Source organism: Nocardia huaxiensis, assembly GCF_013744875.1.
Lineage (GTDB): Bacteria > Actinomycetota > Actinomycetes > Mycobacteriales > Mycobacteriaceae > Nocardia > Nocardia huaxiensis.
Map to the genome: position 1 here is coordinate 5,050,293 of NZ_CP059399.1, position 55,103 is coordinate 5,105,395.

Genomic DNA, 55,103 nt, shown 5'->3' on the forward strand with positions numbered 1-55,103 from the left:
ATGTCCTTAGCGAAAGCAAAAGCGTTACATTCGGTGTCCTTCGGCTTGTCACACGACCGCAAAACGATCATTCGGGTCACTGCAATACTGCTGCGCCATGCTGGCCCGCATGGACCGCTATCCCACGCGCACACCAGAACCGGTCCCGCATATCGAGCGCACCGACCCCACGGTGTGGGGGACCGTCGAATCGGAGGCCCTGGCGGGCTTCGAGACCGATGGGTACGCGGTGCTCGACGCACTGCTGGACCCCATGGAGGTCGCCGACTTCAGCGCCGAGATGCACCGGCTCACACAGGAACCGGAACTGTGGCTCGACGACCGGCTCATTGCCGAGAAGGGCTCGCGGCGGGTGCGTTCCATCTTCGAGGTGCACAAGCTCAATGCGGCCGTCGCCGATCTGGTGCGGGAGAGCCGGGTCGCCGGACTCGCCCGGCAGATCCTCGGCTCGGAGGTGTACATCCATCAGAGCCGGGTGAACTACATGCCCGGATTCGAAGGCGCGGGGTTCTATTGGCACTCCGACTTCGAGACCTGGCATGCGGAGGACGGGATGCCGGCGCCGCGCGCGGTCAGCCTGTCGATCGCGCTGACCGACAATCATCCGTACAACGGCAGCCTGATGGTGATGCCCGGTTCGCACAACACCTTCGTGCCCTGCCAGGGCGCTACACCCGACGACCACTATCGGGAATCGTTGCGGGAACAGCAGATCGGCGTGCCGCGCCGCAGCGACATCACCGAGCTGGCCAATAAGCACGGCCTCGCGCAATTCACCGGCGCGGCCGGATCGGCGCTGCTGTTCGACTCGAACATCATGCACGGCTCCGCCAACAACATCACGCCGTTCCCGCGCTCGAACATCTTCCTGGTGTTCAACAGTGTGGAGAACACCCTGGTCGCGCCCTATGCGGCCGCCGCGCCGCGCCCGACCTACATCGGCAGCCGGGACTTCACGCCGATTCGCTGATCCGTGGCTCGGTAGCATGGGGCGATGCGGGCCGGTGGGCACGAGGGCGACACGGCGGGCGTGTGGGAGATCGCGCGCCCGCCCCGGCGAGCGAGCGGGATCGCCATGGCCGGATTCCGCGATCTGAGCGCGAATCCGGTGGCGCAGTGGGTGATTCCGCATCCGTCTGTCACCGTGGTGCTGCCCTTCGGGAGTGGAACGCTCGTTGTGGCGGACGCCGCCGGACGGCAGCAGCGGGGGAGTCTGGTCGCCGCACTGGGACCGTGCGCAATTCGGATGCGGGGCAACGGTATCGAGTGTGTCGAGGTGCGGATGTCGCCGGTGGTGGCGCACACCGTGCTGGGTTTTCCGCTCGCGGCACTGGGCCGGGGGATCGTATCGGTGGACGAGCTGTGGGGACGCGAAGGCACGCGCACCGCGCAGCGGCTCGGTGAAACCGGCTCGTGGGCAGAGCGTTTCGCGCTGGTGGACACGTTGCTGGCGCGACGACGCGCAGCGGGCCCGGTCGTGGACCCGGAGGTGGAGTGGACCTGGCAGCGGCTCGTGGGCAGCCACGGCCTGGTCAAGGTGGAGGCGCTCGCGGACGAGGTGGGCTGGAGCCGGAAACGGCTCTGGTCCAGGTTCCGGCAGCAGCTCGGCGTACCACCCAAGCATGCCGCGAAACTGGTGCGCTTCGACCGTGCCGTCCGTCGTCTGGCCGTGTGCGGCAATGTGTCTCGCGTCGCCGTCGAGAGCGGGTACTTCGATCAGGCGCACTTTCATCGTGAAGTCCTCGCCTTGACCGGGATGACACCCGCGCGGCTGTCCGGCTCTCCGGGACTGGCCGATCACGACCCGGTGTAGCCCCGGGAACATTCGTACAAGAGACGCCGCCGCGTCGTCGGCGAAGGTGGGTTCGCGAGAGCCCGAACCTTCACAAGGAGACGACATGGAACTGCGCGGTGCGAGAGTGCTGTTGACGGGAGCCAGCGGCGGAATCGGGCAGGCCCTGGCGCTCGAACTGGCGGCCCGCGGCGGCGAGATGGTGCTCACCGGGCGGCGCACCGAGGTGCTGGAACCCTTGGCGGACAAGGTCGGTGGCCGGGCGCTTGCGGCCGACCTGAATTCACGCCGCGACATCGAGGCGATGCTCGCGGCGGCGGGCGAGATCGACATCGTGGTCGCCAATGCGGCGCTGTCGGCGACGGGTCTGCTCGACGACTATTCGCTCGACGAGATCGATCGCGCCCTCGACGTCAACCTGCGCGCGCCCATCCTCATGGCCAAGCTCGCCACCGATCGCATGGCCGCGCGCGGTCGCGGACACCTGGTCTTCATCTCCTCGCTGGCCGGGAAGACCGCGTCGGCGCAGTCCTCGCTCTACAACGCCACCAAATTCGGGATGCGCGGGTTCGCGCTGGCCCTGCGGGAGGACATGCGGCCGCACGGGGTCGGGGTATCGGCGCTGTACCCCGGCTACATTCGCGACGCCGGGCTGTTCGCGGACTCCGGAGCCACGCTGCCGCGCGGTGTGGGCACCAGATCGCCGCAGGATGTGGCGCGCGCGTGCGTGCGCGCCATCGAACGCGATCGCGGGGAGGTGGTGGTGGCCCCGTGGAATCTGCGGGTGATCGCGGCGCTCGGCGGCCTGGCGCCGGGCCTGGTAGCGGCCGTGCAGCGGCGGCTGGGTGCGGACACGACCACCGCGCAGTTGGCCGCCGCGCATCGGCACCGGCGCTGACATCATGCGGATGCGCCTAGGCTGGCAGGCGAACCGACAGGGAAAGGCGAGCCATGAGCCCGGTGGAGTCCTTCGCGCAACTGGCCGCGCATCTGACCGCCGAGCGGCGCACTCACATCTGGAAACGATTGTGCGACAACCAGATCGCGTGGCTGACCACGGTGCGCCCGGACGGCCGGCCGGACACCGTCGCGGTCTGGTACCACCTGCTCGACGATGGCGACATCATCGTCTACAGCGAGCCGAAGAAGATCAAACTGCGCAATATCGCCGACAATCCGCACGTCACACTGGTCCTCGACGAGACCGATCTGGGGCGCGACGTCATCCGGCTGGAGGGGACGGCACGCTTCGACGCGAGTGTGCCGCCGCTGGACGAACTGCCCGGGTACGTGGCCAAATACGCCGAGCGGATCGCCGTATTGTTCGGCACGCCACGGGCATTCGCGGAAATGTTCGCCGAGCCGATTCGCATCGCGCCGACGCGGCTGCGCTCCATCGACAGCGATATCTGAGCCGCACGGGTCCTCTAGGCTGACGACATGGCAAAGCGATCGTTATGGGCCAGGGATGGGCTGTATATCGATGTGTCCCTGCGTGATTCGGGTGAGCTGGCCTTCGACGCGCAGCATCTGCGCAATGGCGGCGAGTACGAGTACGCCCTGACCGTGCCGCCCGACCAGGTGCCCCTCGTCCTCGCCGCGCTGGGCGGTGCGGCCGGAGACGATGTGCTCGCCCTGCTGCAGGCCAATGCCGAAACCATTGTGCGGCGGGGCGAGAAGAGCTGGCTCGAAAGTATCGGCGTCACACCGGGATTCTGGTCGCACGGCGACTGGTGGGATCTGTTCGACGACTGACCGGCCGGCTCAACTCCTGGTGACGAAGCGGGGCAGCTGTGGTGTGGCCTCGCCGGGATGCTTGGCATTGAAGCCGTCGCCGATGGCGCGCAACTTCCAATCACCGCCCACCCGCCACACCTCGGCCATGGCCATGGCGGTGAAACGCATTCCGCCCGTGAGGCTGAAGCGCGCCAGCTCCGCACCGGTGGTGTCGTCCACCAGACGGCAGTAGGCATTGCTCACCTGCTCGAAGGTCTGGCCCTCGTAGGAGGTGACGACGAACAGCAGCGAGGTGATGTGGGCGGGCACCCGGGTGAGGTCGACATTGATCACCTCGTCGTCACCCTCACCCTCGCCGGTCCGATTGTCGCCCTGATGCCGGATCGACCCGTCCTTGGACTGCAATTGGTTGTAGTAGCAGGCGTCGATGAGGGTCTGGCCCGCGAACAATGCCACCCACGCATCGAGATCGATCTCCACCGCGCGCCTGCCGAACAGACCACCCCGGGTGACCGGATCCCAGCCCAGCCCCATGCGAATTCGAGTGAGCGCCACGCCGCCGTCCTTGCGCAGCGTGACCTTCTGGCCCTTGCCCAGATCGACGCGGCGGCCCTTGCTCAGGCTCACCTCGCCGGTCTGCGGCGGCTGTGGGGCGCGCGGCGGGGCGGGCGCGGGCTGCTGATAGCTCGGCGGCGGCTGAGTGGGATAGGCCGGAGTGGTCGGCGGGTACATGGGCGTGGTCGGTGGATAGGACGGCGTCACGGGCGGGGTCGGTGGGTAGGGCGGCGGCGTCGGTGGATAGGACGGTGTGACCGGTGGCGGCGGGTTGTATGCCGGTGCGGGACGGGGTGATTCGTCGACGCTGACCCCGTGATCGGTGACCAGCGCCGCGAAACCGCCCGCGTACCCCTGCCCGACCGCGCGCACCTTCCAGGCGTTCTGCCGCCGGTACACCTCGACGGCGATCACGATCGATTCGGTGCTCAACCCGTCGATCCGATACTCGTACAACCGATTACCGTGCGCATCGCTCACCACCGCGACCGGCGGGGCGATCCGCCCGAAGGTCGCACCCGCCTGATCCAGGGTGATCACCGCACGGATCTGCTCGATATCGCGGGGCACCTGCCCCAGCGAGATCGCCAGTGCCGCAGGCTGACCCGCCCCCGCAGCCTGCAATCGCACACCCGGACCGCTGGGCTGATTGAAGAATACGAAATCCGCGTCCGTGCGCACCCGCCCCTGCGCGGTCACCAGCAGCGCGGACAGGTCCGCCGGCGCGCCCACCTGCACCGACACCACCACATCACTGGCATTCAGCGGCCCGTTCTGGCCCTTCACGAGATTCACCGACGCCTCCCCTTCGCTCACAGGTGCTGCCCTGCCACTGTAAGAGCTCGAGCGCCGGTCCGGGTGCGCACCCGCGCTTGTTCACCGGGTCGTGAGCAACTCGATCAGCGCCGTGATGCTCTGCTCGGTCCGGCCCTCGGCCACCGCCCGGTTCAGCAGCTCGTGCATCGGTGCGTGCCACGACGTGTCGACACCGGAGGCGGCCGCCTGCCGCTGCTCCTGGGCGATGGCGGCGTGGAAGAGACCGATCGAGGATCCGAGCCGGGTGTAGTCGCGGGTGTCGATCTCCTCGGCCAGCACTGGGAGCAGGGAGATCACCATCTCGAGCCACTTGGCCGAGTAGGGCACCATCGAGTGGGCGGGCAGACCACGCGAGGCCAGCAGCGCCGCGCCCTCGAAGAATCCGAGCAGCACGGGCAGCAGCGTTGCGCCGACAGCGGATTCGTAGAGTGCCGCCAGATCCGGCTCCTCGCCCAGGTGGACCAGGTCGCCGCCGAGGACGCCCAGCAGGCCGATGTTCTCGTCGAAGATCGCGCGGTCGCCACCGAAATACAGCAGCGTGTCCGGCTTTCCGATGGCCGCCGGGACATTCTTGATCGCACCGCCCAGGTACCGTGCCCCGTGCCCGCTCGCCCACGCCGCGAATTCGGCTGCGTCGGACGGTGTTCCGGAGTTCAGCGTGATGAGGGTGCGGCCGGACAGCGCGGCGGCGGCCGGTTCCAGGGCGGCCCGGGTCGCCTCGAACGTGGTGAGCACGGCGATGATCACCGGACCTGCCGCGACAGCGGCGGCGATATCGAGTTTCCGGTCCGCTCCGGCGCGCATCAGGGGCGCCGCCCGCTCCGGGGTCCGGTTCCACACCGTCGTCGGATGTCCCGCCGCCAGAAAGGCTTCCGCGACCGCCCGGCCCATCGACCCGGTGCCCAGCACCGTCACTGGGGCGCGTTCTTTCCCGGTCATCTTCGCTCCGATCTGCCGTGTTCCCAGGTCGTGACCTGACGTGCACCGAGTGTCGAATCGCCGCGGGCGGGCGGCAAGTACGCACTTTCACTGGCAGTTACGAACTTTCGGGTAAGCGGCGAGCGTGCGGACCCGGGCCGGTGCGACGGTATGACCGGCGTCACTGTTCGGGATGCGAGAGTTGCTGGGAGCGGGGTAGGTTCGTGCGCAGGAATCGCCGATGTCCTTTGGCGTCGGCGATTGTCCTGTGTTCCATATGCTTTCAGGGGAAGGACAGTGGGGGTGGCTGTAATCAAAACAATTCGCCCGCTCGCGCCGAGCGAGATCGTCTACGCCACGGCGACGGTGTGCATCGCGTATTCGGTGCTCGCCACGGGCGAGCTGGATATCGAGCGGCTGACGCGGGCCTTCGCGCAGGTGCGGGCTCGCAATCCCATTCTCGACGCGCACCTGGTGGTGCGTGACGACGCGGCGGTCGACTTCGCCGCGGCCGAGGGGGCGCAGGCGCGGGTGATCGTCACCGACGGTGACCCGGAGCTGGTGTTGACCGGGGCGCAGATCGATCAGGCGCGTGAGGTCAGCGCGCTGCTGGTGGTGCGGGGTGAGAACGCCGCACGCGTGACGCTGCTGATCCACCACGCCATCGCCGACGGGCATCACTCGCTGACGCTGTTCGAGCAACTGTGGTCCGCCTACACCGATTCCGCCGCCTTCGAGGCCGCGCACCCGGAGTCCGGCGACTACCCGAAATCGCTCGAGGAACTGCTGAACGAGCAGCCGCAGGAACCCGCGCCCTATCCGCTGCCCGCCGATGTGCCGCGCATCGGCACACTGCCCATGGAGGCCGTGCGCTGCCGGCTCAGCGCTGCCGCCACCACCGCGCTGCTCGAGTACGCGCGCCGCGAGCAGCTGACCGTCAATGCGCTGCTGTCGGCGGCAATCCTGTTGACCGAGACCAAATTCCGCAATGTCGCGCTGCCGGAGCTGCACTACATTTTCGCGGTCGACCTGCGCGACCGCATCGAGCCGCCGGTCGCGGCGACGGCGTCGAACAACTTCTTCGGCTACGCCGAATATCATGCGGAGACCGACGAAACCGACCTGACCGCGGTCGCCCGCGCCGTCACCGCCGCGTTCCAGAGCGAACTGGCGGCCGGCGCCATCCTCGAGAAGGCGCGCACCGGATACAACCCCAACCTGGTGGCCAAAGGCATTGTGCGATCCTCCAACTGGGGTCGCATCCCGGCGTTCGTTACGCCGGAAGGGTTGTCGCTCAGTGACTTCCGGGGCGGGATGACGGTGAACCCACCGGCCGTCGCGCCCCCGCCGGACGCGCCCGAACTGGCTCCCGGCGAGTACTTCATCGCCACCTACCAGGGCGAGCTGACCATCAACTTCGTTCCACTGCCGTGGCTGGACGAGGCGGACAAGCAGGGGCGCGCCGACATGCTGGAGAAGCTGCTCGGCGAATTCGCCTGAGTGGCAGGGTGAATCCGGCCTGAGCGCACACTATCGGCGAGTTTTCTGCCAAATGGCGGAAAGACGGTCGAAAGTGTGCGCTCAGGCCGGGCACCCCACTATTCCCCCGTAGCCTGCTTCGCCAGCATCCGCACGGCGCGCTCGACCCGATCGGTGTCGCCGGTGACCCACCAGTCCTGGATCAGGCCGCGCATGCCGGAGGTGAGCACGGTGGCGGCGGCCTCCGGGTCCTCGATGCCGGGGTCGATGCGTGCCAGGGCCTCCGACAGGGCGGTGACCACGGCCTTGACGGCCGACACGGCGTAGTCGTGGAATGGGCTGCCGGGAACTGTCGCGGCGGCCAGAACCTGAAGCAGCACACGCAGACTGGTCGGACCGCCGGTAGTGGTGTTGAGGGCGAAGGATTGCTCGAGGCGGATTCGCAGGGTCTGCGCATCGTCGACATCACCGAACAGTGCGGGAATATCGGGCCGCTGTGTTTCCAGCGCCGAGATGAGCATCTGCTCCTTCGTTCCGAAGTAATGGATCAGCATGCGCGAGCTCGTGCCGAGGTACTCCGCCAGTGGCCGCAGCGAAAGCTCTGCCAGGCCGTGCTCGGCGATATAGGTGATGACACCGGCCAGTAGTTCGGCGCGGCGGGCATGGTCGACAGGTCGGGGCACAGGTTGACTGTAGCGGTTGCTACAGGTATCCATGTTCTCATGGGTGTAACGACTGGTACAGAAACTCGGGGCGGTGTCGTCGTGACGGGGATGGCGGCCACCACCTGCCTGGGCGCGGACCTGGATACGACCTGGACTCGGCTGCTGGCCGGAGACAGTGGAATCGCCGCGCTGACAGACGATTTCGTGGCCGAATACGACCTGCCGGTGCGCATCGGCGGCCGGTTGACGGCCGCGCCGGGGGAGCAGCTGACCCGGATCGAGCAGCGGCGGATGTCGTTCGTGCAGCAGCTGGCGGTGGTGCTGGCCCGGCAGGTGTGGCAGGAGGCGGGCGCGCCCGAGGTCGATCCGGAGCGGCTGGCGGTCGCGGTGGGCACCGGGCTCGGCGGCGGTGAGGCGCTGGTGCACGCGGTGGATGTCATGCGGGCCGGGGGCTACCGCAAGGTGCCGCCCATGACGGTGCCCATGGTCATGCCCAATGGTCCGGCCGCCACCGTCGGCTTGGAGCTGGGTGCGAAAGGCGGTGTGTACGCGCCGGTTTCGGCCTGCGCCTCGGGTTCGGAAGCCATCGCGCACGCGTGGCGGCTGATCGCCACCGGTGAAGCCGATGTGGTGGTGTGCGGCGGGGTCGAAGGCCATATCGACGCGGTGCCGATCGCCAGCTTCGCCATGATGCGGGCCACGAGCACGCGCAATGACGAACCACAGCGCGCCGCACGGCCTTTCGACCGGGACCGCGATGGCTTCGTCTTCGGTGAGGCGGGCGCCCTGCTCGTCCTCGAATCCGAGGCGCATGCCCGCGCGCGGGGGGCGACCGTGCACGGCCGGGTACTCGGTGCGGGCATCACCTCCGACGGGTACCACATCACCGGCACCGCACCCGACGGCGGCGGCGCGGCCCGCGCCATGCGCAAAGCCATTGCGGCAGCGGGCTTGTCGGCCACCGACATCGCGCATGTGAACGCACACGCCGCCGGCACCCCGATCGGTGACGCCTCCGAGGCCCGCGCGATCATGGCCGTCAGCCCCGAAGCCTCGGTCTACGCACCGAAATCCGCCCTCGGCCATTCCATCGGAGCGGTCGGCGCGCTCGAGGCGATCCTCACGCTGCGCACGCTGAGCGAGCAGATCGTCCCGCCCACACTGAATTTCGAGAATCCGGACGCCGACGTCACCCTCGACGTGGTCGCCGACAAGCCGCGGCATCAGATCCTGGACTACGCGATCAGCAACTCGTTCGGCTTCGGCGGCCACAATGTGTCCCTCACCCTGGGCAAAGCCTGAATCCGTTCGCGCCCAGCGCCTTACGGCAAGATATCGGTCTGCACCCGGGGATCGAGCTTGCGCAGGGTCTCGGGCCGGTCGGTGAGGCACGGCCAGTCCCGGCTCACCGCCTCGATGGTGGCGTGCCCGGCGGGAATCAGCGCATCCGCGTCCGGCCGATCGGCCAATGCCGCGCCGAGATGATCACTCGCCGGTCGATCCAGCGGCTGGATGACCGTATTCGGCAGGTCCAGCAGCACCGAGAGAATGTCGAGCCGCCCCGGCGCGATCAACGCCCGCGCCGCCGCCAGCGCGGTGGCCGGAATGATGATGGTGTGCCCGGCGTCGGCGGTCGCCCACACCACCGACTGGACGTAGGCGACGCGATGCGCCCACGCCGTCAAGGCGGCCGTATCGAAGACGACGCCGCCGAGGGTGCCGCCGGGGGCGGTCATGCCGCGCCGGCGTGGTCGCCGGGCGTGTCCTCCTCCGATAACGGGGGCAGGCCCTGCACGGCCCGAGCCCGATTGATCAGATCCAGGGGCGGCCGCCCGCCGAAGACCTGCTCGATCCTTGCCAGGGATTCGGCCCGATCCACGCGAGCCTTCACCGATTCGACGACGAACGAGGAGATGGACTCGATCCGGCCCTTGCTGCGCCAGTCGTCCAGGGTCGCGGCGATCTCCTCCGGCACCGACACGGTGATCTTGCGGGTGCGACGTTCTCTCGCCATATCGGAATGATAACGGATTCGGATTCCGGAGATCTCAAACCTGCCGGTCACGCGGCGATCCGGGTTCGATACGGTGGGCGTGCGCCCGCAATCGCGGACCGCACCTCCAGCCAGCCAGAGGATACGACGTAGATGGATGAAAGTTCGATCGCGTGGGACGACGGTGCACTCGTCACCATCGACCAGCGGCTGCTGCCGCATGAGCTGCGAGAGCTGCGGATCACGACGGTCGATCAGGTCATCGACGCCATCCAGAGCCTGGCCATTCGCGGCGCGCCGGCCATCGGCGTGTCGGGCGCGTTCGGTGTGGTGATCGCGGCGCTGGCCGCCACCGTCGACGGGGTCGTGGACACCGAGCAGGTGCGGGCCGAGGCGGCGCGCATCGCCGATGCCCGCCCGACCGCGGTGAATCTGGCCTGGGGTGTGCGGCGCACGCTGAACCGGCTGGCCGAGGGCACGCAGGCCATGCTCGACGAAGCGCTCGAAATGCTGGCCGAGGACGGCCGGGTCAATCTGGCCGCCGCCACGCATGCCGCCGATCTGATCCAGAAGCTGTGCGGGGACCGGCCTTTGCGGCTGCTCACGCACTGCAATACCGGGCGGCTCGCGACCACCGCGGTCGGCACCGCCATCGGCGCGCTGCGGGTGCTGCACGAGCGCGGTGCGCTGGCCGAGGTCATCGTGGACGAGACGCGGCCGCTCTTGCAGGGGGCGCGGCTGACCGCGTGGGAGATGGCCGAGGCGGGGATTCCGCATCGGCTCACCATCGATTCGGCGGCGGCGTGGGCCATGGCCACCGAAGAGGTGGACGCGGTGATCGTGGGCGCGGACCGCATCACCGCGGACGGGTCGGTCGCGAACAAGATCGGCACCTACATGCTGGCGCTGGCGGCGCGGTATCACGGGATTCCGTTCATCGTGGTCGCGCCGGAATCCACACGCGACATCTCCACCGCCACCGGTCGCGACATCGTGGTCGAGCAGCGCGCCAGTGCCGAGGTCACCGGATTCGGTGGGGTGCGAACGGCTCCCGAGGGCACCGCGACCTTCAATCCCGCCTTCGATGTCACGCCGCCGGAGCTGGTGACCGCGGTGGTCACCGAATTCGGGGTGCTGGAAGCGCCGGGGGAGGCGCGCACGGCAGCCGATGCCGCCACGCATCGGGTGTATCGGCAGCCTCCGGCCCAAGCGCAGGGCGCGGGTCGCGCCGTCGCTCCCGCTGCCGTGAAAGCCATTGTGCTGACCGATGTTCCGGTCGACACGCGGCAGGCGGGCGGCGAGATCGCGGCCATTGCGCGCGACCTCTACGCCAAGGGCTGGATGCCGGGCACCGCGGGCAATATCTCGGTGCGGCAGGACGATTCGGCCGTCATCACCGCCAGCGGGCTGTCCAAGGGCGAGCTCACCGACACCGATATGGTGACCGTGCGCGTCGCCGATTCGACCCCGATCGACGAGAACGGCAAGCGGCCCTCGGCGGAAACCACCATCCACACCGCCGTGTACCGCACCCGCGACAATGCCGCCGTGGTGCACGTCCATCCACCCCACGCGACAACGGTTTCCATCGATGCGGCCGGTGCCGACACGCAGACCGTGCGTTTCTCGGGCTACGAACTCATCAAGGGCCTGGGCGGAATTCGCCCGGACGCCATCGACATTCCGATCTTCCCGAACCACGCCGACGTGCCGCGCATCGGTGAGGACATCGAGAAGTACCTGACCGAGCACCCCGACGCCCCACCCGTGCTCTTCATCGCGGGCCACGGCATCACCGCCTGGGGCGCGAGCTTGGCGCAGGCGCGCGATCGCGCCGAATGTCTCGAAGCCATGTGCGAATTGGCAAACTTGACCGGGCACCGCGAAATTCCGGTGCGCGAGAAGTAGTTCCGAGGAGAACGACAATGACACTGCTGCAGATCATGTCCGACAAGGACGCCGCCGACGTCACCCTGCGCACCGAGGACGACGCCGTCATCGCCGCCGAACTGGCCAAGCGCGGCATCACCTTCGAGCGCTGGCCGCTGCTGGAGAACCTCACCGGCGCCACCTCCACCGAGGACCTGCTCGCCGAATACGCCTCGCGCATCGATGCACTCAATGCCGACGGCCGCTACAAGTTCATCGACGTGGCCCGCATCCACCCCGACGAATCCGACCCGGAGTGGCCCGCCAAGGCCACCGCCGCGCGCACCAAGTTCCTCGACGAGCACCGCCACGCCGAGGACGAGGTCCGCTTCTTCGCCGCCGGCCAGGGCTGCTTCTACCTGCACCTGGGCGACGAGGTGCTCGCAACCGTCTGCACCGCGGGCGATCTCGTCTCCGTCCCGGCCGGCACCCTGCACTGGTTCGACATGGGCACCCGCCCCGAATTCGTGGCCGTCCGCTTCTTCGAAGAGGAAGACGGCTGGATCGGCGACTTCACCGGCGACAAGATCTCGGGCGGCTTCCCCACCCTCGATGAACTCGTGGGCGCATGATCACCACCATCGTCCTCGACATCGAGGGAACCACCAGCCCGACGAGCTCGGTCCGCGAGGAACTCTACGGCTACACCCGCACCCGCCTGCCCGGCTGGCTGGCCGAAAACCAGGGCGGCGCAGCCGATCCCATCCTCGCCGCCACCCGCATCCAGGCCGACCGCCCCGACGCGGACGCGGCCGAGGTGGCGCGGATCCTCATCGACTGGCTCAACACCGATGTGAAATCCGAACCCCTGAAGGCGGCCCAGGGCATCATCTGCGCCGAGGGCTTCCGCAACGGGTCGCTGTTCGGTGAGTTCTTCGAGGACGTCGCGCCCGCCCTGCGGGCCTGGCGTGCCTCGGGGCATGAGCTCTACATCTACTCGTCGGGTTCGGTCCGCAATCAGAAGGACTGGTTCGAATTCGCCCGCGGCGGAGATCTTTCCCCGCTCATCAGCGGCCACTTCGACCTCTCCACGGCCGGGCCCAAGCGCGAGGCCTCGTCGTACGAGAAGATCGCCGGGGCCATCGGCGTCGCGCCCGAGCACATTCTCTTCCTCTCGGATCACCCGGACGAACTGGATGCCGCCGTGGCCGCCGGCTGGTCCGCCATCGGCGTCTCCCGCCCCGGCGAGCCCAACCCACCCCGCGAACCCCACCGCTACATCAGCGATTTCGGAGACCTCGACCTCCCCTGACAGCGGTGACCGGGCCGCCCGGGTGACCGCTGCGCCGGCGGTTCAGCTTTCGTAGCCTGGACCGGTGGGAGTTGTGGATATCGGCGAGCCCGGTGCGGGATGGGATTTCGCGGGCCCGCGTGCGGTCGCGCCGTCGGGCGCCGCCGTCATCGGATACCGGGATGTGCGTGGCGCCGGGCTGGACCTGCGGGTGGCCGCGACGGCGGCGGTCGCGGTGGTGATCGAGTTCGGGGGACGCGAACTGATTGTCGACGATGCCGGTGGCCGGCAGGCCCTGGGCGGGTTCGTCGTGGGACTTCCCATGTCGGCCATGCGCATTCGCGCCCGCCACGCGGAGTGCGTCGAGGTTCGCCTGTCGCCGATCCAGGCGTACTCCCTGCTGGGCGTTGCCGCCAACGATCTGGGCCATGGCGTTGTCCCACTGGAGCAGCTGTGGGGATCGCAGGCCCGGCGACTGCGGGAGCGGCTCGCGGACGCCGGGAACTGGGAGGAACGGTTCGCCCTGACGAAATCGGTTCTGGCGCAGTGCGACAGGCCGGCACGCACACCCGATCCCGAGGTGGTCGCCGCCTGGCGTCGCATACTCGCCTCCGGTGGCCAGGCGAAGGTCTCCGAGCTCGCCGAATCTCTCGGATGGAGCCGCAAACGGCTCTGGGCGCGGTTCGAATCCCAGATCGGCCTGACCCCCAAGCGGGCGGCGATGCTGGTCCGATTCCGGTGCGCGGTCGACGGTTTGCTGGCGGGCCGGCCCGCCGCCGATGTCGCCGCGGTGTGCGGGTACACCGATCAAGCCCACCTGTGCCGGGACGTGGCGATCTTCGCCGATCGCACACCGGGTGCGCTGCACACCGGCGACCTGCCGGCCATCGCCCGGGATCGATACCGGGCCTGGGGAACATTTTTCCAATCTCCGGCGTGACCGATAGGTCGATAGTGGTGGTCGCCCACCCCGATCGACGAGAGGACACGTGTCGTGACCGACACCCTCGGCCCGGATACCACTGCGCGAAGCACCCGAACGCAGTCAGCGACAGTGCGAATACTGTTGGCCTGCGGCATCATTGCTCCGCTGCTCAACATCACTGTCGTTCTCGTCCTCGGGGCGATACGGCCTGACTACGACCCCTGGGTAGTTCCCGACAGCAACCTCGAATTGGGACCCGGCGGGTGGATGCAGATAGCCAACTACATCGTCACCGGAACGCTCCTGCTCGCCTTCACCATGGGGATCAGGCCGCTGCTTCGGTCCGGACGCGAATCCACGTGGGGCCCCATCCTGCTCGGCAGCTATGGCCTCACCTTCCTCGCCATCGGGCCCATCCTGCCCGACCCGTCGCTGGGCTACCCGGCGGGAGCGTCGGAGGAACTGACCGTTCACGGCGCCGTGCACAGCCTCCTGGGCCTGGTTCAGTTCGCGTCGCTGACCGCGGCCTGCTTCCTGCTGGCAGGACTCGGGAACCGCAGCTGGTCCCGGTATTCGAGGGCTACCGGACTGTTGGTCGCCACGTCCTACGTCGCCTTCGCCCTCACCGCGAAACTGTGGGACGGGGGACCCGCCGGGCTCATCGAACGGATCGGGATCTTCGCCGGCGGACTCTGGGTCGCGCTGCTGGCGTTGCGCCTGATGCGCGGCTCGATCCCACGCACGCCTGTCGCATAGCCGGATGGTTGGCCGACGGATCGGATGCTCATCGATGGGCGGTCATGCTCACCAGCTCAGGATCGCTTCGGCTTCACCGTCGATCGTGCGGCCGGTGGGCTGGAAGCCCAGGGATCGGTAGAAGCCTTCCGCACTGGCCGGGCCGCGCCGGTAGCTGACGTAGAGCGCGGTCGTGCCACGAGCTTTCAGCTGCGTGACGAGGATGTCGATCGCTCGCCGGCCAACGCCCTTGCCCTGGTGCGGGCCGGCGATCATGAAGCGCCACAGGGAAACGCCGGGTTGGTCGGAGTCCATGGCGAGATCGAGCATGAGGAATCCGACAGGCTGCTCGCCGCAGTAGACGCCGCGAAACCAGGCCGCGTCGGTGAAGTGGGCCTGGGCCATGGATATGCCGTTGTCGACCACCAACTTCCGTTGCTCGACAGGCAGGGATTCGCTGAGTTTGCACACCTCGTAGACGGTCTCCGCGGTAACCCTGCGCAGCGTTACGTCCGATCCGGGCTCGGTTGAATTGTTCATCGCGGCTTTCGTGGTGGACGGTGAGCGGTGGTGGCCACGTACGCCGGGCCTGACTCCATCCTCGGTGGGTTCGCGATTCGGGGACAGAGTCGTCCGGCCTGAATCCCACGGGACGATCGGAAGAGAACACTCCGGAAGTGATCGACCGCATTGTGCTGCGCCGGGCGGACGAGAGAAGGTTCGCCGGCTATTCGAGGTAGTCCTGCAGCAGTTGTGAGCGGGAGGGATGGCGCAGTTTGGACATCGTCTTCGATTCGATCTGCCGGATCCGTTCCCGGGTCACGCCGTAGACCCTGCCGATGTCGTCGAGGGTTCGCGGCCGGCCGTCGTCCAAGCCGTAGCGCAGGCGCATGACGCCGGCTTCTCGTTCGCTGAGGGTGCCGAGTACGGCGTGCAGCTGTTCTTGCAGAAAGAGGAAGGACACCGCGTCGATCGCGGTGACCGCCTCGGAATCTTCGATGAAGTCGCCGAGCTGGGTGGTGCCTTCCTCGCCGACCGTCTGGTCCAGCGAGATCGGTTCTCGTGCGATCTGCCGAATCTCCAGGACCTTCGCGGGTGTGATTCCGAGTTGCGCGGCAAGCTCTTCGGGTGTGGCCTCACGGTCGAGTTGCTGGAACAGTTCGCGCTGTACCCGGCCGAGCTTGTTGATGATCTCCACCATGTGGACCGGTATGCGGATGGTGCGGGACTGGTCGGCCATGGCACGTGAGATGGCCTGCCGAATCCACCAGGTGGCATAGGTCGAGAACTTGAATCCCTTTTGGTAGTCGAATTTTTCGACCGCACGCACCAGGCCGAGGTTGCCTTCCTGGATCAGGTCGAGGAAGGCCATGCCGCGCCCGGTATAGCGTTTGGCGATGGACACCACCAGGCGCAGATTCGCCTCGAGCAGATGATCTTTGGCTCGGGTGCCGTCGCGGGCGATGAGGGTCAGGTCTCGCCGGTATGCCGTGCCGAGACCGGAGGGCGCCTCGGATTCGGTTCGCAGCTTTTCCGCCGCGTACAGTCCGACCTCGATCCGCACCGCCAGCTCGACCTCCTGGTCCGCCGACAGCAGCGGCACCCGGCCGATCTGCTTCAGATAGGCGCGAATCGAGTCCCCGCCGGTAGCGCCGCCCGCATTGTCGGTCTTGCCTGGAGTGGGTGCCACATTCGCCTCTCCGAGAAATTCGGGTGGCATCGCGATTCCGAGAAGCAGGACCGCAGAGAGGCCTCGAACGGCTCGGCAATCACCGAGGCCACTGTCCAGCGTACTGGGCCTGCGCCGCTGTCCGGCCGCACACACGCCGGGTATCGACGATCAGCCCCGACGGCGGTCCCCGCGATGATCCGGACTTGGCCGGCTGCGGCATGGTCAAGGCCCCGTGAGGACCGCCGAATTCTTCGGGCGGACAGGTCAACTGGTGACGCGGGTGGCGGCGCGGTCGATGAGGTACTCGACCAGCGTCATGAGGACGTTCTTGCAGGAGCCGCGGTCGCGGGCGTCACAGAGCAGCACCGGGATGTGCTCGTCGAGGTCGAGGGCGTCGCGGACCTCCACCGGGGTGTAGAGGGGTGCGCCCTCGAAGCAGTTCACCGCCACCGTGAAAGCCACACCACGGCGTTCGAAGAAATCGATTGCGGCGAAGGAGCCTTCGAGGCGACGGGTGTCGGCCAGGACCACCGCGCCCAGCGCGCCGCGCGCCAGTTCGTCCCACAGGAACCAGAAGCGGTCCTGCCCGGGGGTGCCGAACAGGTAGAGGACCAGGTTCTGGTCGATGGTGATGCGGCCGAAGTCGAGGGCCACCGTGGTGGTGGTCTTGCCCTCGACGCCACTGAGATCGTCCACGCCGGTGGACAATTCGGTGATCAGTTCTTCGGTGCGCAGCGGGGTGATCTCGCTGATCGCGGAGACCATGGTGGTTTTGCCGACCCCGAAGCCGCCCGCGATGAGAATCTTCACCGAGGCGGCCAGGGGCCGGGATGAGTCAAAGTTTTCGGATGCCATCGAGTACAGCTCGCAGAATGTTGAGGTCGTCGGATCCGTTCTCGGGCATGGCCGGAGCGCGGAATTTGAGTAGGCCGTCGGCGATCAGGTCGCCGACGAGAATCTTGGTCACCGCCAGTGGCAGCCGCAGCGCGGCCGACACCTCGGCCACCGACAGGGGCAGCCGGCACAACCGCACGATATCGGTGTACTCCGGTTCGACCCGGCGCAGCGGCGGCGCCATATTCGGCACCACCACCACGGTGAGCATGTCGAGATCGTGCCCCGCCCCCATGGTTCGGCCGCCGGTCCTCGCATAGGGGCGCACGAGGGGACCGGCAGCGTCGTCGAACCACTGTTCGCCCGGCCGCGGCGTCATGACAGCCGGGGGTTGACCTGTCCGGCCAGCGGCTGGCGCGGGGAGGTGGACAGATAGGTGCCGACACGCTGGACCGTGAGGTTCATTTCGTACGCGACCATGCCTAGGTTGGCCTGCTCGGTGGCCTGCAGCGCCAGGCAGGCGTGACTGCCCGCGGCGGTCACGAAGAGCACCGCCCGGTCGAGTTCGATGACCGCCTGGCGTACGCCACCGCCGTCGAAACGCGTTCCCGCGCTGCGCGCCAGCCCGTAGAGCGTGGAGGACATGGCGCCGAAGTGCTCGGCGTCCTCACGGCTCATCGAGGAGGAACGGCCCAGCAGCAGCCCGTCGGTGGAGTGCACCACCGCGTGCCGCACACCCGCGAGCCGATCGACCAGATCGTCGAGAAGCCAGTTGAGATCACCAGCGTTTGAGATGGTCACCGTCGCCTTCCTGTCTGTCCTGAATTCCATTGGACGTCGGCGCGTTCGCACTCGGATCGGCCTGCCGGCCCTGCCTGGTTCCGTTCGCGATCGCGGACATGAGGTCTCGGGCCTGCTCGGCCGTGCGGGTAGGCTCGGGCGGCGCCTCCTGGGTCGCCTTCTCCTGCGCCAATTCCGGTGCGAGACTTGCCTGCCGGCGCCTGCGCGGGAGCGCGGGCCGACCGTCGGAGCCAGTGTAATGCGAACCACCGAATTCGGAAGAGCGGAAACCGTTTTCCCGTGGTATCTGCGGCTGCGGGCGGTCGCGCCACGAATTCGGATTGGTCGGCGGATCGAACGGTGCGGGGGTGTCGAAGGACATCTGCTGCGGGAATCGGTGATCGGGGTGCGCGGCGGGCGGCGCCGGCGCGGCGGGCGCGGGTTCGTCGGGCGCACTGTGCCGGGCGGCGGGAAGCGCGATGCTGTTCCCGGCTGCGGGCAGCGCGTGTGCGCCCGTGGCGGCCAGAGCGTGGGTTCCGGTCGTGGTGGCGTCGAGTTGGCGCGGCACGGCCGGGATTTCGCCGGTGCGGCCCGCGGGCACGGTGAGCCCCGACGGCACCAGCACAATGGCGCGCACGCCGCCGTAATCGGATTCGGTGAGCCGCACCGAGATTCCGTTGCGCACCGCCAGCTGGGCGACCACGAACATGCCCAGCCGGGAATCCTCCGACAGGGTGGTGACACCGAAGTCCGGTGGATTGCGCAGCATGTCGTTGATGCGGGCGATCTCCGGCTCTGGAATGCCCATGCCCTGATCGATGATCTCGACCGCCACCCCCTTGCCGACCACATTGCCGCGCACCGACACCTGCGACTGCGGCGGCGAGAAGTGCGCGGCATTGTCGACCAGCTCGGCGATCAGGTGCACGAGGTCGGCCACCGCGGTGCCGGCCACCGAAACCTCGGGCAGCCGCGCGATTTTCACGCGCGTGTAGTCCAGGGCCTCACCCACGCCACTGCGCACCACCTCGACCAGCTGGACGGGATTGCGCCACTGCCGGCCGGGCTGGCCGCCCGCGAGAATGATCAGGTTCTCGGCATTGCGGCGTTCGCGGGTGGCCAGATGGTCCAGGCGGAAGAACAATTCGAGCAGCGCCGGATCCTCCTGCTTGGATTCGGCCTCGTCGAGCACCTCCAGCTGCCGGTGCACCACGACCTGGCTGCGGTGGGCGATATTGAGGAACACCGACTTCACGCCCTCGCGGGTGCGGGATTCGGTGATGGCCGCCGCGACCGCCGCCGCGTGCGCGTGACTGAACGCCTGCGCCACCTGACCGATCTCGTCGCCGCCGAAATCCAGTGGCGGCGTCTCGGTCTGCGGATCCACCTGCTCGCCCTCGCGCAGCTTGCGCATGATCTCGGGCAGCCGCTCGTCCGCGAGGGCGAAGGTCTGGTCGCGTAGTCGCTTGAGGCGGCGGATGATCCGGTTCGCCAGCACCAGCGCCACCAGGAAGGCGAGCACCGCCACCGCGAACAGCGCGGACCCGGCGAGGGCGGAATTGCGGGCATCGGTTTCGGCCGCGTCGACGGCCAGGCCCTGGGCGTGCTGGCTCTGGCTGTCCCACAGCTCCAGCAGCGCCGTGTTCACTTCATTGGCGGCTGCCTGCCACTCTTCGACGGTGAACGGCAGCGGGTCCGGTTCGGTCTTCGGCTTGACGGCGGTGATCGGGTCCAGGGCGCGCGCGATGAAGGAGTTCTCCATGAACGCCAGCCGCCCCCACGACGGCATGGCGGTGATGGCCTGGGCCGCCGCCACCCGCTCCTGCTCGTCGGTGGTGGCCATGCCCTCGATGCTGACCCGATAGCCGCCGACCAGCCGCGAGAACTCCGCGGCCAGCTCCGGGGGCAGGGTGCCGTCATTGGCCAGGATGCTCGCCAAGGAGGTGCTGCGGGACAGCATTTCGGACGCGCCGACGATGGTGAGGGTCTCGCCGGTCTCCACGGCCACCTCCGCCGAGGGCGCGGTGGTCTGCACGGCCTGCGTGCCGATGGAGATGACATCGAGCAGGTGGCTGTAGAAGGTGTAGGTGTCCGACAGCGTCAGCGCGTGCGCGTCGACCTGCGTGCGCACCGCGGCCAGTTGGGCGATGAGCGTATTGAATCCGCCCACATCGCCCTTCACGCCCTCCGGACCCAGATCCTCCATGGTGGCGGTGGTGGGCGCGAACGCCCGCAGCGCGGCATCGAGCCGTAACCGAGCCTGCGCCACGCCTTTCGGATTCGGGGCCTCGCCGCCCAGCTGGGCCAGCGTCAGCTGCCGCTCCTGCTGGACCGAGCCCACCAGCTCCTTGGTCAGCGGTGTGAAGTCGCGCAGCGCTACCGCCCAGTCGCGTGCGTTGCGGCCTTCGACCACAAGGTATCCCGCGCCACCCACACCGATCACGAGCAGCGCCAGGCTCGGAACGAGTGCGATGGCGAGAACGCGGGTGCGGACACCGAGTCTCGCTGTGAACATCGGCACAACGTATCGGGACATATGTCACATACGTTGCGGATATCCCGTTGAGCGGAACCAAGATTGACTGTCAGAGCCATGCGTGCATCGGAATGATGGTTTCGCGGTGCCGGATTCGTGTGCGCGCCGTGGGCGGCCCGGACGCTCGCTGTCCAGGTTCGCACCGAACCCGCAGCGGGCCGGGATGATTCGTCACTCGGTGTCGCGCCGCCGGTGCCGTGCGCCGTTCTCGGCGTCGGACTGCCCGTCGTGCGGCGGGTTGCCGGGATCGGCGCGACGGCCCTGCCGGGTGCCGTTCTCGATGGCGGACATGAGATCTCGCGCCTGCTCGGCGGTGCGTTCCGGACGGGTTGGGGCCGGTGTCTCGGCGGATAGCGGATCTTTCGCCAGTTCCGGTGCGAGGCTGGATTGGCGGCGGCGGCGCGGGAGTGTCGGCCGATGCTCGCCACCGCGAGAAGTGTCCGGCCGCACGGGCTCCGGCGGGGCGGGAGTTGCGTCCATCTCCCTCGAACCGCGTCCGGGATCCGGTGCGGCAGGCAGGGCGTGCGGCCGGTGGGTCGTGAGCGGCCGGCGTGGGTCGGGGACCTGCTCGCGGCCGGACATCTCGGTGCTGATGAGCGCGGCCGGCACCAGCACGATCGCGCGAATGCCGCCGTAGTCGGACTCGGACAGGCGCACCGAAATGCCGTGGCGCGCCGCGAGTTGCGACACCACGAACAGGCCGAGCCGGGAATCGGTGGACAGGGCGGTGACGCCGAAATCCACCGGGGCGGCCAGGCGCGCATTGGCGGCCGCCAATTCGGGTTCGGGAATGCCCATGCCCTGATCGCTGATCTCCAGGGCGAGGCCGCGAGCGACGGTGCGACCGGAGATCTCCACGAACGCCTGCGGCGGCGAGAACGACGTGGCGTTGTCGACCAGTTCGGCCAGCAGGTGGATGAGGTCGCCGACGGCCGCGCCGAGCACGAACGCCTCGGGCAGGCGCGAGGTGCGGACCCGCTGATAATCCAGGGTCTCGCCGACCGCGCTGCGCACCAATTCCATGACCGGCACCGGATTTCGCCACTGCCGGCCCGGCTGCCCGCCCGCGAGAATGATCAGGTTCTCGGCATTGCGGCGCTCCCGGGTGGCGAGGTGGTCGAGCCGGAAGAAGGTGTCGAGCAGGGTCGGATCCTCCTGCGTGGACTCGGCCTCGTCGAGCAGCTCGAGCTGCCGGTGCATCACCACCTGGCTGCGGTGCGCGATATTGCGGAAGACCGCCTTCACGCCCTCGCGGGTGCGGGCCTCGGTCACCGCGGCGGACACGGCCGCCGCGTGCGCATGGCCGAAAGCCTGTGCCACCTGGCCGATCTCATCGCCGCCGAAATCCAGCTGCGGGTCGGTGGCCTCCGCGTCGACGGCTTCGCCGGTCGCCAGCCTGCGCATGGTCTCGGGCAGCTGCTCATCGGCCAGCGCGAGGGTGCGATCCCGCAAGCGGCGCAGCCGCCGGATGATGCGATTCGCCAGCACCATCGCCACCACGATCGCGCCCACCGCGACCGCGAGAATTCCCGCACCCGCGAGCAACGAATTGCGTGTGGTGCCGGACGCGGCGTCGGAGGCCAGGCTCTGGGCCTGGGAACTCTGCGCCTCCCACAGATCGGCCAGCGCCTTGTCGACTTCCGCTGCCGCGGACTGCCATTCGGTGTTGGTCAGCGGAAGAGCCACGCGCCGGACCGGCGTCCCGGTGTCCTCGCGGGGCAGCGCACGTTGCGACAGTGCGGTTTCCATGGCGCCCAGCCGCTGCCAGGCCGCACCGGAGACCAGCGCCTGCGTCGCGGCCGCCTGATCGGGATCCGGGTCGGCGACGAACTGCTCGATGCGCATCCGGTAGTACCCGACCAGTCGCACGAATTCGGTGCCGAGCTCCGGACTCAGCTCCTCGTCCTGCGCCAGCGCCGCACCCAGGGCGGTGGCCCGGCTCATGGCCTCCAGACTCTGCAGCACCTCGGCGGATTCGGAGAGTTCGGCGGCGGTGGCGGCATCGGGTGCGGTCTGCTGGGCGATGCGAATACCCGACATCACCAATTCCGGCATGCGACTGTAGAACTGGTACGCCTCGGCCACCGGCACCGTCCCGGCGTCGACACCGGCGCGAATCGTGGTGAGCTGCTTGCCGAGCGCCTGGAACGCCGCGGTGCTGTCGCCCATCGATTCGGGCCCCATGCTCGACAGCCGCGACTGATTGGGTGCGATCTGCAGGAAGGCGTTGTCCAGCCGCAGCCGCGCCGCCGCCAGATCCCGGATATCCGGATCGGCTCCGGCATTGCGCCACAGGGTGATTCGCCGTTCGGCCTGAATGGCTTCGACCAGCTCCCGGGTCGGGGAGATCCCCGCCCGCAGCTCGTCGGCCCAGGCGCGGGCCTCGTTCGACTGGTCCACCAGTCCGCCCGTCGCGCCCACGCCGACGACCACCAGGGCCAGGCTGGGGACGAGCGCTATCGCCAGGATACGGGTCCGGACACCGAGGTTCGGCATGCGCATTGCCACAACGTAGCCATTCGGGGAGGTGATCCTGGCCACGAGTCCCTTTGACCAGGACCAGGATTGACGATCCGCGCCGGTCCGTGTAAGCCAGGGAATAGCGGACCATTCGGTCCGGCAACGGTTTTCGGAACTTCACGCGGGATCCCGTACCCGCACCCCTCGTACAGGCACGGGATCCCGCGTCCGGATCAACTCGCGGAGATGGCCGAGACGTACCAGCCGAACGAATGACCCTTGCTGGAACAGAAGAAGCTGTCGTGGAACCAGACCCCGCAGCGCGCGCCCGCGAACTCGACCTTGGGCCCCCACACGTCGCTGTCCGTGGCCACCTCGTCGATGCTCGGGTTACCGCCCGCCCGGGTATACGCGCCGGGGGAGAACGCCGGATGCGCCGGCATCGAAGCCGAGTCGATGACGACCTGACTCACCTGGAAGGGAATCGGTACGTCGGCCTCGGCGAACTTGATGGTCATGGACGCGGGCGAGGCCAGGTCGCACCCGACATCCCCGGTGGGCGCGATCGAGCAATTGATTCCGCCCGCGCGGAAGTACAGCGCAGCCGATTCCTCGGCCGATGCCGTCCCCGCGAGCGGAACGGCGGCAAGCGCGGACGCGGCGGCAACTCCCGCGGCGCGCTGGGTGAAGCTGAGCATTCGAACAATCCCTTCCGAACCGTGCACTCATCGTTGGCTATTCGGTGGTACTGCTGGGGTGTTGTTCGTAGCCCGGAACCCGCTGGTTACAGGTCATTTTTGCAATCCGGCATATCGGGCGTGCCGGATTGCCGTGCCGGACCGACATTTCCGGCCGGAAACCCGGCTCGACCGGCCGGGATCGTGCAGACGCCCATGTACCCCCCGCCCGGAGGGTAGATTTGTCCGTACCCGGAAGTAACTTGTAAGTAGGAGGCGACGATGCCGGTACCGGCAGCCGCGGTATTCGACCGTCTGCGGACGTTCGCGGCGGTGGACACGACCGACGATCGTGACAACCGCGCGATCACCGAGGTGTTCACCGGCAGCACGCTGGGCACGGTGCCCGTCGGCACCGCCGACGATGTCGCGGCCGCCGTCGCCAGAGGCCGTGCCGCACAGGCGGAATGGGCCGCACGGCCGGTGAAGGAGCGGGCCGCGGTGCTCGAGCGCTACCGGGCGCTGGTGGTGGAGAACCGCGAATACCTCATGGACATCGTGCAGGCCGAGACCGGCAAGGCGCGGTGGGCGGCGCAGGAAGAGATCATGGGGCTGATCTTCGCGGCCCGGTATTTCTCCCGGGTCGCGCCGCAGCTGCTGGCGCCGCACAGTGCGACCGGGGCGTTCCCGGTGCTGAACCGGGCTTCGGTGCGGGCGGTGCCCAAGGGGATCGTGGGCGTCATCGCGCCGTGGAACTACCCGATGCTGCTGTCGGTCGGTGACTCGATTCCGGCGTTGCTCGCCGGTAATGCCGTGGTGGTCAAGCCGGACAGTCAGACGCCGTACTCCTCGCTGGCCAATGCCGAACTGTTCGCGCGGGCCGGGCTGCCCCGGGACCTGTTCGCCGTCGTCACCGGTCCCGGCACGGTGGTGGGCACCGCCATCGTCGACTCGTGCGACTACCTGATGTTCACCGGGTCCTCCGCGACCGGGCGCACGCTGGCCGAACAGTGCGGGCGTCGCCTCATCGGCTTCTCGGCGGAACTGGGCGGCAAGAATCCGATGATCGTCACCAAGGACGCCAATCTCGACAAGGCCGCCAAAGCGGCTGTGCGCGCGTGCTTCTCGAATGCCGGGCAGCTGTGCATCTCCATCGAGCGGTTGTATGTCGATCGGAGCGTGGCCGATGCGTTCACCGAGAAGTTCGTGGCTAATGTGAAGGCCGCGAAACTCGGTGCCTCCTACGACTTCTCGAACGATATCGGCAGCCTCATCTCCGAATCCCAGCTCGAGACCGTCACCAAGCATGTGGCCGACGCCGTATCGAAGGGCGCGAAGGTGCTCGCGGGTGGCAATGCGCGCCCGGATCTCGGCCCGCTCTTCTACGAACCGACCGTGCTCTCCGAGGTCACCGACGCCATGGAGTGCGGGCGCAACGAAACCTTCGGGCCGCTGGTCTCCATCTACCCCGTGGACGGGGTCGAAGAGGCCATCACGCGCGCCAATGACACCGAATACGGCCTGAACGCGAGCGTCTGGGCGGGAAGCAAATCCGAGGGCGAGCAGATCGCCGAGCGTTTGCACGCCGGCACCGTCAATGTCGACGAGGGCTACGCCCCGGCGTGGGGCACCACCGGCGCTCCCATGGGCGGCATGGGTATTTCGGGTGTCGGCCGCCGGCACGGTCCCGACGGCCTGCTGAAGTTCACCGAACCGCAGTCCATCGTGGTCACCCGGTTCTTGAACCTGGATGCCCCGGCCTTCTTCCCGAACGACAAGTGGCAGCCGTTCCTGATGGGCATCGCGCGCGCGATCCGGTTCCTGCCGGGCCGCTGAGGCCGCGCAATCCCTCGAGCCGCTCCGGTCCGCACGGTCCGGGGCGGCTCCCGCATTCCGGGGCTATCCGGTGCGCAGCCGAGTCTTCGCCGATTGTGCGAGGCGCAGCGCACCCGGCGCGACGGTGAGTGCCGCGTAGATTGCCGCGGGCTTGAGCGCGAAGCGTTCCCCCAGGGCGATCCGGACCTGTGCGCGTGCGCTTGTGGTATCGGAGGACGCCAGGGCGGAACGGGCGCGGTCCATGGCTTGATGGAAGCGGATGTCGCCGCGTTTGCGCAGGGCCGTCTCCCGCGTGGCCGGATCGTCGGTGAGCTCGGCGATCCGGGTGAAGGCCACCTGCACGCTGTCCTGGTAGATCCGATGGGTGCCGGGCTCTTCGGGGATGCGATAGCCCGCGAGTGGTTCGGGAATCAGGCGAACGACGCTGCCCTGCGCGAGCATTCGCGCGAACAGCATCAGGCCCTCGACGGTCGGCAGGTCGTTCTCGTAGCCGCCGCCGGATTGCCAGGCGGCTGCCCGAATAGCGGCGGTGTAGTAGAGCACCGACCCCGCCACGTATTCGGCGAGGGTGATGCGGTGGCCGATGCCGGGCTCCTCGGTGATGCCGCCGTCGCGGCGGAAGGTGGTCGATCCGAGTGCGCCGTCGTCGGTGAATCCGGCGGCGTCGACCGCTACCACGTCGGTGTCGGAATGTTCCTGCAGCACTTGATGCGTGCGTGCGCAGAACGTCGGCATGAGCTTGTGGTGGGGGCGCACGACCGTGTAGATCTGCCCCCTCGCCTGTGCGGCGGCGTGATTGATCCCGGCGCCGAATCCGTGACTGTCCGTGCGCGACACGACAATTCGCTCGTCGCCGTACTTGTCCGCGATGACCTGCGCCTCGCCGGATGCATCGGCGACGATCAACTCCCACGCGTCGAAGCCCTGCTCCCGGACCGATTCGATCAGATCGGCCAGTCTGGGTTCGGGTCCTTCGACTACCGTCAGAATGCTGAACTCTGGTTGAGACATAGTGGCAAACCCCCATCGTCGATCCCCTGGCTGGAGTCACGATATCCCGATCAGCAGGACCGGATGGCGGCATTGTGCGAGAGGGTTCCGCCCTCGGTCCTGGTGATCGGTCGTCCAATCCGGGAGTGCTTCGTGGCGTGCGGCGCGATGGGTGGACGACGGTGTCCGGGGGTGGCGGTGGACGACGTTGTCCGGCCGGAGCGCTGCGGTGGGCCAAGGGGTTTCGGCGTTCAGGCGTCGGCCTGCCAGGCGAAGCCGTCGGGGTCGGTGAAGGTGCCGATGGTGCCGTGCATCGTGATGCCGTGGGAGCCGGAGCCGGCGGGGGAGACCCCGGCGTCCTTCGCGGCGGCCTTGCGGGGGTACAGGGCCAGCTTGACGGGAGAGCCGGTGAGGTCGAACTCGGCGTACTTGCCGCCGAAGCTCTTCGAGACGGTCAGGCCGCGCTCGACGTAGTACCGCTTGCTCGCCTTGACATCCTCGACGCCGAGCAGCAGCACGACGCTGTCGACCTTGCGGGAGGACGGGCCGGTGTCCTTCTTCTGCGAGGTGGTGATCTTCCAGATGGTCCCGTCCGGACCCTGAATGATGCCGCCGTAGCCCCAGAAGCTCTTCTTGGCGGGGTCGAGAACGCTGAATCCGTTTCGCAGGGCGGAGGCGATGAGGTTGTCGGCGGTGCCGGGCTGATCGACGACCAGCGACATCATGAAGCCGCGGAAGCCCTCCGACGCAGCCTGCACGGGCCCGAAGGTCAGCGCCTCGCCGAGCCCGAAGGCGGCGTCGTACGCGGCGGCGGTGGCTGTCGGATCGGCGGTCTCGAGGTTGACGGTGATCGCGGTGGCGGTGCTGGTGTTTGTCATGGCTATAACGTTAAATTTCGCCGTTACCTGCGACATCCGTGCCGACCACGGAATCCGCCACGGAAAGACCACGTACCGGACCCGCAGTCCTAAGCCGCGCTATTTTAGAACCTGTTTCAGAAGATGGGAGACAGGTATGACGGGCAGTGGAGCCGGGCGGTTCGAGGGGAAGGTCGCGGTGGTGACGGGTGCGTCCTCCGGGCTGGGGCAGGCCGTGGCGCGCTCGCTCATCGACGGCGGAGCGCGGGTATTCGGCGTCGGACGGGACCGGGAGCGTTTGAGCGCCGAGCTGGAGGGTGGCGAAACCGCCTGGCTGGCAGCAGATCTCGCCGACCCGGCAGCGAGCGCCGACGTGGTGCGGGCGTGCACGGAACGCTTCGGCGGCCTCGACATCCTGGTGAATGCGGCCGGTGCGCACACCATGCGCCACACCGCCGAGGTCACCGACGCCGACTGGCACTACGACCTGGCGGTCAACCTGAGCGCACCGTTCTTCCTCTCCCGCGCCGCCCTGCCCTCGCTGCTCGAACGCGGCGGCTGCATAGTCAATGTCGCCTCGATCGCCGGTCTCGAAGGTCAGGCCTACTCCGCCGGATACTGCGCCGCCAAACACGGTCTCATCGGCCTGACCCGCGCCATGGCCCTCGAATTCGACGCCCGCGGCATTCGGATCAACGCCGTCTGCCCCGGCGGGATGACCACCCCGCTCCTGGAGAACTTCACCTTCCCGGAAGACCCCGACTACACCCTGATCATGAAGACCGCCACGGCCCGCGGCCTGATGGACCCGGCCCAGGTGGCCACTGTCATCAGCTTCCTCTGCTCGCCGGACGCCTCGGCCGTCCACGGCGCCGTCTACACCGTCGACAACGGCAAAATGGCGCTCTGACACCCGCTGCCGCCCGCGGACTGCCTAGGGTGGGGTGGTCGAAAGGATGCTCGATGTCTGTGAATCCGCTTGCCGGCGTGGGGGCTTGGGACAATGTGGCCGACGGTTACGACGAGTTCGCCGCGCCGATGATGGAACCGTTCGCGTTGCGGGCGCTCGAGATCGCGGATCCCGCGCCCGGCGCCCGGATCGTGGACGTCGCGACCGGGACAGGGCTGCTGGCGTTCGCGGCCGCCGAGCGGGGGACGGAGGTTCAGGCCCTCGACTTCTCGGCGGCGATGATCGATCGGGTCCGGGCGCGGGCCGAGGCGAAGGGGGTGACCGATCTCGTCGCCGTGGTGGGGGACGGGCAGGCGCTGCCCTACGGTGATGACACCTTCGACGCGGGGTTCTCGATGTTCGGGCTGATGTTCTTCCCCGATCGGGCGCGGGGGTTCGCGGAGTTGCGGCGTGTACTGCGGCCCGGCGGTATCGCCGTGGTCGCGAGCTGGGCGCCCATCGCGGAATCGCCGCTCATGTCACTGCTTTTCGGCGCGTATCAGGCCGGAATCCCGGATTTCCCCGCGCCGCGGCCGAATCCGGACAGCCTGGAGAATCCGGAGGTCTTCGAAAGCGAGCTGGCGGCGTCCGGATTCACCGAGATACGGGTCCGGCCGCAGTCCGTCGCGGTCGCCTACGACAGCGCGGCCGAGCTGTGGGAGGGGATCACACGGCATAGTGCCGCCCTGCAGCTGACTCGCCGGCGCACCGCTGCCGCCACCTGGAAGGCCCAGGAGGACATCATGATTCGCTATCTGGAGGAGAACTATCGCCCCGGCGAGGAACTCTCCACCACCGCCTGGCTGGGCAGCGGGCGCAAGCCCGCCACCACGATATGAAGGACTGATGGCGCGGCCGGCCCGGAGAAACCGGCCGCGCCACCTCCTCATCCGGTCAGGTCCGCGCCGCGCGGCGGGGCGGGAGCCGCTTCCAACGCCGCCGCTTCGGCATCGGTGAACAACCGAGACCGGATGATGAATCGGACTCCTTCCGGAGCTTCGAGGGAGAATCCGCCGCCGCGCCCGGGGACCACGTCGACGGTGAGATGGGTGTGCCGCCAGTACTCGTACTGGTCGGCGCTCATCCAGAACGAGGTGTCGGGGAAGACGCGGCCGAGCATGACATCGGCTGCGCCGACCCGGAATTCGCCCAGCGGATAGCACATGGGGGAGCTGCCATCACAGCAGCCGCCGGATTGGTGGAACATCACCGGGCCGTGGTGAGCGATGAGCCCTTGCAGCACCTCGGTAGCAGCCTCGGTGATGCCCACTCTGGACACGGTCCCTGATTTCATCAGAAGAAGCCCAACTTTTTCGGTGAGTAGGAGACCAGCAGATTCTTGGTCTGCTGGTAGTGGTCCAGCATCATCTTGTGGGTTTCCCGTCCGATGCCGGACTTCTTGTAGCCGCCGAAGGCGGCGTGTGCGGGATAGGCGTGGAAGCAGTTGGTCCACACCCGGCCGGCCTTGATGGCGCGGCCCAGGCGGTACGCGGTGCTGCCGTCGCGGGTCCACACGCCCGCGCCCAGACCGTACAGGGTGTCATTGGCGATGGTGATCGCTTCGACCTCATTGTCGAAGCGAGTCACCGCCACCACCGGGCCGAAGATCTCCTCCTGGAAGATCCTCATATCATTGCGGCCCTCGAAGATCGTGGGCTCGATGTAATACCCGTTGGGGAAGCCTTCCACCTTGCGCATCTCGCCGCCGGTGAGGACCTTCGCTCCCTCTTTGCGGCCGATGTCGATGTAGGACAGGATCTTCTCGTATTGGTCGTTGCTGGCCTGCGCTCCGATCATGGTCGAATCATCAAGGGGGTTCCCGCCTTTGATGGCCTTGGTGCGTTCGATGCAGCGCGCCATGAACTCGTCGTAGATCGAGGAGTGGATGAGCGCACGGGACGGGCAGGTGCAGACTTCACCCTGATTCAGGGCGAACATGACGAATCCTTCGACGGCCTTGTCGAGGAAATCGTCGTCGGCGGCGGCCACATCGGGCAGGAAGATATTGGGCGACTTGCCACCCAGCTCGAGTGTCACCGGAATGATGTTCTCGCTGGCGTACTGCATGATGAGCCGGCCGGTGGTGGTCTCGCCGGTGAACGCCACCTTGGCCACCCGCGGACTCGACGCGAGCGGTTTGCCCGCCTCGACGCCGAATCCGTTGACCACGTTGAGAACTCCGGGCGGCAGCAGGTCGGCGATGAGCTCGACGACCAGCAGCAGCGAGGCCGGGGTCTGCTCGGCGGGTTTGATGACGACACAGTTGCCCGCCGCCAGCGCGGGCGCGAGCTTCCACGCGGCCATGAGGATCGGGAAGTTCCACGGAATGATCTGCCCGACCACGCCGAGCGGTTCGTGGAAGTGGTAGGCGACGGTGTCGGCGTCGATCTCGGAGAGCGAACCCTCCTGTGCGCGAATGGCTCCCGCGAAATAGCGGAAGTGGTCCACGGCCAGCGGTAGGTCGGCGGCGAGGGTTTCACGCACCGGTTTGCCGTTCTCCCAGGTTTCGGCGACGGCGAGCTTCTCCAGATTCGCCTCGATCCGGTCGGCGATCTTGTTGAGGATATTGGCACGCTCGGTCACCGCCGTGGCACCCCAGGCGTCGGCGGCGCCGTGCGCGGCTTCCAGAGCCATGTCGATGTCGGCGGCGCCGGAACGCGCCACCTCGCAGAAGATTTCGCCGTCGACGGGCGACGGATTGTCGAAGTATCTGCCTTCTACCGGGGCTTTCCAGTCACCGCCGATGAAATTGTCATAGCGGCGGGCGAAGCTGACGACACTGCCATCGGTGCCGGGTTTGGCGTAGATCATGGCGCGGCTCCTGATCACGAATCCTCAGTGATGGGCGTCACTATGAACCGCGAAGGTTGGCGTCGGGTTGGCGAGAGGTTGGTGAAAAGTCGCCGAGTCACTAACCGCGCAGTGCGGTGTGCAGCCGGGCGGTGGCCAGGCCGCGGCGGCTGTCGCCGGGGGCCAGCAGACGCAGTGCGTGCTCGTGGATTTCGATATCGTCCGGGCAGCGTTGTCCGAAACGTAGCGCGTGCTCGGGATTGTGGTCGGCCAGCACGGCGGTGCGCAGGCAGACATCGAGGTGCTCGCGCCACTGCACGATGCCCGGGGTATCGGAATCGGGCAGCAGCGGACCGCGATACAGGCGCACGGCGGTGGTGATGTCCCCGGCCTCGAGGGCCGCGAGCAGCTCGGTGGCATCGCAGGCGATCGGTTCGGTGAGCATGTACCGGCGGTCGGCGATCTGGCCGTCGGTGGCCCGGCGCAGCCGCGACACATCGGCTTTGAGCGTGCTCGACGACACCGAACGCTCCCCGTAGATGGCCTCGTGCAGGCGTTCGGGGGTGAAGCCCTCGGGCTCCAGCGCCAGCAGCGTGAGAATCTCGAGCTGCCGCGGCCGCATGGCCACCTGCTTGCCCTGCTTGAAAAGCCTGGGCAGACCGAGACATTCGAGCCGGGTGCGCGCGGCCGGACGCGAATACTGTGCGTGCAAACGGGATTCGATGGCGGTGACCAGTGCCCGCACGGTGGTGAGGATGAGTGGATGCGATCGATCCCAATAGGTCGACAGGTCCAGCACACCCAGCTGCCGCCCGTCGGCCGCGCGGATCGGCGCGCAGTAGCAGACCCAGCCGTGCAGCGCCTCCACCAGATGCTCGGCCGCCCAGACCGTGGCCGGGCGACCGGTATGCAGGGAGAGCGCGACACCGCTCGTCCCCATATACGGCTCGTCCCAGCAACCTCCGGGCGCGAGGTTGACCTGTTCGGCCCGCCGGCGCACCGCGCGATCGCCACAACTGAACAGCACGGTTCCCGTCTCATCGGTGACGACGGCGATCATTCCGGCGTCCTCGGTGATGGCGCGCAACTCCCCGGCCAGTTCGGTCACTGGCGTGCGCAGCGGCGAATCGGCCCACCGCGCACCCAATTCCTCGCGGTCGGTCGCCGGGGCGACGGCCCGGGTGGGGTCCACCGTGCGTAGCGAGCGCTCCCAGGATTCCACGACTTCATTGCGCAGCACCGGAACCGGCCCGAGCGGTCGCGGCGAGCCGCCGGCCCACCGCGCCCACACCTTTTCCAACTCCGCACGCTGCTGCGAGAGGGCGGGCACATGTGTCATGGCGCAAACTCCTCGCGAGGCGGCTCTCATTGCGATACCCCATGATGGCGCGCCATGACCTGGCGTGCACCGCATTCGATGCAGTCGATGCGTCAATTCGTTTCGTGCGAGTTCGCAGGGTTCGCCGGTTCCCGCACCCGGGAACGCGACGGCACCGGATTCGACTGGTAGACAGGGAGAATGGTGCTGCCCTTCCGCTTCGGTGTGAACCTGCTCTCCCCCGTCTCCCGTGCGGAGTGGATCAAGAAATGCCGCCGCGCAGAGGAACTCGGCTACGACGTCATCGGCGTCGCCGACCACCTGGGCATGCCCGCGCCCTTCCCCGCGCTCATGCTCGCCGCCGACGTGACCACCCGCCCCCGGCTGAACACCTTCGTGCTGAATACGCCCTTCTACAACCCGGTCCTGCTGGCCCGCGACGTGGCCGGGCTGGACCAGCTCACCGACGGCCGCATCGAACTGGGCCTGGGCGCGGGGTACGTCCAGGCCGAATTCGAGGCCGCGGGAATGCCTTTCCCGTCGCCGGGCGAACGCGTGGCACACCTCGAGCACGCGGTGCACACCCTGCGCGGTCTGTTCGCCGACCCGGAGTATCAGCCGCGCCCGGCCCAGCCCGAAGGCCCGCCGCTGCTCATCGCGGCCTGGGGTGAGCGGGCGCTGCGCCTGGCCGCCGAGCACGCCGACATCGTCGCCTTCACCGGAGGCGGTGCGGGACCGGACGGTCGCATCATCCTCGCCGATGACACCGTCACCGCGAAGAAGACCGCCTACCTGCGCGACGCGCTCGGCGACCGTGCCGGCAAGGTCGAATTCAACCTCCTGATACAGGGTTTGGCCGCCCCGGAGGAACGCGACGCCGCCCTCGGCCATATCACCGATAACCTACCGATGGGCTTCTCCGGTCGCCCCGAAGACCTCACGGTCCTTCTGTTCGGGACCCCGGAACAGCAGGCCGATGCCCTGCGCAGGCGACGAGAAGTGTTCGGCTTCAACTACGTCACCGTCCTGGAACACAATATGGAGAAGTTCGCCCCGCTCATTGCCCTGCTCCAGGGGGAATAGACCGCTCTCGCCGTGTTTCGTCCCGCCGTGCCGAGGCATTACCTCAGCACAACGACGGACTCGGCGAGGAGGAACAAGTGTCGGGTGCAGTGATTTCGGCGATCATCGCGGTGGTGGTGATCGTGGTGGCGATCGTTCTGGCGATGGCGCTGCGGCCACGTATGCGCAGCCGGAAGTTGAAGAACCGGTTCGGGCCGGAATACGACCGGACGGTTCAGCAGACGCACAACCGCCGGATGGCGGAAGAAGAACTGGCGGAACGGGAGAAGCGGCACCAGCAGCTGGAGCTGCGGGAACTGTCCGAGGACGAGCGGCAGCGCTACACGACCCAGTGGACGCAGGTGCAGGAGCAGTTCATCGACGATCCGGCGCAGGCGCTGAACGCGGCGGATCGATTGCTCACCACGGTCATGGCCGATCGCGGCTATCCGACCGAGAGCTATCGTCAGCAGCTGGCCGATCTCTCGGTGGAGCATGCCCGGCCGCTCGAGCAGTACCGGACCGCGCACGACATCGCGGGGCGGGCCGGACGCGGTGAGGCCACGACCGAGGATATGCGGGCAGCCATCGTGCACTACCGCACCCTGTTCGTCGACCTCCTCGACGGCCGCCACGCCCAACACACCGCGCACAACAAGTGAGGCACAGCAATGAACATCGGCAAACGGCGGAACAAGGAAGCGGCACAACAGGAGTCGGAGCGGTCCGCGGATCGGATGAGCGATGCGGAACGCGTATCGGCCATGGACCAGGCGGCGAATATCGACGAGAACAGCGGCATGCGGCCGGATTCCGGGGCGACGCAGCCCGGGATGCAACGCGTGAGCGGCGACGCGGACCAGCCGTACACCGCGACGCCCGGCTTCACGGGGCAGCGCAGCGCCGCCGCGGAAACGGGTCGGCTCGACACCGGCGCCTCGAACCCCTCACGGCAGCAGCATCCGGTGACACCGGATCAATCGCGCGGCATGGCGCCGGACTCCGAACATGCGCGCGGCGCAATGCATTCCGGCGCGGCGGGGCAGCCTGGCGGCCCGGGGCGCACGGACGGTAACGGGGGTGACCGTTTGCTGGCCGAGGGGGACATGCGGCATCTGCGGGATCGGTGGCACGAGGTGCAGACGCGGTTCGTGGATGATCCGCAGCAGGCCGTGCAGCAGGCGGATCAGTTGGTGGACAACACGATCGCGCAGCTCACCGAGACCTGCGCGAGTCGGCGGCGCGAGCTCGAAAACCGTTGGTCGCGAGGCGAGAACGTGGACACCGAGGCGCTGCGGCAGGCCCTGCGGGGCTATCGCGACCTGTTCGATCAACTGGTGGGCACGGCGTCGGCTGCCAGGAACATGTAGCTCTTCTCCTCCACGCGCTGATGGATGCGCCAGTTGCCGTCGACGCGCACGAAGGTGTCGTGGTACCAGAGCCCGCACATCATGAGCTGGCGCTTGCCCTCCGGCCCGGCCACCAGCATCGGGTTGTGGCACATGGTGCGGGCGGTGGCGTGATCGCCCTCCACCCGCACCGAAGAGTTGCTCACCAGATGCTGGAAGGCGGAGAAGTTCGGCATGACCGAGGCGAGAAAAGCCTTGGTGGAGGCCAGGTCTCCGGCCGGGCCGCCCATGGCGGTGTAGTCGATGTGCGCGTCTTCGGTGAAGATCTCGTCGAGCAGATGCCACTGGTGGGTGTCGACCGCGTGGGAGTAGCGGACCATCAGATCCTCGATTTCCAGACGGTCCGAAATCTCCTGCAGGGACAGCATGGGCTGAGCCTTCCGCGTAGTGCCGATACCTCGGCGACTGATCTTGTATGTCTCGATCGTCTATTTTGTCGCCCGCAAGCGATTTGTGGGCATGGTTCCCTACTTGATATCGATAATCGATGGCCGTTGCCGAACTGAGATCACGCCTTCGGCCCGGCGATTTCGTCTGCAAGGGAAGATGAAAGTCCTTCTACGCATCGCCGCCCTGCTGCTACCGGGTGGCTGGGGAGGCCGCGTCCGAGCGAGTGGGACCGATTATGCGAGCGTCGAATCCGATCAAGCACGCAGTGGGACAACGACTGCGGAGCGCCAAACGTCCAGGCCCGAACCGCAATCCGGTGACCGGCGGACCCGACACCTGCGAAGACCATCCGCGGACAGTGGAATCCGCGCTCCCCACCTCCGGCGAACGCTCGGCACGCAGGCAGCTCACCGCTGCGCGTGCCGCGATCGAGCCGGTGCTGCGCGCTGCCGTGGGTTCGCTCGCCGAACCCCTGGATCGCATGGCGAGCTATCACTTCGGCTGGTGTGATGCCGAGGGACGACCGATACAGGGCGTGCAGGGCAAGGCCCTGCGCCCCGCACTGACCTTCGCCGCGAGCGCCGCCTGCGGCGGGACGGTTCCGCAGTCCGTCCACGCCGCGGCGGCTGTCGAACTGCTGCACAACTTTTCGCTCGTGCACGACGATGTGATGGACACCGATCCGTTCCGGCACGGCCGTCCGACCATCTGGCGACTCTGGGGCGAAACCAATGCCACGCTCGTCGGAGATGCCATGCAGGCGTTGGCGCTCGGCGTGCTCTCCGACGGCGCGCCCGAGGAGGTGACCGCCGAGGCGGTGATCCGACTAGCCCGGGCAACCGTCATGCTATGTCGCGGGCAGTACGAGGACTGCGCGTTCGAGACCCGGTCGTCGGTCAGCGTCGAGGAGTACCTGAGCATGGCGGCCGGCAAAACCGGTGCGCTGCTGGGCTGTGCGTGCGCGCTCGGCGCGTTGTGCGCGGGCGCGGATCACGCGGTGGTGTCGGCCATGCACACCTTCGGCACGGAGCTGGGCCTGGTGTTCCAGCTCGTCGACGACGCCATCGACATCTGGGGTGACCCCGCCGTCACCGGAAAACCCGCGCACAGCGACCTGATACATCGCAAACAGTCGTTCCCGGTGGTGTGCGCGCTCGCCTCCGGGACCGGCGCGGGCCGTGAACTGGCCCGCATCTATCAGGCGCGCCAGCCGATGACGGCCGCGCGTGCCGCCCGCGCCGCGGATCTCATCGAGGAAGCGGGGGGACGGCAACGCACCGTGGTCCGGGCGGCCTCGGCCCTGCGGGCCGCCGTGGACGCCCTGCCGCCCGGTCTGGCCGTCGGCGAGCTGACGGCATTGGCTCAGCTTGTGGCGCACCGGGATCGGTGATCTCACCGCCATCCAGTTCAGTGTGGCACTGGATGGTGTCCGGATCGGCCCGGCCGGGTGTCGTGTGAGAGGGCGTCGAGCACCCAGGTGTGCGCCTGTCCCACGGTGATTCGATCGCCGACGAGCGTCGACGTCAATGCCCAGTACCGCTGGATCCGGTGGTCGGAGTCGGTGCCATTGCTGAGCAATTGCGCACGGAAACGCGGAGAGTCGTGTTCGCCGCGGGCCCCGGCGTGGGCGTGGACGAATCGATCGAGTTCACTGCCGCCACGTGGCGGCACGCCGCGCTGGACCAGCGGCACCACCGCCACCATCGCATCGTCCACACCGGCGTACAACTGCTGCAGGTCGCGGATCCGCTCCGGCCGTGACCGCCACAGTTGCTGCCGCACAGCGTCCTTCATATCCGGCTCGATGGCGAGCGCGGCCAGTTCGGCATATGCGACCACCTCGTCCACCGACGGATTCGCAGGCGGCTCAGGAACATTCCAGCCGACGAACAACTCGACATCACGCGGGCGGATCGGCCCGAGGACGCGCCGCCAGAACGCGACGAGGCAATCGTGCACCGCGCTGCCATCCTGCGCGGCGGCCAGCAGTGCGAGCCGCCGGTCGCGCTGTGGCGGTGCGGCATCGTCGATGGCGCGCACCGATGCGCGCCGCCACGCGAGCGACCTGAATTCCTCGTCCAGCCGGGCGCTTTCGGCCGCGATCGCCTCGTCGAGCGGCACCTCCCCGCGCAGAACCTCGGAAATCACCCCCAGCGTCAGCCCGACCGCCCGCAACCGCCGAACCAACAGCAGTCGCTCGGTGGCAGTTTCGGCCTCGAACAGCCGATGTCCGCCCGCGCTGCGCCGCGACGCCAAAAGCCCCTCATCGCAATAGAACCGGATCGTGCGCACCGCAATCCCACTGCTACGCGCCAACTCTCCGATAGTCACCAGCGCCTTCGATCCTGTGTCCTCCATCACAACCCCTTGAATCTCCACCGCGCTGGAGCTTTTAGCGTACTGGGGACAGTTGATCGCACCGAGAAAGGGTGTTTCATGGCAACCACACAGGAAGAAATCGTCGCCGGCATCGCGGAGATCGTCGAAGAGGTGACCGGCATCGAAGCCGCCGAGGTGACGATCGACAAGCACTTCGTCGAAGACCTGGAAATCGACTCGCTCTCCCTGGTCGAGATCGCGGTGCAACTCGAGGACAAATACACCGTGAAGATCCCCGACGAAGACCTCGCAAGCCTGCGAACCGTCGACGACGCAGTCGCCTACGTCCAGAAAATGCAAGCCCAGGACCCCGAACTCGCCGCCGAACTGGAAGCCAAGTTCGGCAAGATCAAGGAGCTCTGAGGGCGGGGATCCGGACAAAACTTCGCCAGGAGAGCTCCGTGATCTTGGAGTCCAGTCAGGCGGACTGACGGTAGACCGCGACCACGGGGATGCGGCGGGTGGTGCCGGTGCGGTAATCGTCGAACTGGGGCATGATCTCGACCATGCGGTCGTAGAGCTCGCCGCGTTCGGGGTCTTCGATGAATTCGGCCTTGCCCGTGTAGGTTTCGGTGCCGAGTTCGACGGTGAGCTCGGGGTTGGCGCGCAGGTTGTGGTACCAGGCGGGATGCTTGTCGGCGCCGCCGTTGGAGGCGATGAGGACGATGCGGTCGCCGTCGGGGAGGAACACCAGCGGGTTGGTGATCTGGCGGCCGGACTTCGCGCCGGTCGTGGTGATGACGACCATATTGTCGCGACCCTCGAAGGGGCCGCCCACCTTGCCGTTGTTGGCGCGGAATTCGGCGATCACGTTCTCGTTGAATGCGTTCATCTATCCTGTCCTGTCACGTCGTTGCGTGGGCAGCAACCGGCCTGGCGGGCGGGAAATTCCCGGAGGTCAGGACTTCTCGATGGCCTCGAGCCATTCGGTCTTGTCGAACATGGCGGCGGACTCGCGGGCGGACGGGGCGCCGGCGTCCAGGTCCGCGCCCGCGGCGAGGAGGGCCTTCACGACATCGGCGGCGCCGTGGAAGACCGCGCCGGCGACGGGGGTCTGGCCGCTGCCGGTGGCGCCATTGGGGTCGGCGCCGTGGGCGAGCAGGGTGGTGACGGCGTCGGCGTGGCCGTAGTAGGCGGCGAGCATGAGGAGGGTGTCGCCGCGGTCGTTGGTGAGGTTCACCGGGACGCCGGCCTCGATGTAGGAGGCCAGGCCGGCCGCGTCGCCGCTGCGGGCCATGTCGAAGATCTTGGATGCGAGTTCGAGGACCTGCGGGTCGATGTCTTCAGCGCTCATTCGTCAATTGGTACCAGGTGTGCGCGGATCGGTCACTCGAAGCCGTGGGCCTGGGCGACGAGATCGAAGAACACCCACACCCCGCCCTTGTCGTAGGCCCCGGGGGCTTCGGATCCGCCCAGGAACGGGTACGGGGTGGCGATGTAGACCTCGTCGTCGGCGAGCGGTCCCAGCAGTTTGCGAATGTCGGAAACATGCTGGGGCTGAAGCACATAGGTGACGACGCTCGGATCGAAGAGCACCTTGTCGATGAAGTCGGTGATCTCGGTGAACGGTCCGTAGGTCTTGGTGCCGGGGCTGTACGGGTCGAGGATCGCGTACTCGCCGGTGCGGGTGCTCATGAGGAAGGCGTGCCCCAGATCGGAATAGCCGACCACGGTGTCGAACCGGGGGAAGTGCTGGGCCCACGCCGGCATGACCTGCTCGAAGCCGAAGGGGCCGATCAATCTGAAAGGCACGCTGCTCACCTGGTCCATCCAACCAGAGCTATTCGGGCGCTAGGACAGCGCCTTGTCGCTGCCGCGGTGCAGTTCGACCGGGCTGGTATTGCGGGCGGTGGCGCGTTCGATGCCCTTGGCGGCCGGATTCGCCTGCTCCAGTTGGGTTTTGCGGTCGAAGAGGACCTTGGTGAGGACGCAGGACAGGTTGGCGTCGAGATCGTCGCGGACCAGCAGCAGGTTGGGGACCACGATGGTTTTCACATCAGCGGGCAGGCTGTAGGTGGCGGCCGGAATGGTTCCCGCCTCGTAGACCGGATTCACCTGCCGCATCTCGTCGAGCAGATCGCTGATGTCGAGGAAGCGGACCTTGCTCCCGGCAGTGGTGAACAGGTCGGTGATATTCGGGGTCGGCAGGCCGCCGGACCAGAACAGGGCGTCGATCGAGCCGTCCTTCATGCCGTCGACGGTCTTGGTCAGGTCCAGGCGCTGGGCGGAGACATCGGTGTCCGGATTCAGTCCGGCCGCGCGCAGCAATCGCTGGGCGATCACCTCGGTGCCCGATTTCGGGGAGCCGGTGGACACGCGTTTGCCACGCAGATCGGCGACGGAGTTGATATCGAGGCCCTCGCGAACGATCACCTGCGTGTAGTTGGTGTAGATGCGCGAGAGCGCGCGAATCGGCTGCTTGCCCTCGAAACCGGAGGTGCCCAGCGCCGCGTCGGCGGCGGTGTCGGCGAGGGCGAACGCGACCTGGTAGTTGCCCGCCACCAGTTGCTGAATGTTCTGCACCGACGCCCCGGTCTCCGCGGCGGTGGCCTTCACCCGGCCGCCGGTGGCCTCGGTGATCTGGGTGGCGTAGGCATTGCCGAGGGCGAAGTAGACCCCGCCCGCATTGCCGGTGGCGATGGCGATGCGGGTGTCCTGGGCGACCTCGCAGGTGACCTCGCCGCCGCTGTCGGCGGTCGAACTGTCCTGGCGGCCACCGCAACCGGTGAGCAATCCGGCCGTGGCCAGAGCCGCCGCGGCGATCGTGACATAGCGCTTCACTGTCATACCTCCTTGTCGACCGGCGACCCGGGCCGGTGAACATCGTGTGCCGCAAGGGGATCGGCCTTCTCCGCCGTCGGCGTCGCGGGTCCGGTCAGCCGGGTGACAACCGCCGCCGCCACCAGGAGTGCCGCGCCGAGACCGACCGTGACGGGGCTCGGGTACAGCAGCATCAGGCCCGCCAGACCTGCCAGTACGCGGGCGACGGGCCCGGCCTCGCCGAGGCCGAAGATCCAGCCGCCGGTGGCCATGGCGAGTGCGGCCACGCCGGCCGCGACGATCACGGTGATCGCCGCGATCTCGAGCGCCGGGCCCCGCGCGAGCAGGCGCTCACCGGAGTCGGTGAGGACGAAGACCACCGGCACCAGGAAGGCCGGGAGCGCGTAGCGCAGGGTCTGCCACATGGTCGGCACGGGTTTCGCGCCGGTGACCGCGGCCGCGCCCACGGCGGCCAGCGCGGTCGGCGGCGTGACCTCCGACAGCACCGAGAAGTAGAAGACGAACATGGCCGCGGCGGGTTTGGCCACGCCCAGGCCCAGTAGCGCCGGACCGATGATGGCCCAGCCGATCACGAACGACGCGGTCACCGGAATGGCCAGGCCGAGCAGCGAAAGCGCCACGGCGGCAAGGGCAATGGTGCAGATCAGCACGACGGTGGCATTGTCGGAGATGGCCTCGCCCGCCCGCACCAGCAGCGCCGCGATCTCCGCGCCGAGACCGGTTTTGGTGGTCATCGAGGTGATCGTCCCGGCCGCGGCGCACACCGCCACCACGGGCAGCGCCGAGCGGATGCCCGTCGACAGGGCCGTGAAGCCGTCGCGGAGGAACGCGCGCAGGTGATTCGCCAGGGTGCCCGGTGACTTCCGTTGCCGCACCGCGCGATCGGCGACTGCGAGTGCGAACGCGAGCGCCGTCGCGTACACCACCGCCCGCGCGGCGCTGACGCCTGCGATCATCAGGACGACGATCATGATGAGCGACAGGAAGTGATAGCCGAAGCGCAGCAGCAGCTTCCACGCCGGGACGACGTCGTCGGCCGGCTCCGGCCGCTCGGATGTTCTCGCGGCCGAATGGAATCGCCGGGCGTCGATCTCGACCGACAGCAGAATGCCCAGGTAGTACAGCAGCGTCGGAATGGTCGCCCACGCCAGCACCGTGAGATATGAAACCTCCAGGTACTCGGCCACGATGAACGCCGCCACCCCCAGGGTCGGCGGCGACAGGATCGCGCCCACACCGGCGGCCGCGAGCATGCCACCGGCCTGCTCCGGACGGTATCCGGCCCGCTGCAGGATCGGCCAGGTGACCGCGCCCGTGCTGACCGCCGTCGCGGTCCCCGAACCCGACACCGTGCCGAGCAGGAATCCAGAGGTGACGGCGGTGCGCCCGGCGGCGCTCGCCGAACGCCGGAACGCCGCCACCGACAGATCCACGAAGAACCGTGCCGCACCGGAGAATTCGAGCACCGCGCCGTAGATGGTGAACAGGACGATATAGCTGGCCGTCACGTCGAGGGGCGTGCCGTAGAACCCGCTGCCCGAGTTGTACAGGGCGTCGACGATCTGCGAGAAGTCCAATCCCAGATGCGCGATCGACCAATTCTGGGGGAGCAGTCCGCCGTAATACCCGTAGGCCAGGAACACTCCGCACACCAGTGGCAGCACCCAGCCGGTGGTCCGGCGGCAGGCTTCGAGAATGAGCGCCAGCAGCACCGCGCCCATGCCCACATCGACCGGCGACAGCAGTCCTTGGCGATCCAGGAAGTCGTCGTATCCGCCGCCGCCGGAGCCGAGGGTCACCGGCAGCACCGGGTACAGGCACACCACCAGCGCCACCGCGGCCAGCGCCCAATCCAGCGGCGCCGGACCGTCTTCTCGATCGAGGAAGCGGATCCCGGACCGGTAGCTCAGAAAGATCAGCGGCAGTGTGACGGCCAGGAAGATGACCAGGTAGTACTGGCTTCCCTGCGGCAGCGGACGGAACACCTGCCACAGCACCAGGATCGCGTCGGCGAACGCGCACACCGCCACGAACCGCTCCGGCCATCCGGACAGCCGCCGCGCGGGCCGCTCCTCGTCATCCAGTCCGAGTTCGGCGGGAGTGGGGAGATCGTGTGTGCCCGTTGTCATTTCGACTCGCTCCCACGCGCACCCAACCGCACCGCACGCTCCTGCCCGCCCATCCGACTGGCCGCACAGTATCACCAGACCGATAGGTCTCGTGGCCGATTTCGGCGTCCGCCGAAGCCCCCATCACATACCGGACATTCGGCCGACATCCCCGAATCGGGCCGCGCATCTCGCACAATCGGTTTCATGCCCAAGCCCTGCCTGCTGCTGCAGCTACGACCCGAACGCGCGGCCGCGGACGATGAGTACCGCGCTGTGCTGCGCATCGGCGCACTCGATGCGGACCGTGTGGTGCGCATCCAGATGGATCAGGATTTCCCCGACGTCGACCTCGACGACTATTCGGCGGTCATCGTCGGCGGCGGTCCCAGCAATGTGAGCAACCCCGAGAACCGCAAATACGACTACCAGCGCCGCTTCGAACCCAAACTGCGCCTGCTGCTGGCCGAGATCGTCGACCGGGACTTCCCCTACCTGGGCGCATGCTACGGCTTGGGCATCCTCGCCGACGTGCTCGGCGGCAAGGTCAGCGACGCCCGCTACGCCGAATCCCCCGGCGCGCAAACCATCGAACTGACCGACACCGCTGCCGAAGACGCCTTGCTGCACGGCCTTCCGCAGTCCTTCCGGGCCTTCGTCGGCCACAAGGAAGCCTGTCAGGAAGTCCCGCCCGGCGCGGTGCTGCTCGCCGCCTCCACCGGCTGCCCGGTCCAGATGATCCGCGTAGGCCACCATATGTACGCCACCCAGTTCCACCCCGAACTCGACGGCGACGGCCTCGCCCTCCGCATCGAAATCTACCGCCACGCAGGCTATTTCGACCCCGCCGAAGCCGACGCCCTGATCGCCCTCGGTCACCGGGAATCCGTCCCCGTCCCCGGCGAGATCCTGCGCCGCTTCCTCTCCCGCTACTGCCAGAACCAACTGTGACGAGGTTCGTCACGGGCCCCTGAGTTTCCGGGGCTGGTGTCGTCACGCCGAACCCCGTAGAAATGCACCCCATGAAGTTAAAACATGTTCTTTTCACTTTTCTGGCGGCCGGGTGCGCCTCGATAGTCACCGCGACCCCCGCGACCGCGGCTCCGGCCCCAGTACTGACCCCCGTCGCCGAAGAGTGCTACCCGTACTCGCTCTTCGCCTCGCTCAGCGGCGGCCCGGCCAAGTGCTTCTCCCGAGCCGAGTTCTGGCAGAACACCATTCAATCCCTCGGCACCCTCTCCGCCGGCGGATCCTCCGGTTCCTAGAGCCCTCCTCGATCGAATACCTCGTCGATCGAGTCGGCGGTGAGCGTTCGGGCCGTCCACTCTCGAAGTTCGTCGATGCTCGCACTGTGGATCGTTTCGGTGATTCGAGCAGGCACCATTCCGAACCGCAGTGTGAGCACTTCGAGCAGGGCTTCCGCTCGGCCTTCCACGCGGCCTTCTGCTCGGCCCTCGACTCGGCCCTCGACTCGGCCCTTGGCCTCGAGTCGTTCCGCGGTGGTCATCAATGCCTCCTTCGCCTGGGGTCCGAGTTGGTCGACCACGGGCTCCAGATCCGTTCGATCGGTGTCACCCATACTGAGAATGTACGTCAGGGCGGCCTCGAGTTCCCCGCCACCGGCGCGCGTCAGCATACGGAGATATCGCATGATCGGCCGGAGGTCCTCCAGTCCCAGCCGAGTTTTCCGAGGTGCTGTTTTCAGCAGGAAGAACAAGGTGGCCACTGCCGGTGTGAGGTCGCGGGCCAGTAGGGCCTCCACGTCCACCGCGGCAAGATCGTCGACCACGTATCGCCAGCGCGGCAGGTACTCGGCCAGGGATTCGCGCGCGGCGTTGTCGAGGTCGATCACCTCGGACAGATCCATCGGCGCGGTCCATGATCCGCCATCGGTGTCGCAGAACAGGACGACGGGAAACACCATCGGTACCGTGTGCGCCTTCGGGTGGTCCCGCAGCCAGCGCCGCCAGAATGCGATTTCGTATGCGGCGAGCCGGAGCGCCATCAGCGGATCCGAACTGCTCTGGTGCTCCAGCAGCAGGTACAGGTACGCCTCGCGATCGTCGTAGCGGGTGCGATAGAGGATGTCGCTACAGCGCGCTTGCAACTCGCTGGACACGAAGCTGCCGGACACCAACTCCATCTCGTTCCAATGTAGCCGGGCGGCAACAGCTTTCGGTACCATTGCCCGCAATTCGGTAGCAGCATCGGATGCGCGGGACATGACATGCCGAAAGTACGAATCGTGCCGATTCGGCGGTGACACAGCCATATCCGGGCAACATACTCCGACAACCTTTGTTGCAAGGCCCTTTTCCGGGCAGCCGCAGGCGGTGGGGCTGCCCGGTGCGCTGCATTCAGGGGAGTCGGTCGAGGATGGTGGCGAGTTCTCGGGCTCGCAGGACGGCGCCGATGTGGCCGGACTCCAGGGTGTGGACGTCGAAGGGGTTGGCGGGGGTGAGGCGGTCGGCGTCGTCGATCATTTTGGTGGCCAGGGCGGGGGTGATGACGTTGTCCCGGGTGAGGCGGATGTAGGTGCGGGGGATTCGGCCCCAGGTGTCGGGGTCTACTCGGCCGTCGGCGAAGTTCGTCTGCGCGGCGTCTTCGGGTTGCATGCCGAAGTTCATGACGGTGAGGAGTTGGTCGAGGGTGGCCTCGGGCATATTGGTCAGGCGGAAGTCTTCGAGGGCCTGAGGGTCGGCGGAGCGCAGGTTGAAGCGGATGATGCCTCGGGAGATCGGTTCGGGGCCGAGGAAGAGGGAATGCTCGGGGTCCGGGACGGGGGCGTCCTTGAGGGCCTCGGGGGTTTGGCTCAGGGCCATGGCGCTGGGCGCTTCCTCGGTGGAGGGGCAGAAGGCGGACAAATAGACGATGCGGTGGATGGCGTCGGGAATCGCATTGCCGACCAGGCCGATGGTGATGCCGCCGAGGCTGTGGCCCACCAGGACGACCGGGCCGTGCCTGCGCACCTGCTCGACCACCTCGATGACGTGAGCGACATTGTCCTGCACGGTGATTGCCGACAGGGGTGAGGGCGAAGCGACGAAGGCGTCGATGTCCTGCGCCTGGTACGACGGCGGGATGGGCGCGTCGAGACCGTGGCCGGGCAGATCGACGGGCAGCGAGCGATGGCCGAGCAACGCGAGTTCGCGGACCACGGGCGCCCAATAGAAACTGTTGCTTGTCAAACCGTGGACGAAGACGAATGTCGGAGCGGCGGTCGAGATTTCAGCGAATTGATCATTAGATTCCGGCACGAAAACCCCATATGTGAGAAACAACCGACGGTGAATTCCTTACTCGCACCGTACTGCCGCCAATCCGGATGCGGGTCGGTAACGAATATGCCGCTACGGCAATGGGGCGTGTCGGGAGGATGGGAATGTCGATCGGCGGAGTATCGCGACGTCAGCTGTTGCGCACCGCGCTGGCGGGAATGGCCGCGTCCGGTGTGGCGGCGTGCGCGCGGGCCAGTGGGGAAGGGGCCGTCGATGGCCTCCCGCGAGGCACCAGCCATACCCTGGCGCGGGAGTTGCTCGGGGTCGGCGAGCGCGGGGAGGATCTGACCCTGGCGTATTTGAAAGTGCTCGTCGATACCGGACTGCCCGCCACGAATACGCGGAAGAAGATCATTGTCGTGGGCGCGGGCCCGGCGGGGTTGAGCGCGGCGAATCTGCTGGCCGATGCGGGCCATCAGGTTACGGTGCTGGAGGCCAATGGGAATCGCACGGGCGGTCGGGTGAAGACCCTGCGCGGCGTGTTCGCCGACAAGGACCTCTACGCCGAGGCGGGAGCCATGCGCTTGTCCAGCGCGCATCCCATGGTGCTGGCCCTGGCGGACAAACTGGGAGTGCGGCGCAGGCCATTCTACAACTCCGACGTGCTGCCCGAGACCGTCACCCCCGCGACGACGCCGGTGTACTACCGATCGTTCACCGGCGAGGAATGGACCAATGGCCCGCGAACGGAGTACGCGGCCCCGGCATCGGCGGGGCGGAGCCTGATCAGGGTGAACGGGCTGACCCGCACTCGGGCCGAATACGCCGCGAATCCCGGTGCGGTGCACGCGAGTTTCGGCTGTGGACTGGCCGAGCCCAGCCGGGTGGTACTCGGCAGCGCGCTGCGGCAGACCTCGGCGCTGGGCGATCAGCCGATCGAACGACAGCTCGAACGCTGGACGGAACTGCTCGACACCCATGAAAACCATTCGCTGCGTGACTATCTCAAGGATCAGGGCTGGCCGAAAGACCGTCTCGAGACCGTGGGGACGCTGGAGAACCTCACGGCCCGACTAGGGCACAGCGTCGTGTTCCCGCTGGTCGACCACACCCTGATTCCGGTCGGCGCGTTCTACTGGGAGCTCGCCGGTGGAACGGCCTCGCTCACCGATGCGCTGACCCGGCGGCTCGGCCCCGCAGTCCTGCTGGGCAAGCGCATGACCCGGCTGGAACAGACCGAACACGGCGTGCGCGTCTGGACCACCGGCGAGACCGGCACCGAAACCTCGGACGGCGCACCGAGCGGTCCGGCCGAATCCTTCGACGCCGATTACGCGATCGTGGCCATCCCGCTGAGCGCGGCCCGCTTCTGCACCTTCGAGCCGGCGCTGTCCTACGACAAGCGGCGCGCCATCATCGAAATGCACCATGACGCGGCCACAAAAGTACTGCTGGAGTTCAAGACTCGCTTCTGGGAGCAGGGCCCGGCCGGATTCCGGGGTGGACGCTGCGCCACCGACCTGCCGAACCGATCCCTGTTCTTCCCCTCGCACGTCGAGAACTCCGAGGGCGGCGTGGTGCTGGCCTCCTACACCTTCGCCGACGATGCGATGCGCTGGGATTCACTCACCGAGGGCGAGCGTATTCACTTCGCCCTGGCCGGAATGCGCGAACTGTTCGGGGCGCGCGTGGACAGCGAGTTCACCGGTGTCGGCATCACACAGAGCTGGGTGCGCGCACGCTACGCGCTCGGCGAGGCCGCGATTCCGGCCCCCGGGCAACTGCACGAACACCACCTCGCGACCCGATCTGCCGAAGGCCGGGTGCATTTCGCCGGCGACCACACCAGCCTCAATACCGCGTGGATCGAAGGCGCCCTGGAGAGCGGCGTCCGGGCCGCCCTCGAGGTTCATCGGCGCTGATCGCCGCCGGGAAGCGGCGCTCGATTCCGGCGGATCCGGCTGCGCCGCAGGGGCTATCCGATCCGGTGTTCCTCGATCGGAGCGCTCAGGTTCACGCCGTTGATATCCAGGTACAGCACGCGCTCGGTCACCGACACGGTCATGGTGTTGCGGCGTTCGATGACGGCGACGGCGGCAGCGATGAACTCGCGATCGAAGCTGTAGACGGGAACGTCCTCGCCCCGGTGAATCCGCTTGCCGGACAGCTGCGCCAGCACCTTCACCGGATCCCGATGCGTATAGACCGCTGCCCGCCCGGCCAGCTTGCTGCCGCGGTGCACCCGATCGGCGTCGGGCGCACCCACTTCGATCCACGCGGTCACCCGCCCGGTGAGGTCGCGCACCAGAACGGCCGGTTCGTCGGTGGACGACACGCCGCCCTCGCTGAAGGTGATGCCCTCCTCGTATTCCAGGCAGTAGGCGAGGATACGGGTGAGCATGAATTCGTCGTTCTCCGACGGGTGGCGGGCGACGCGCAGTTCGATCTCCTCGTAGACGCCGCGATCGACGTCGGCGAGGGTGACCGTGAAGGTGTGCAGTGTCGCGCTGAGAGCCATGGGAACAGAAGCATAGTGCCTGTTCAGAACGGGCCGTTCGACACGGTCACGATGAATGGCGATTCGGGCACGCGCGGGGCTCCGGTCGCTTAGTTTGATCATGTTGATGCCGAGAGGGGTCGTCGTGATGCGTAGCGGGATGTTGAGTGTTGCCGATCTGCTGGAGCGGGTCGATGCGGGGACGATCGACACCGTCCTGGTCGCCATGACCGACATGCAGGGGCGGTTGCAGGGAAAGCGTTGCTCCGCACGGTATTTCGTGGAGGAGGTGCTCGACCACGCCACCGAGGCGTGTGACTATCTGCTCGCGGTGGACGTGGACATGACCACCGTCGACGGCTACGCCAGCTCGTCGTGGGACACCGGCTACGGGGATTTCGTTCTGCGACCGGATGTTTCGACGCTACGCCTGGTGCCGTGGTGGCCGGGCACCGCGCTGGTGCTCTGCGATGTGGAGCGGCTGGACGCGCACGGGGAACCCGGCGGGGGACCGGTGACGGCCTCGCCCCGGCAGGTGTTGCGCGCGCAGCTGGATCGGCTGGCCGAGCACGGCCTGTACGCCTACGTCGGCACCGAGCTCGAATTCCTGGTGTTCGACGACAGTTACGAGGCGGCCTACACCGGCGGATACCGGGATCTGCGGCCCGCCAATCAGTACAACGTCGACTACTCGATGCTGGGGACCGCGCGCATCGAACCGCTGCTGCGCCGCATCCGCAATGAAATGTCCGGCGCGGGAATGTATGTGGAGTCGGCCAAGGGGGAGTGCAATCCCGGCCAGCACGAGATCGCCTTCCGCTACGACGAGGCGCTGGTGACCTGCGACAACCACACCATCTACAAGACCGGGGCCAAGGAGATCGCGGCCCAGGACGGCCGCAGCATCACGTTCATGGCCAAATACAATGAGCGTGAGGGCAACTCGTGCCACATCCACCTGAGTCTGCGCACCGAGGCGGGCGAGCCGGTCTTCGCCGGGGAGGGCGGTGAATCCGCGCTCATGCGGCACTTCCTGGCCGGGCAGCTGGACGGGCTGCGCGAGCTCACCTATTTCCTGGCCCCGAATATCAACTCCTACAAGCGGTTCCAGGCGGGCAGCTTCGCGCCGACGGCCGTGGCCTGGGGACGGGACAATCGAACCTGCGCGCTGCGGGTCGTCGGGCACGGTCCGTCGCTGCGCTTCGAGAACCGGGTGCCGGGCGCGGACGTGAATCCCTATCTGGCCGTGGCCGCCACCATCGCGGCGGGGCTGCACGGCATCGAGAACGAACTGCCCCTGGAGCCCGAATTCCACGGCAACGCTTACCGTTCCGACCGGCCACGGGTGCCGCGCACCCTGCGCGACGCCGCGCACCTGCTGGGCGAGAGCAAGATCGCGCAGCGGGCCTTCGGCGACGATGTGGTCCGGCACTACCGCAATGCGGCACAGGTCGAACTCGACGCCTTCGATGCCGCCGTCACCGATTGGGAGCGGGTTCGTGGCTTCGAACGACTCTGAACCGGCGGCGGATTCGGTGTACCGGCCGGTCATCGGCCTGCCCACCTATGCCGAACGGGCGCGGTTCCGGGCCTGGGATATCGACTGCGCGCTGCTGCCGCGCGGCTATGTCGACCTGGTGCACGCGGCGGGCGGGATACCGGTCCTGCTGCCGCCGCTGGGCGTGCCCTCCGACGTCCTGGTGGATCGGCTAGACGGTGTCGTGCTCACCGGCGGCTCGGATATCGACCCCGCGCGCTACGGTGCGCAGGCCCACCCCGCCACCGGCGGAATCCGTTCCGACCGTGACGATTTCGAGTTCGAGCTGTTCGCGCTGGCGCACCGGCGATCGATGCCGGTGCTGGCCGTCTGCCGCGGACTGCAATTGGTGAACGTCGCCCTGGGCGGGACCCTGCAGCAGCATCTTCCGGACGTGCTCGGCCACACCGACCACAATCCCACCCCGGGAGTGTTCCACCCCGTCCCCGTGACGACCTGCGACGGCAGCCAGGTCGCGTCGATCATCGGGCACGAGGTGACCGCGCACTGCCACCACCATCAGGCCATCGACACCCTCGCCCCCGGATTGACCGCGAGCGCCCACGCCGCAGACGGCACCATCGAGGCGGCCGAGGCGCGCACGGGATCGTTCCTGCTGGGAGTGCAATGGCATCCGGAAGCGGATGCGACCGATCACCGGCTCATGACAGCCCTGGTGACGGCGGCGACGACATACGGAAAGGAGCGTGGCCGGTGACTTCGGCCCAGGTGATCAACCCCGCGACCGAGGAGGTCGTGACCACCATCGAGGCGGCGTCGGAGGCCGCCACCGACGCGGCCATCGCGCGAGCGCAGCAGGCGGGAGCCGGGTGGCGTGCGCTCGCACCGGGGGACCGCGCCCGGCTACTGCGCCGCTTCGCCGACGCGGTCGACGCCGACCTCGAGCATCTGGCCCGCCTGGAGGTGACCAATGCGGGCCACACCATCGGCAATGCGCGCTGGGAGGCGGGCAATGTGCGCGATGTGCTGCACTACAGCGCCGGACTGCCGGAACGCCTGCTGGGCAATCAGATTCCGGTCGCCGGAGGCGTGAACATCACCTTCCACGAACCACTCGGCGTGGTCGGGGTGATCGTGCCGTGGAACTTCCCGATGCCCATTGCGGCCTGGGGCTTCGCGCCCGCGCTCGCGGCGGGCAATACCGTGGTGCTCAAACCGGCGGAGCTGACCCCGCTCACCGCCATCCGGCTCGGCGAACTCGCCCTCGAAGCGGGCCTGCCGGAGAACGTCTTTCAGGTCGTCACCGGCAAGGGTTCGGTGGTCGGGCAGCGCTTCGTCACCCATCCGGCCGTGCGCAAGGTGGTGTTCACCGGCTCCACCGAGGTGGGCAAGCAGATCATGGCCGGCTGCGCCCAGCAGGTGAAGCGGGTGACCCTCGAATTGGGCGGCAAGAGCGCCAATGTCGTGTTCGCCGACGCCGATCTGGAGCGGGCGGCGGCCACCGCGCCGTACGCGGTCTTCGACAATGCCGGGCAGGACTGCTGCGCGCGTTCGCGAATTCTGGTGCAGCGCAGTGTCTTCGACCGGTTCCTGGAGCTGCTGGAACCGGCGGTGAAGGGCGTGCGCGTCGGCGATCCCGGCGATGCGGCCACCGAGATGGGCCCGCTCATCTCGGCCGCGCACCGCGACCAGGTCGCCGGATTCATCGAACCGTCGACCAAGATCGCGTTCACCGGAACCCGGCCCGACGGACCGGGATTCTGGTTCGCGCCCACGGTGGTCCTGCCCACCTCGCCCGCCGACCGGCTGCTCACCGAGGAAGTGTTCGGCCCCGTGGTGGCCGTGCTGCCCTTCGAGGACGAGGCGGACGCCATCCGCATCGCCAACGACACCGAGTACGGCCTGTCCGGTTCCATCTGGACCTCCGACGTCGGCCGTGCGCTGCGCGTCTCGCGTGCGGTGGAATCCGGGAACCTGTCGGTGAATTCGCACTCCTCCGTGCGGTACTGGACCCCGTTCGGCGGTTTCAAGCAGTCCGGGCTCGGCCGTGAACTCGGCCCCGATGCCGCGCGCGCCTTCACCGAGACCAAGAACGTCTTCATCGCCACCGACTGACCGCCGAGCCCGTCGGACCACCCACCCACCCGAAGGAGATGTGTTGCAGCGCTTACAGGATCGAGTCGCGGTCGTCACCGGCGGCGGCAGCGGCATCGGCTTGGCCACCGTCCGCCGGTTCGCCCAGGAGGGCGCGAAGGTGGTGGTCGCCGATATCGACGCCACCAGCGGCGAGGCTGCCGCCGCCGAGGTCGGCGGCCTGTACGTGAAGGTCGACGTCACCGACGAGGCGCAGGTCGAAGCGTTGTTCCAGACCGCCGTGGACACCTACGGCGGGCTCGACATCGCATTCAACAATGCGGGAATCTCACCGCCGGAGGACGATTCGATCCTCACCACGGGCCTCGAGGCGTGGCGGCGCGTGCAGGAGGTGAACCTCACCTCGGTGTACCTGTGCAGCAAGTACGCCATCAATCACATGCTCGAACGCGGTAGAGGCTCGGTGATCAACACCGCGTCGTTCGTGGCGGTCATGGGCGCGGCCACCTCGCAGATCTCCTACACCGCTTCCAAGGGCGGGGTGCTGGCCATGAGCCGGGAACTGGGAGTGCAGTTCGCGCGCAATGGCATTCGCGTCAACGCGCTGTGCCCGGGACCGGTGAACACGCCGCTGCTGCAGGAGCTGTTCGCCAAGGATCCCGAGCGGGCCGCGCGCCGGCTGGTGCACATTCCGCTGGGCCGCTTCGCCCAGCCGGAGGAGATCGCCGCCGCCGTCGCCTTCCTGGCCAGCGACGACTCCTCCTTCATCACCGCCTCGCAGTTCCTGGTCGACGGTGGCATCTCCGGCGCGTACGTGACGCCGCTGTAATCGCTAAAGGTCCTCGGGGACATCCGTTTCCAGCAGTCGCTTGGGATGCATCCCGTTCACCTGGCCGATGAACGGCGGGTGGATGCTGTAGCCCAGCATGCGGCGGATGTCCTCGCCGACCGCGCGCACGATGTCGTGCGGGGTGGACAGGGTGAAGGCTTCCTGCGGGCGCAGCCACGGCTCGCAATATTGCGCGGTGAGCGCCAGACGTGGTGCGGCGGAGCGGTTCGCGCCGCCGCCGTGCCACAGGGTGCCGAGGAAGAACACGCACGAACCCGCGGGCATGACCACAGGCACGCGCTCTTCGTCCCCGGACGGCAGCCGATCGCCCCATTCGTGGCTGCCGAGCACGATGTCGGTCGCGCCGTTGTCGGCCGTGAACTCGTCGATGGCCCAGATGGTGGCCGCGCTCAACGCCTTCCGGGGCCGGGGGAGCGGATAGAAGCCGTCGTCGGTGTGCAGCATCTGCGCCGCCTCGCCCGGCAGAATATTGATGGCCTGGATCATCGACAGCAGATAGTTCGGCATGAGCAGCCGGTCCAGCAGCGCCAGCACCCGCGGGTGCGCCACGACCCGATCGCAGCTGCGCGTCTTGTTGAGCATGCTGTACACGCGTTGCGTGGCATGGCCTTCGAAGTTGTTGCGGCCGGTGCGTTCCAGCATGGGCGCCACCTCGGCGCGGATCTGCGCCAGCTCCCCGGCGTCGAGCAGGCCCTCAAGGATCACGTAGCCCTCGCGCAGCACCGCCGCCAGATCCGCGTCCACGACGGCGGAATCGACTGTGTGCCCGCTGCTTCGCGTATGGCGATAGGTGCCGGCGAGATCTCCGGACAGATCGACGACCGATGACACTTCGGCGCCCATGACGCCCTCCGATCCGAAACATAACTGAGTTCTGTTATTGTCCGACTGTGGCACGCGCACCCCTGGGACGTCAACAACTCCTCGACGCCGCCCGCGCCGAACTCCTGGACGGCAACGGCGTGGTCGATCTGCACGCCCTCAAGCGGCGCTCCGGGCTCAGCACCGGGGCGCTGTATCACCACTTCGGCTCCAAAGCCGGTCTGCTGGTGGCTGTTTACGAGGAGTTCCATCGGGGGCTGGTGGCGGCCATCGCCGACGACACGCTGCCCGCGGGCGGGCACTGGGGTGATCGGGAACGGGTGCGCACACGGCACTTCGTGGCCTACCACTTCGGTGATCCGCTGGCCGAATTATTGCTCAGCCGAATCGTCATGGAGCCCGAGGTGGCGGAACTGGAAGCCGGTGCGCTGGCCCGGCTCACCGCTTCGGCGGGCCGCAATATCCGGCAGGGTCAGCGCGACGGCGATATCGACGCGGCCATCGATCCGGAATTGGCCGGGGCCTGCATTATCGGGGCCCTGAAATACGGCATCGCCGATCTGCTGCGCCGCGACCCGCGACCGTCGGTGGACGATGCGTCCGCCCGCCTGTGGAATGTGATCGAAGGAGCGTTGACCAGCAGGTAGGTCAGCCGATCACCGGGTAGGTGTGCTCGCCGGACAGCCGGGTCAGCTCCGCCTGCATCACACCGGTGACATAGTCGTAGGCGCTCTCCGGATCGGCAGCACCGCCCAGCGCCTCGCGCAGGTCGATGCGCGGCAGGAATTCGACGGTCACCTTCGTCGGCAGCGGCAGGTGCCCGGCCAGATCGCTGATGTTCACCCCCCACGGCAGCGCCAGGGAAATGGGAAACACCTTGAGCCGCAGCATCTTGTCCAGCCGCAGGAACCGGGCGATGCGGTCGCCCCGGGTGAGGATCAGATGATTCTCGTGCGCACCGTAGTTGATCATCGGGACGATCGGCACCCGCTCCTGCCAGGCCAGCCGCAGGAAGCCGGTGCGGCCCGCGAAATCGATGCGAGCCTCCTCCCAGGCCGGGCGATGCACCTCCCAGTCACCGCCCGGATACACCAGCACCGCCGCCCCGCTGCGCAACGCCAGCCGGGCATTCTCCGGATTGGCGGCGAGGGTGCCGAATTTGGCGGCGGCGTCACCGAGCAGCGGCGCGGCCATCACCAGATTGTGGGCGAGCTGATAGAAGGGCCGATCGGGGCCGAAATGGCGGGTGAACGCCAGGGTCGTCACCAGCACCTCGGGGGAGACATTGCCGCCGGAATGATTGCCCACCACCAGGACCGGGCCGGAGGCGGGGATGCGGTCCAGGCCGCGGACCTCCGCGCGGAAGTACAGCCGGGCGGCCCGCCAGGCCGGACCGGTCACGCGGGCAATGTAATCGGGATCCCGGCGGCCCAGATCGCCCTCGGGCACCCGGTCGCGGACCTGGCGGCTGACCCATTCGGAGACCTCGCCGATCGGTGGTGACGGCAGTGCGAACAACCT

The 55,103-nt window shown here is 67.8% G+C and carries 57 protein-coding genes and 1 pseudogene (1 of these 58 only partly in view); 28 read left to right on the top strand and 30 right to left on the bottom strand.

What is annotated here, in order from left to right:
* The first annotated feature begins 109 nt into the window (after positions 1-109).
* The 5 genes from thpD (at position 110) to H0264_RS22750 (ending at position 3,547) form a co-directional block, all read left to right on the top strand.
* Complete coding sequence (gene thpD / locus H0264_RS22730) at positions 110-970, top strand: ectoine hydroxylase (RefSeq protein ID WP_244975916.1); 861 nt, start codon at positions 110-112, stop codon at positions 968-970.
* 24 nt (positions 971-994) lie between these two features.
* The gene (locus tag H0264_RS22735) at positions 995-1,813 is read left to right on the top strand and encodes a helix-turn-helix domain-containing protein (RefSeq protein WP_181579411.1); all 819 of its coding nucleotides are present in this window, start codon (positions 995-997) and stop codon (positions 1,811-1,813) included.
* A gap of 85 nt (positions 1,814-1,898) precedes the next feature.
* Positions 1,899-2,690 carry an SDR family NAD(P)-dependent oxidoreductase gene (locus H0264_RS22740; RefSeq protein ID WP_181579412.1) on the top strand — a complete coding sequence of 264 codons (792 nt, stop codon included), beginning with the start codon at positions 1,899-1,901 and terminating at the stop codon, positions 2,688-2,690.
* Positions 2,691-2,743: 53 nt separating this feature from the next.
* The gene (locus tag H0264_RS22745) at positions 2,744-3,205 is read left to right on the top strand and encodes a pyridoxamine 5'-phosphate oxidase family protein (RefSeq protein WP_181579413.1); all 462 of its coding nucleotides are present in this window, start codon (positions 2,744-2,746) and stop codon (positions 3,203-3,205) included.
* A 27-nt stretch (positions 3,206-3,232) separates the two neighbouring features.
* The gene (locus H0264_RS22750; protein WP_181579414.1) at positions 3,233-3,547 is read left to right on the top strand and encodes a hypothetical protein; all 315 of its coding nucleotides are present in this window, start codon (positions 3,233-3,235) and stop codon (positions 3,545-3,547) included.
* Between the two features lie 9 nt (positions 3,548-3,556).
* Here the strand turns inward: H0264_RS22750 and H0264_RS22755 are convergent, their stop codons facing one another.
* The gene (locus tag H0264_RS22755; protein WP_244975917.1) at positions 3,557-4,879 is read right to left on the bottom strand and encodes a TerD family protein; all 1,323 of its coding nucleotides are present in this window, start codon (positions 4,877-4,879) and stop codon (positions 3,557-3,559) included.
* Between the two features lie 81 nt (positions 4,880-4,960).
* A complete protein-coding gene (locus H0264_RS22760; protein ID WP_181579416.1) occupies positions 4,961-5,839 on the bottom strand; it encodes an NAD(P)-dependent oxidoreductase in 879 nt (292 codons plus the stop codon).
* 282 nt (positions 5,840-6,121) lie between these two features.
* Here H0264_RS22760 and H0264_RS22765 point away from each other — a divergent pair, with 282 nt between their 5' ends.
* Entirely contained in the window at positions 6,122-7,318 is a 1,197-nt protein-coding gene (locus H0264_RS22765) for a phthiocerol/phthiodiolone dimycocerosyl transferase family protein (RefSeq protein ID WP_181579417.1), read from the top strand.
* A gap of 98 nt (positions 7,319-7,416) precedes the next feature.
* Here H0264_RS22765 and H0264_RS22770 read toward each other — a convergent pair whose 3' ends face one another.
* On the bottom strand, positions 7,417-7,980 hold the full coding sequence (locus H0264_RS22770; RefSeq protein WP_181579418.1) for a TetR family transcriptional regulator: 564 nt from the start codon (positions 7,978-7,980) through the stop codon (positions 7,417-7,419).
* 39 nt (positions 7,981-8,019) lie between these two features.
* Between H0264_RS22770 and H0264_RS22775 the strand changes: the two genes are divergently transcribed.
* Positions 8,020-9,264, top strand: a complete 1,245-nt coding sequence (locus tag H0264_RS22775) for a KasA/KasB family beta-ketoacyl-ACP synthase (RefSeq protein WP_181579419.1) — start codon at positions 8,020-8,022, stop codon at positions 9,262-9,264.
* Positions 9,265-9,284: 20 nt separating this feature from the next.
* Here H0264_RS22775 and H0264_RS22780 read toward each other — a convergent pair whose 3' ends face one another.
* Together H0264_RS22780 and H0264_RS22785 are read right to left on the bottom strand one after the other, a co-directional pair.
* Complete coding sequence (locus H0264_RS22780) at positions 9,285-9,698, bottom strand: hypothetical protein (RefSeq protein ID WP_181579420.1); 414 nt, start codon at positions 9,696-9,698, stop codon at positions 9,285-9,287.
* The gene (locus H0264_RS22785; protein WP_181579421.1) at positions 9,695-9,976 is read right to left on the bottom strand and encodes a hypothetical protein; all 282 of its coding nucleotides are present in this window, start codon (positions 9,974-9,976) and stop codon (positions 9,695-9,697) included. Before H0264_RS22785 ends, H0264_RS22780 begins: the two co-directional genes overlap by 4 nt.
* A 132-nt stretch (positions 9,977-10,108) precedes the next feature.
* Between H0264_RS22785 and mtnA the strand changes: the two genes are divergently transcribed.
* From mtnA to H0264_RS22810, 5 genes are all read left to right on the top strand, one after another.
* Positions 10,109-11,863 carry an S-methyl-5-thioribose-1-phosphate isomerase gene (gene mtnA, locus H0264_RS22790; protein WP_181579422.1) on the top strand — a complete coding sequence of 585 codons (1,755 nt, stop codon included), beginning with the start codon at positions 10,109-10,111 and terminating at the stop codon, positions 11,861-11,863.
* A gap of 17 nt (positions 11,864-11,880) precedes the next feature.
* On the top strand, positions 11,881-12,456 hold the full coding sequence (locus tag H0264_RS22795; protein ID WP_181579423.1) for a 1,2-dihydroxy-3-keto-5-methylthiopentene dioxygenase: 576 nt from the start codon (positions 11,881-11,883) through the stop codon (positions 12,454-12,456).
* Positions 12,453-13,136, top strand: coding sequence for an acireductone synthase (gene mtnC / locus H0264_RS22800; RefSeq protein ID WP_181579424.1), 684 nt, complete (start codon positions 12,453-12,455; stop codon positions 13,134-13,136). Before H0264_RS22795 ends, mtnC begins: the two co-directional genes overlap by 4 nt.
* A gap of 64 nt (positions 13,137-13,200) precedes the next feature.
* Entirely contained in the window at positions 13,201-14,055 is an 855-nt protein-coding gene (locus H0264_RS22805) for a helix-turn-helix domain-containing protein (protein WP_181579425.1), read from the top strand.
* Positions 14,056-14,169: 114 nt separating this feature from the next.
* Positions 14,170-14,796, top strand: coding sequence for a DUF998 domain-containing protein (locus H0264_RS22810; RefSeq protein ID WP_181579426.1), 627 nt, complete (start codon positions 14,170-14,172; stop codon positions 14,794-14,796).
* A gap of 48 nt (positions 14,797-14,844) precedes the next feature.
* Here the strand turns inward: H0264_RS22810 and H0264_RS22815 are convergent, their stop codons facing one another.
* The 8 genes and pseudogenes from H0264_RS22815 to H0264_RS22850 all read right to left on the bottom strand — a co-directional run bounded on the left by H0264_RS22815 (position 14,845) and on the right by H0264_RS22850 (position 23,755).
* On the bottom strand, positions 14,845-15,315 hold the full coding sequence (locus H0264_RS22815) for a GNAT family N-acetyltransferase (protein WP_181579427.1): 471 nt from the start codon (positions 15,313-15,315) through the stop codon (positions 14,845-14,847).
* A 187-nt stretch (positions 15,316-15,502) separates the two neighbouring features.
* Positions 15,503-16,498, bottom strand: a pseudogene (locus H0264_RS22820) (RNA polymerase sigma factor); the annotation flags it as partial.
* Positions 16,499-16,711: 213 nt separating this feature from the next.
* Complete coding sequence (locus tag H0264_RS22825) at positions 16,712-17,302, bottom strand: GTP-binding protein (RefSeq protein WP_181579429.1); 591 nt, start codon at positions 17,300-17,302, stop codon at positions 16,712-16,714.
* On the bottom strand, positions 17,283-17,660 hold the full coding sequence (locus tag H0264_RS22830; RefSeq protein ID WP_181579430.1) for a DUF742 domain-containing protein: 378 nt from the start codon (positions 17,658-17,660) through the stop codon (positions 17,283-17,285). Before H0264_RS22830 ends, H0264_RS22825 begins: the two co-directional genes overlap by 20 nt.
* Positions 17,657-18,082: a roadblock/LC7 domain-containing protein gene (locus H0264_RS22835; protein ID WP_181579431.1), complete on the bottom strand. Its 426-nt coding sequence runs from the start codon at positions 18,080-18,082 to the stop codon at positions 17,657-17,659. Before H0264_RS22835 ends, H0264_RS22830 begins: the two co-directional genes overlap by 4 nt.
* Entirely contained in the window at positions 18,060-20,576 is a 2,517-nt protein-coding gene (locus tag H0264_RS22840) for a sensor histidine kinase (protein ID WP_181579432.1), read from the bottom strand. Before H0264_RS22840 ends, H0264_RS22835 begins: the two co-directional genes overlap by 23 nt.
* A 192-nt stretch (positions 20,577-20,768) precedes the next feature.
* On the bottom strand, positions 20,769-23,099 hold the full coding sequence (locus H0264_RS22845; RefSeq protein ID WP_181579433.1) for a sensor histidine kinase: 2,331 nt from the start codon (positions 23,097-23,099) through the stop codon (positions 20,769-20,771).
* A 191-nt stretch (positions 23,100-23,290) separates the two neighbouring features.
* Positions 23,291-23,755: a hypothetical protein gene (locus H0264_RS22850; RefSeq protein ID WP_181579434.1), complete on the bottom strand. Its 465-nt coding sequence runs from the start codon at positions 23,753-23,755 to the stop codon at positions 23,291-23,293.
* Between the two features lie 261 nt (positions 23,756-24,016).
* Between H0264_RS22850 and H0264_RS22855 the strand changes: the two genes are divergently transcribed.
* Positions 24,017-25,570: a succinic semialdehyde dehydrogenase gene (locus H0264_RS22855; protein WP_181579435.1), complete on the top strand. Its 1,554-nt coding sequence runs from the start codon at positions 24,017-24,019 to the stop codon at positions 25,568-25,570.
* A gap of 63 nt (positions 25,571-25,633) precedes the next feature.
* Here H0264_RS22855 and H0264_RS22860 read toward each other — a convergent pair whose 3' ends face one another.
* Together H0264_RS22860 and H0264_RS22865 are read right to left on the bottom strand one after the other, a co-directional pair.
* Positions 25,634-26,581, bottom strand: a complete 948-nt coding sequence (locus tag H0264_RS22860) for a glycosyltransferase (protein ID WP_181579436.1) — start codon at positions 26,579-26,581, stop codon at positions 25,634-25,636.
* 230 nt (positions 26,582-26,811) lie between these two features.
* Entirely contained in the window at positions 26,812-27,438 is a 627-nt protein-coding gene (locus H0264_RS22865; RefSeq protein WP_181579437.1) for a VOC family protein, read from the bottom strand.
* Between the two features lie 136 nt (positions 27,439-27,574).
* Between H0264_RS22865 and H0264_RS22870 the strand changes: the two genes are divergently transcribed.
* Together H0264_RS22870 and H0264_RS22875 are read left to right on the top strand one after the other, a co-directional pair.
* A complete protein-coding gene (locus H0264_RS22870) occupies positions 27,575-28,327 on the top strand; it encodes an SDR family NAD(P)-dependent oxidoreductase (RefSeq protein ID WP_181579438.1) in 753 nt (250 codons plus the stop codon).
* 53 nt (positions 28,328-28,380) lie between these two features.
* Positions 28,381-29,205, top strand: a complete 825-nt coding sequence (locus tag H0264_RS22875; RefSeq protein ID WP_181579439.1) for a class I SAM-dependent methyltransferase — start codon at positions 28,381-28,383, stop codon at positions 29,203-29,205.
* A 47-nt stretch (positions 29,206-29,252) separates the two neighbouring features.
* Here the strand turns inward: H0264_RS22875 and H0264_RS22880 are convergent, their stop codons facing one another.
* The 3 genes from H0264_RS22880 to H0264_RS22890 form a co-directional block, all read right to left on the bottom strand.
* Positions 29,253-29,660 (bottom strand): DUF779 domain-containing protein, encoded by a 408-nt coding sequence (locus tag H0264_RS22880; protein WP_181579440.1) that lies wholly within the window; start codon positions 29,658-29,660, stop codon positions 29,253-29,255.
* Positions 29,660-31,177 carry an aldehyde dehydrogenase gene (gene adh / locus H0264_RS22885; RefSeq protein WP_181585759.1) on the bottom strand — a complete coding sequence of 506 codons (1,518 nt, stop codon included), beginning with the start codon at positions 31,175-31,177 and terminating at the stop codon, positions 29,660-29,662. Before adh ends, H0264_RS22880 begins: the two co-directional genes overlap by 1 nt.
* 100 nt (positions 31,178-31,277) lie before the next feature.
* Positions 31,278-32,495, bottom strand: coding sequence for a helix-turn-helix domain-containing protein (locus tag H0264_RS22890; RefSeq protein WP_181579441.1), 1,218 nt, complete (start codon positions 32,493-32,495; stop codon positions 31,278-31,280).
* 180 nt (positions 32,496-32,675) lie between these two features.
* Here H0264_RS22890 and H0264_RS22895 point away from each other — a divergent pair, with 180 nt between their 5' ends.
* The 3 genes from H0264_RS22895 (at position 32,676) to H0264_RS22905 (ending at position 34,906) form a co-directional block, all read left to right on the top strand.
* Positions 32,676-33,557: a TIGR03621 family F420-dependent LLM class oxidoreductase gene (locus tag H0264_RS22895; protein WP_181579442.1), complete on the top strand. Its 882-nt coding sequence runs from the start codon at positions 32,676-32,678 to the stop codon at positions 33,555-33,557.
* A 77-nt stretch (positions 33,558-33,634) separates the two neighbouring features.
* Entirely contained in the window at positions 33,635-34,198 is a 564-nt protein-coding gene (locus H0264_RS22900; RefSeq protein ID WP_181579443.1) for a hypothetical protein, read from the top strand.
* A gap of 9 nt (positions 34,199-34,207) precedes the next feature.
* On the top strand, positions 34,208-34,906 hold the full coding sequence (locus H0264_RS22905; RefSeq protein WP_181579444.1) for a hypothetical protein: 699 nt from the start codon (positions 34,208-34,210) through the stop codon (positions 34,904-34,906).
* Here the strand turns inward: H0264_RS22905 and H0264_RS22910 are convergent.
* Positions 34,867-35,313 carry a nuclear transport factor 2 family protein gene (locus H0264_RS22910; protein WP_181579445.1) on the bottom strand — a complete coding sequence of 149 codons (447 nt, stop codon included), beginning with the start codon at positions 35,311-35,313 and terminating at the stop codon, positions 34,867-34,869. The genes H0264_RS22905 and H0264_RS22910 overlap by 40 nt on opposite strands.
* A gap of 380 nt (positions 35,314-35,693) precedes the next feature.
* Here H0264_RS22910 and H0264_RS22915 point away from each other — a divergent pair, with 380 nt between their 5' ends.
* Positions 35,694-36,725 carry a polyprenyl synthetase family protein gene (locus tag H0264_RS22915; RefSeq protein WP_231085584.1) on the top strand — a complete coding sequence of 344 codons (1,032 nt, stop codon included), beginning with the start codon at positions 35,694-35,696 and terminating at the stop codon, positions 36,723-36,725.
* Positions 36,726-36,742: 17 nt separating this feature from the next.
* Here the strand turns inward: H0264_RS22915 and H0264_RS22920 are convergent, their stop codons facing one another.
* Entirely contained in the window at positions 36,743-37,867 is a 1,125-nt protein-coding gene (locus tag H0264_RS22920; RefSeq protein ID WP_231085583.1) for a MerR family transcriptional regulator, read from the bottom strand.
* Between H0264_RS22920 and acpM the strand changes: the two genes are divergently transcribed.
* On the top strand, positions 37,772-38,077 hold the full coding sequence (gene acpM / locus H0264_RS22925; RefSeq protein WP_181579448.1) for a meromycolate extension acyl carrier protein AcpM: 306 nt from the start codon (positions 37,772-37,774) through the stop codon (positions 38,075-38,077). The genes H0264_RS22920 and acpM overlap by 96 nt on opposite strands.
* Positions 38,078-38,132: 55 nt before the next feature.
* On the opposite strand, the gene H0264_RS22930 is transcribed toward acpM, so the two are convergent.
* The 5 genes from H0264_RS22930 to H0264_RS22950 all read right to left on the bottom strand — a co-directional run bounded on the left by H0264_RS22930 (position 38,133) and on the right by H0264_RS22950 (position 42,624).
* Positions 38,133-38,546: a nitroreductase family deazaflavin-dependent oxidoreductase gene (locus tag H0264_RS22930; RefSeq protein WP_181579449.1), complete on the bottom strand. Its 414-nt coding sequence runs from the start codon at positions 38,544-38,546 to the stop codon at positions 38,133-38,135.
* A gap of 66 nt (positions 38,547-38,612) precedes the next feature.
* Positions 38,613-39,008 (bottom strand): ankyrin repeat domain-containing protein, encoded by a 396-nt coding sequence (locus tag H0264_RS22935; RefSeq protein WP_181579450.1) that lies wholly within the window; start codon positions 39,006-39,008, stop codon positions 38,613-38,615.
* A 32-nt stretch (positions 39,009-39,040) separates the two neighbouring features.
* On the bottom strand, positions 39,041-39,466 hold the full coding sequence (locus tag H0264_RS22940) for a T6SS immunity protein Tdi1 domain-containing protein (protein WP_181579451.1): 426 nt from the start codon (positions 39,464-39,466) through the stop codon (positions 39,041-39,043).
* A 39-nt stretch (positions 39,467-39,505) separates the two neighbouring features.
* Positions 39,506-40,501, bottom strand: a complete 996-nt coding sequence (locus H0264_RS22945; RefSeq protein WP_181579452.1) for a TAXI family TRAP transporter solute-binding subunit — start codon at positions 40,499-40,501, stop codon at positions 39,506-39,508.
* On the bottom strand, positions 40,498-42,624 hold the full coding sequence (locus tag H0264_RS22950; RefSeq protein ID WP_181579453.1) for a TRAP transporter permease: 2,127 nt from the start codon (positions 42,622-42,624) through the stop codon (positions 40,498-40,500). Before H0264_RS22950 ends, H0264_RS22945 begins: the two co-directional genes overlap by 4 nt.
* 186 nt (positions 42,625-42,810) lie before the next feature.
* Here H0264_RS22950 and H0264_RS22955 point away from each other — a divergent pair, with 186 nt between their 5' ends.
* Both H0264_RS22955 and H0264_RS22960 read left to right on the top strand, forming a co-directional pair.
* The gene (locus tag H0264_RS22955; protein WP_181579454.1) at positions 42,811-43,554 is read left to right on the top strand and encodes a glutamine amidotransferase; all 744 of its coding nucleotides are present in this window, start codon (positions 42,811-42,813) and stop codon (positions 43,552-43,554) included.
* 71 nt (positions 43,555-43,625) lie between these two features.
* On the top strand, positions 43,626-43,868 hold the full coding sequence (locus tag H0264_RS22960; protein WP_181579455.1) for a hypothetical protein: 243 nt from the start codon (positions 43,626-43,628) through the stop codon (positions 43,866-43,868).
* On the opposite strand, the gene H0264_RS22965 is transcribed toward H0264_RS22960, so the two are convergent.
* Both H0264_RS22965 and H0264_RS22970 read right to left on the bottom strand, forming a co-directional pair.
* Positions 43,865-44,875: an Rpn family recombination-promoting nuclease/putative transposase gene (locus H0264_RS22965; RefSeq protein WP_276514508.1), complete on the bottom strand. Its 1,011-nt coding sequence runs from the start codon at positions 44,873-44,875 to the stop codon at positions 43,865-43,867. The genes H0264_RS22960 and H0264_RS22965 overlap by 4 nt on opposite strands.
* An 85-nt stretch (positions 44,876-44,960) precedes the next feature.
* Positions 44,961-45,860 (bottom strand): alpha/beta hydrolase, encoded by a 900-nt coding sequence (locus H0264_RS22970; protein ID WP_181579457.1) that lies wholly within the window; start codon positions 45,858-45,860, stop codon positions 44,961-44,963.
* A gap of 125 nt (positions 45,861-45,985) precedes the next feature.
* Between H0264_RS22970 and H0264_RS22975 the strand changes: the two genes are divergently transcribed.
* The gene (locus tag H0264_RS22975; RefSeq protein ID WP_181579458.1) at positions 45,986-47,743 is read left to right on the top strand and encodes a flavin monoamine oxidase family protein; all 1,758 of its coding nucleotides are present in this window, start codon (positions 45,986-45,988) and stop codon (positions 47,741-47,743) included.
* Between the two features lie 53 nt (positions 47,744-47,796).
* On the opposite strand, the gene H0264_RS22980 is transcribed toward H0264_RS22975, so the two are convergent.
* Complete coding sequence (locus H0264_RS22980) at positions 47,797-48,339, bottom strand: YaeQ family protein (RefSeq protein WP_181579459.1); 543 nt, start codon at positions 48,337-48,339, stop codon at positions 47,797-47,799.
* Between the two features lie 127 nt (positions 48,340-48,466).
* On the opposite strand from H0264_RS22980, the gene H0264_RS22985 reads away from it, so the two are divergent.
* Genes H0264_RS22985 through H0264_RS23000 form a run of 4 tightly spaced genes read left to right on the top strand, consistent with a single transcriptional unit; the run spans position 48,467 to position 52,739 of the window.
* Complete coding sequence (locus H0264_RS22985; RefSeq protein WP_231085578.1) at positions 48,467-49,837, top strand: glutamine synthetase family protein; 1,371 nt, start codon at positions 48,467-48,469, stop codon at positions 49,835-49,837.
* The gene (locus tag H0264_RS22990) at positions 49,818-50,573 is read left to right on the top strand and encodes a gamma-glutamyl-gamma-aminobutyrate hydrolase family protein (RefSeq protein ID WP_231085577.1); all 756 of its coding nucleotides are present in this window, start codon (positions 49,818-49,820) and stop codon (positions 50,571-50,573) included. Before H0264_RS22985 ends, H0264_RS22990 begins: the two co-directional genes overlap by 20 nt.
* Positions 50,570-51,931 carry an aldehyde dehydrogenase family protein gene (locus tag H0264_RS22995; RefSeq protein ID WP_181579461.1) on the top strand — a complete coding sequence of 454 codons (1,362 nt, stop codon included), beginning with the start codon at positions 50,570-50,572 and terminating at the stop codon, positions 51,929-51,931. Before H0264_RS22990 ends, H0264_RS22995 begins: the two co-directional genes overlap by 4 nt.
* Positions 51,932-51,974: 43 nt before the next feature.
* Positions 51,975-52,739, top strand: a complete 765-nt coding sequence (locus H0264_RS23000; RefSeq protein WP_181585761.1) for a 3-oxoacyl-ACP reductase — start codon at positions 51,975-51,977, stop codon at positions 52,737-52,739.
* A gap of 3 nt (positions 52,740-52,742) precedes the next feature.
* On the opposite strand, the gene H0264_RS23005 is transcribed toward H0264_RS23000, so the two are convergent.
* Positions 52,743-53,603 (bottom strand): phytanoyl-CoA dioxygenase family protein, encoded by an 861-nt coding sequence (locus tag H0264_RS23005; RefSeq protein WP_181579462.1) that lies wholly within the window; start codon positions 53,601-53,603, stop codon positions 52,743-52,745.
* 47 nt (positions 53,604-53,650) lie between these two features.
* Between H0264_RS23005 and H0264_RS23010 the strand changes: the two genes are divergently transcribed.
* Entirely contained in the window at positions 53,651-54,229 is a 579-nt protein-coding gene (locus H0264_RS23010) for a TetR/AcrR family transcriptional regulator (protein WP_181579463.1), read from the top strand.
* Position 54,230: 1 nt separating this feature from the next.
* On the opposite strand, the gene H0264_RS23015 is transcribed toward H0264_RS23010, so the two are convergent.
* Positions 54,231-55,103, bottom strand: the 3' portion of a protein-coding gene (locus H0264_RS23015) for a 1-acyl-sn-glycerol-3-phosphate acyltransferase (RefSeq protein WP_181579464.1). The gene runs 3 nt beyond the window's last position; only the last 873 of its 876 coding nucleotides appear in the window; its start codon lies off the right edge, out of view — the gene reads right to left on this strand; the stop codon is at positions 54,231-54,233.

Excerpts from the sequence above, each read along its gene's own strand:
- thpD (WP_244975916.1), top strand. The coding sequence starts at position 110 with ATGGACCGCTATCCCACGCGCACACCAGAACCGGTCCCGCATATCGAG.
- H0264_RS22735 (WP_181579411.1), top strand. The coding sequence starts at position 995 with ATGCGGGCCGGTGGGCACGAGGGCGACACGGCGGGCGTGTGGGAGATC.
- H0264_RS22740 (WP_181579412.1), top strand. The coding sequence starts at position 1,899 with ATGGAACTGCGCGGTGCGAGAGTGCTGTTGACGGGAGCCAGCGGCGGA.
- H0264_RS22745 (WP_181579413.1), top strand. The coding sequence starts at position 2,744 with ATGAGCCCGGTGGAGTCCTTCGCGCAACTGGCCGCGCATCTGACCGCC.
- H0264_RS22750 (WP_181579414.1), top strand. The coding sequence starts at position 3,233 with ATGGCAAAGCGATCGTTATGGGCCAGGGATGGGCTGTATATCGATGTG.
- H0264_RS22760 (WP_181579416.1), bottom strand. The coding sequence starts at position 5,839 with ATGACCGGGAAAGAACGCGCCCCAGTGACGGTGCTGGGCACCGGGTCG.
- H0264_RS22775 (WP_181579419.1), top strand. The coding sequence starts at position 8,020 with ATGGGTGTAACGACTGGTACAGAAACTCGGGGCGGTGTCGTCGTGACG.
- H0264_RS22780 (WP_181579420.1), bottom strand. The coding sequence starts at position 9,698 with ATGACCGCCCCCGGCGGCACCCTCGGCGGCGTCGTCTTCGATACGGCC.
- H0264_RS22785 (WP_181579421.1), bottom strand. The coding sequence starts at position 9,976 with ATGGCGAGAGAACGTCGCACCCGCAAGATCACCGTGTCGGTGCCGGAG.
- mtnA (WP_181579422.1), top strand. The coding sequence starts at position 10,109 with ATGGATGAAAGTTCGATCGCGTGGGACGACGGTGCACTCGTCACCATC.
- H0264_RS22795 (WP_181579423.1), top strand. The coding sequence starts at position 11,881 with ATGACACTGCTGCAGATCATGTCCGACAAGGACGCCGCCGACGTCACC.
- mtnC (WP_181579424.1), top strand. The coding sequence starts at position 12,453 with ATGATCACCACCATCGTCCTCGACATCGAGGGAACCACCAGCCCGACG.
- H0264_RS22815 (WP_181579427.1), bottom strand. The coding sequence starts at position 15,315 with ATGAACAATTCAACCGAGCCCGGATCGGACGTAACGCTGCGCAGGGTT.
- H0264_RS22825 (WP_181579429.1), bottom strand. The coding sequence starts at position 17,302 with ATGGCATCCGAAAACTTTGACTCATCCCGGCCCCTGGCCGCCTCGGTG.
- H0264_RS22830 (WP_181579430.1), bottom strand. The coding sequence starts at position 17,660 with ATGACGCCGCGGCCGGGCGAACAGTGGTTCGACGACGCTGCCGGTCCC.
- H0264_RS22840 (WP_181579432.1), bottom strand. The coding sequence starts at position 20,576 with ATGTTCACAGCGAGACTCGGTGTCCGCACCCGCGTTCTCGCCATCGCA.
- H0264_RS22845 (WP_181579433.1), bottom strand. The coding sequence starts at position 23,099 with ATGCGCATGCCGAACCTCGGTGTCCGGACCCGTATCCTGGCGATAGCG.
- H0264_RS22850 (WP_181579434.1), bottom strand. The coding sequence starts at position 23,755 with ATGCTCAGCTTCACCCAGCGCGCCGCGGGAGTTGCCGCCGCGTCCGCG.
- H0264_RS22855 (WP_181579435.1), top strand. The coding sequence starts at position 24,017 with ATGCCGGTACCGGCAGCCGCGGTATTCGACCGTCTGCGGACGTTCGCG.
- H0264_RS22860 (WP_181579436.1), bottom strand. The coding sequence starts at position 26,581 with ATGTCTCAACCAGAGTTCAGCATTCTGACGGTAGTCGAAGGACCCGAA.
- H0264_RS22865 (WP_181579437.1), bottom strand. The coding sequence starts at position 27,438 with ATGACAAACACCAGCACCGCCACCGCGATCACCGTCAACCTCGAGACC.
- H0264_RS22870 (WP_181579438.1), top strand. The coding sequence starts at position 27,575 with ATGACGGGCAGTGGAGCCGGGCGGTTCGAGGGGAAGGTCGCGGTGGTG.
- H0264_RS22875 (WP_181579439.1), top strand. The coding sequence starts at position 28,381 with ATGTCTGTGAATCCGCTTGCCGGCGTGGGGGCTTGGGACAATGTGGCC.
- H0264_RS22880 (WP_181579440.1), bottom strand. The coding sequence starts at position 29,660 with ATGAAATCAGGGACCGTGTCCAGAGTGGGCATCACCGAGGCTGCTACC.
- adh (WP_181585759.1), bottom strand. The coding sequence starts at position 31,177 with ATGATCTACGCCAAACCCGGCACCGATGGCAGTGTCGTCAGCTTCGCC.
- H0264_RS22890 (WP_181579441.1), bottom strand. The coding sequence starts at position 32,495 with ATGACACATGTGCCCGCCCTCTCGCAGCAGCGTGCGGAGTTGGAAAAG.
- H0264_RS22895 (WP_181579442.1), top strand. The coding sequence starts at position 32,676 with ATGGTGCTGCCCTTCCGCTTCGGTGTGAACCTGCTCTCCCCCGTCTCC.
- H0264_RS22905 (WP_181579444.1), top strand. The coding sequence starts at position 34,208 with ATGAACATCGGCAAACGGCGGAACAAGGAAGCGGCACAACAGGAGTCG.
- H0264_RS22910 (WP_181579445.1), bottom strand. The coding sequence starts at position 35,313 with ATGCTGTCCCTGCAGGAGATTTCGGACCGTCTGGAAATCGAGGATCTG.
- acpM (WP_181579448.1), top strand. The coding sequence starts at position 37,772 with ATGGCAACCACACAGGAAGAAATCGTCGCCGGCATCGCGGAGATCGTC.
- H0264_RS22930 (WP_181579449.1), bottom strand. The coding sequence starts at position 38,546 with ATGAACGCATTCAACGAGAACGTGATCGCCGAATTCCGCGCCAACAAC.
- H0264_RS22935 (WP_181579450.1), bottom strand. The coding sequence starts at position 39,008 with ATGAGCGCTGAAGACATCGACCCGCAGGTCCTCGAACTCGCATCCAAG.
- H0264_RS22945 (WP_181579452.1), bottom strand. The coding sequence starts at position 40,501 with ATGACAGTGAAGCGCTATGTCACGATCGCCGCGGCGGCTCTGGCCACG.
- H0264_RS22950 (WP_181579453.1), bottom strand. The coding sequence starts at position 42,624 with ATGACAACGGGCACACACGATCTCCCCACTCCCGCCGAACTCGGACTG.
- H0264_RS22955 (WP_181579454.1), top strand. The coding sequence starts at position 42,811 with ATGCCCAAGCCCTGCCTGCTGCTGCAGCTACGACCCGAACGCGCGGCC.
- H0264_RS22960 (WP_181579455.1), top strand. The coding sequence starts at position 43,626 with ATGAAGTTAAAACATGTTCTTTTCACTTTTCTGGCGGCCGGGTGCGCC.
- H0264_RS22965 (WP_276514508.1), bottom strand. The coding sequence starts at position 44,875 with ATGGCTGTGTCACCGCCGAATCGGCACGATTCGTACTTTCGGCATGTC.
- H0264_RS22975 (WP_181579458.1), top strand. The coding sequence starts at position 45,986 with ATGTCGATCGGCGGAGTATCGCGACGTCAGCTGTTGCGCACCGCGCTG.
- H0264_RS22980 (WP_181579459.1), bottom strand. The coding sequence starts at position 48,339 with ATGGCTCTCAGCGCGACACTGCACACCTTCACGGTCACCCTCGCCGAC.
- H0264_RS22985 (WP_231085578.1), top strand. The coding sequence starts at position 48,467 with ATGCGTAGCGGGATGTTGAGTGTTGCCGATCTGCTGGAGCGGGTCGAT.
- H0264_RS23005 (WP_181579462.1), bottom strand. The coding sequence starts at position 53,603 with ATGGGCGCCGAAGTGTCATCGGTCGTCGATCTGTCCGGAGATCTCGCC.